This window comes from Cupriavidus sp. 05N40, from assembly GCF_056397305.1.
Genome location: NZ_JBFTND010000049.1, coordinates 1 through 56548, shown reverse-complemented (window position 1 = coordinate 56548; position 56548 = coordinate 1). Strand labels below are relative to the sequence as shown.

The 56548-nt window shown below is 67.9% G+C and carries 52 protein-coding genes and 1 pseudogene (1 of these 53 cut by a window edge); 20 read left to right on the top strand and 33 right to left on the bottom strand.

The window, feature by feature from the left end; genetic code table 11:
* A protein-coding gene (locus AC1DO7_RS14100) for a CaiB/BaiF CoA transferase family protein (protein ID WP_441621131.1) crosses the window boundary here: on the bottom strand, positions 1 to 1197 show its 5' portion. The gene continues 36 nt to the left of window position 1, outside the view; the window shows 1197 of its 1233 coding nt (coding positions 1-1197); the start codon lies at positions 1195 to 1197; the stop codon falls past the left edge of the window.
* A gap of 163 nt (positions 1198 to 1360) precedes the next feature.
* Between AC1DO7_RS14100 and AC1DO7_RS14095 the strand changes: the two genes are divergently transcribed.
* Entirely contained in the window at positions 1361 to 2296 is a 936-nt protein-coding gene (locus AC1DO7_RS14095; protein ID WP_441621129.1) for a LysR substrate-binding domain-containing protein, read from the top strand.
* Positions 2297 to 2465: 169 nt separating this feature from the next.
* On the opposite strand, the gene AC1DO7_RS14090 is transcribed toward AC1DO7_RS14095, so the two are convergent.
* Positions 2466 to 3221, bottom strand: coding sequence for an SDR family oxidoreductase (locus AC1DO7_RS14090; protein ID WP_441621127.1), 756 nt, complete (start codon positions 3219 to 3221; stop codon positions 2466 to 2468).
* A 214-nt stretch (positions 3222 to 3435) separates the two neighbouring features.
* Between AC1DO7_RS14090 and AC1DO7_RS14085 the strand changes: the two genes are divergently transcribed.
* Both AC1DO7_RS14085 and AC1DO7_RS14080 read left to right on the top strand, forming a co-directional pair.
* Positions 3436 to 4026: a TetR/AcrR family transcriptional regulator gene (locus tag AC1DO7_RS14085; RefSeq protein ID WP_441621125.1), complete on the top strand. Its 591-nt coding sequence runs from the start codon at positions 3436 to 3438 to the stop codon at positions 4024 to 4026.
* 83 nt (positions 4027 to 4109) lie between these two features.
* Complete coding sequence (locus tag AC1DO7_RS14080; RefSeq protein ID WP_477116248.1) at positions 4110 to 4835, top strand: cysteine hydrolase family protein; 726 nt, start codon at positions 4110 to 4112, stop codon at positions 4833 to 4835.
* A gap of 354 nt (positions 4836 to 5189) precedes the next feature.
* On the opposite strand, the gene AC1DO7_RS14075 is transcribed toward AC1DO7_RS14080, so the two are convergent.
* Positions 5190 to 6266 (bottom strand): porin, encoded by a 1077-nt coding sequence (locus AC1DO7_RS14075; RefSeq protein ID WP_477116247.1) that lies wholly within the window; start codon positions 6264 to 6266, stop codon positions 5190 to 5192.
* Between the two features lie 809 nt (positions 6267 to 7075).
* Between AC1DO7_RS14075 and AC1DO7_RS14070 the strand changes: the two genes are divergently transcribed.
* The 5 genes from AC1DO7_RS14070 to AC1DO7_RS14050 all read left to right on the top strand — a co-directional run bounded on the left by AC1DO7_RS14070 (position 7076) and on the right by AC1DO7_RS14050 (position 14119).
* Entirely contained in the window at positions 7076 to 7594 is a 519-nt protein-coding gene (locus AC1DO7_RS14070) for a hypothetical protein (protein ID WP_441621119.1), read from the top strand.
* A gap of 317 nt (positions 7595 to 7911) precedes the next feature.
* Positions 7912 to 8352 carry a cobalt-zinc-cadmium resistance protein gene (locus AC1DO7_RS14065; RefSeq protein WP_441621117.1) on the top strand — a complete coding sequence of 147 codons (441 nt, stop codon included), beginning with the start codon at positions 7912 to 7914 and terminating at the stop codon, positions 8350 to 8352.
* A 191-nt stretch (positions 8353 to 8543) separates the two neighbouring features.
* A complete protein-coding gene (locus AC1DO7_RS14060; RefSeq protein ID WP_477116254.1) occupies positions 8544 to 9833 on the top strand; it encodes a TolC family protein in 1290 nt (429 codons plus the stop codon).
* Positions 9834 to 9835: 2 nt separating this feature from the next.
* A complete protein-coding gene (locus tag AC1DO7_RS14055; protein ID WP_441621115.1) occupies positions 9836 to 10996 on the top strand; it encodes an efflux RND transporter periplasmic adaptor subunit in 1161 nt (386 codons plus the stop codon).
* Positions 10997 to 11002: 6 nt separating this feature from the next.
* A complete protein-coding gene (locus tag AC1DO7_RS14050; protein WP_477116246.1) occupies positions 11003 to 14119 on the top strand; it encodes an efflux RND transporter permease subunit in 3117 nt (1038 codons plus the stop codon).
* A 282-nt stretch (positions 14120 to 14401) separates the two neighbouring features.
* Here the strand turns inward: AC1DO7_RS14050 and AC1DO7_RS14045 are convergent, their stop codons facing one another.
* Positions 14402 to 14794: a hypothetical protein gene (locus tag AC1DO7_RS14045; RefSeq protein ID WP_441621112.1), complete on the bottom strand. Its 393-nt coding sequence runs from the start codon at positions 14792 to 14794 to the stop codon at positions 14402 to 14404.
* Positions 14795 to 15188: 394 nt separating this feature from the next.
* Positions 15189 to 16232 (bottom strand): AraC family transcriptional regulator, encoded by a 1044-nt coding sequence (locus AC1DO7_RS14040; RefSeq protein ID WP_441621110.1) that lies wholly within the window; start codon positions 16230 to 16232, stop codon positions 15189 to 15191.
* Positions 16233 to 16649: 417 nt separating this feature from the next.
* On the opposite strand from AC1DO7_RS14040, the gene AC1DO7_RS14035 reads away from it, so the two are divergent.
* Entirely contained in the window at positions 16650 to 17519 is an 870-nt protein-coding gene (locus tag AC1DO7_RS14035; protein ID WP_441621108.1) for a class I SAM-dependent methyltransferase, read from the top strand.
* A 25-nt stretch (positions 17520 to 17544) separates the two neighbouring features.
* Here AC1DO7_RS14035 and AC1DO7_RS14030 read toward each other — a convergent pair whose 3' ends face one another.
* Entirely contained in the window at positions 17545 to 18492 is a 948-nt protein-coding gene (locus tag AC1DO7_RS14030; RefSeq protein WP_477116245.1) for a DMT family transporter, read from the bottom strand.
* An 84-nt stretch (positions 18493 to 18576) separates the two neighbouring features.
* Here AC1DO7_RS14030 and AC1DO7_RS14025 point away from each other — a divergent pair, with 84 nt between their 5' ends.
* Positions 18577 to 18918 carry a helix-turn-helix domain-containing protein gene (locus AC1DO7_RS14025; RefSeq protein ID WP_441621104.1) on the top strand — a complete coding sequence of 114 codons (342 nt, stop codon included), beginning with the start codon at positions 18577 to 18579 and terminating at the stop codon, positions 18916 to 18918.
* A gap of 13 nt (positions 18919 to 18931) precedes the next feature.
* Here AC1DO7_RS14025 and AC1DO7_RS14020 read toward each other — a convergent pair whose 3' ends face one another.
* The 3 genes from AC1DO7_RS14020 to AC1DO7_RS14010 form a co-directional block, all read right to left on the bottom strand.
* Positions 18932 to 19354, bottom strand: a complete 423-nt coding sequence (locus AC1DO7_RS14020; RefSeq protein ID WP_441621102.1) for a hypothetical protein — start codon at positions 19352 to 19354, stop codon at positions 18932 to 18934.
* A gap of 59 nt (positions 19355 to 19413) precedes the next feature.
* A complete protein-coding gene (locus AC1DO7_RS14015; protein ID WP_441621100.1) occupies positions 19414 to 21135 on the bottom strand; it encodes a dipeptidase in 1722 nt (573 codons plus the stop codon).
* 103 nt (positions 21136 to 21238) lie between these two features.
* A complete protein-coding gene (locus AC1DO7_RS14010) occupies positions 21239 to 21529 on the bottom strand; it encodes a cupin domain-containing protein (protein WP_441621098.1) in 291 nt (96 codons plus the stop codon).
* A gap of 371 nt (positions 21530 to 21900) precedes the next feature.
* On the opposite strand from AC1DO7_RS14010, the gene AC1DO7_RS14005 reads away from it, so the two are divergent.
* Positions 21901 to 22989, top strand: coding sequence for an MBL fold metallo-hydrolase (locus AC1DO7_RS14005; RefSeq protein ID WP_441621096.1), 1089 nt, complete (start codon positions 21901 to 21903; stop codon positions 22987 to 22989).
* Here AC1DO7_RS14005 and AC1DO7_RS14000 read toward each other — a convergent pair.
* The 3 genes from AC1DO7_RS14000 to AC1DO7_RS13990 all read right to left on the bottom strand — a co-directional run bounded on the left by AC1DO7_RS14000 (position 22917) and on the right by AC1DO7_RS13990 (position 26194).
* Positions 22917 to 23438, bottom strand: coding sequence for a trimeric intracellular cation channel family protein (locus tag AC1DO7_RS14000; protein WP_477116244.1), 522 nt, complete (start codon positions 23436 to 23438; stop codon positions 22917 to 22919). The genes AC1DO7_RS14005 and AC1DO7_RS14000 overlap by 73 nt on opposite strands.
* Before the next feature lie 258 nt (positions 23439 to 23696).
* The gene (locus AC1DO7_RS13995) at positions 23697 to 24698 is read right to left on the bottom strand and encodes a Bug family tripartite tricarboxylate transporter substrate binding protein (protein ID WP_441622454.1); all 1002 of its coding nucleotides are present in this window, start codon (positions 24696 to 24698) and stop codon (positions 23697 to 23699) included.
* 71 nt (positions 24699 to 24769) lie between these two features.
* On the bottom strand, positions 24770 to 26194 hold the full coding sequence (locus AC1DO7_RS13990; protein ID WP_477116243.1) for an amidase: 1425 nt from the start codon (positions 26192 to 26194) through the stop codon (positions 24770 to 24772).
* Between the two features lie 274 nt (positions 26195 to 26468).
* Between AC1DO7_RS13990 and AC1DO7_RS13985 the strand changes: the two genes are divergently transcribed.
* The gene (locus AC1DO7_RS13985; protein WP_477116242.1) at positions 26469 to 27161 is read left to right on the top strand and encodes a GntR family transcriptional regulator; all 693 of its coding nucleotides are present in this window, start codon (positions 26469 to 26471) and stop codon (positions 27159 to 27161) included.
* 36 nt (positions 27162 to 27197) lie between these two features.
* Here the strand turns inward: AC1DO7_RS13985 and AC1DO7_RS13980 are convergent, their stop codons facing one another.
* The 7 genes from AC1DO7_RS13980 to araD form a co-directional block, all read right to left on the bottom strand.
* Positions 27198 to 27332 (bottom strand): hypothetical protein, encoded by a 135-nt coding sequence (locus AC1DO7_RS13980; RefSeq protein WP_441622448.1) that lies wholly within the window; start codon positions 27330 to 27332, stop codon positions 27198 to 27200.
* Positions 27333 to 27570: 238 nt separating this feature from the next.
* Entirely contained in the window at positions 27571 to 28509 is a 939-nt protein-coding gene (locus tag AC1DO7_RS13975; RefSeq protein ID WP_477116241.1) for a 2-hydroxyacid dehydrogenase, read from the bottom strand.
* A gap of 63 nt (positions 28510 to 28572) precedes the next feature.
* Positions 28573 to 29568 (bottom strand): Bug family tripartite tricarboxylate transporter substrate binding protein, encoded by a 996-nt coding sequence (locus tag AC1DO7_RS13970; RefSeq protein WP_441622444.1) that lies wholly within the window; start codon positions 29566 to 29568, stop codon positions 28573 to 28575.
* Positions 29569 to 29655: 87 nt separating this feature from the next.
* Complete coding sequence (locus tag AC1DO7_RS13965; RefSeq protein WP_441622442.1) at positions 29656 to 30642, bottom strand: tripartite tricarboxylate transporter substrate binding protein; 987 nt, start codon at positions 30640 to 30642, stop codon at positions 29656 to 29658.
* 181 nt (positions 30643 to 30823) lie between these two features.
* A complete protein-coding gene (locus AC1DO7_RS13960) occupies positions 30824 to 31831 on the bottom strand; it encodes a Bug family tripartite tricarboxylate transporter substrate binding protein (RefSeq protein WP_441622440.1) in 1008 nt (335 codons plus the stop codon).
* A 91-nt stretch (positions 31832 to 31922) separates the two neighbouring features.
* The gene (locus AC1DO7_RS13955) at positions 31923 to 32651 is read right to left on the bottom strand and encodes a ribonuclease activity regulator RraA (RefSeq protein ID WP_441622438.1); all 729 of its coding nucleotides are present in this window, start codon (positions 32649 to 32651) and stop codon (positions 31923 to 31925) included.
* Between the two features lie 9 nt (positions 32652 to 32660).
* Positions 32661 to 34400, bottom strand: a complete 1740-nt coding sequence (gene araD / locus AC1DO7_RS13950) for an L-arabinonate dehydratase (RefSeq protein ID WP_441622436.1) — start codon at positions 34398 to 34400, stop codon at positions 32661 to 32663.
* A 270-nt stretch (positions 34401 to 34670) separates the two neighbouring features.
* On the opposite strand from araD, the gene AC1DO7_RS13945 reads away from it, so the two are divergent.
* Positions 34671 to 35366, top strand: a complete 696-nt coding sequence (locus tag AC1DO7_RS13945) for a GntR family transcriptional regulator (protein WP_441622434.1) — start codon at positions 34671 to 34673, stop codon at positions 35364 to 35366.
* A 260-nt stretch (positions 35367 to 35626) separates the two neighbouring features.
* Here the strand turns inward: AC1DO7_RS13945 and AC1DO7_RS13940 are convergent, their stop codons facing one another.
* A complete protein-coding gene (locus AC1DO7_RS13940) occupies positions 35627 to 36700 on the bottom strand; it encodes an alpha/beta fold hydrolase (RefSeq protein ID WP_477116240.1) in 1074 nt (357 codons plus the stop codon).
* A gap of 241 nt (positions 36701 to 36941) precedes the next feature.
* Positions 36942 to 37367: a hypothetical protein gene (locus AC1DO7_RS13935; protein WP_441622430.1), complete on the bottom strand. Its 426-nt coding sequence runs from the start codon at positions 37365 to 37367 to the stop codon at positions 36942 to 36944.
* Between the two features lie 689 nt (positions 37368 to 38056).
* On the opposite strand from AC1DO7_RS13935, the gene AC1DO7_RS13930 reads away from it, so the two are divergent.
* The 4 genes from AC1DO7_RS13930 to AC1DO7_RS13915 are packed head-to-tail and all read left to right on the top strand — an operon-like array spanning position 38057 to position 42940.
* Positions 38057 to 39274 (top strand): CaiB/BaiF CoA transferase family protein, encoded by a 1218-nt coding sequence (locus tag AC1DO7_RS13930; protein ID WP_477116239.1) that lies wholly within the window; start codon positions 38057 to 38059, stop codon positions 39272 to 39274.
* 27 nt (positions 39275 to 39301) lie between these two features.
* Positions 39302 to 41107 carry an acyclic terpene utilization AtuA family protein gene (locus tag AC1DO7_RS13925; RefSeq protein ID WP_441643416.1) on the top strand — a complete coding sequence of 602 codons (1806 nt, stop codon included), beginning with the start codon at positions 39302 to 39304 and terminating at the stop codon, positions 41105 to 41107.
* Positions 41104 to 41904, top strand: a complete 801-nt coding sequence (locus tag AC1DO7_RS13920; RefSeq protein WP_441622424.1) for a GntR family transcriptional regulator — start codon at positions 41104 to 41106, stop codon at positions 41902 to 41904. The genes AC1DO7_RS13925 and AC1DO7_RS13920 overlap by 4 nt, the downstream gene beginning before the upstream one ends.
* 55 nt (positions 41905 to 41959) lie before the next feature.
* On the top strand, positions 41960 to 42940 hold the full coding sequence (locus AC1DO7_RS13915) for a Bug family tripartite tricarboxylate transporter substrate binding protein (protein WP_441622422.1): 981 nt from the start codon (positions 41960 to 41962) through the stop codon (positions 42938 to 42940).
* Between the two features lie 40 nt (positions 42941 to 42980).
* On the opposite strand, the gene AC1DO7_RS13910 is transcribed toward AC1DO7_RS13915, so the two are convergent.
* Positions 42981 to 43442: a GNAT family N-acetyltransferase gene (locus tag AC1DO7_RS13910; protein WP_441622420.1), complete on the bottom strand. Its 462-nt coding sequence runs from the start codon at positions 43440 to 43442 to the stop codon at positions 42981 to 42983.
* A gap of 92 nt (positions 43443 to 43534) precedes the next feature.
* On the bottom strand, positions 43535 to 45508 hold the full coding sequence (locus tag AC1DO7_RS13905; protein ID WP_441622418.1) for a sensor domain-containing diguanylate cyclase: 1974 nt from the start codon (positions 45506 to 45508) through the stop codon (positions 43535 to 43537).
* Positions 45509 to 45796: 288 nt separating this feature from the next.
* Here AC1DO7_RS13905 and AC1DO7_RS13900 point away from each other — a divergent pair, with 288 nt between their 5' ends.
* Complete coding sequence (locus AC1DO7_RS13900) at positions 45797 to 46255, top strand: CopD family protein (RefSeq protein WP_441622416.1); 459 nt, start codon at positions 45797 to 45799, stop codon at positions 46253 to 46255.
* A 105-nt stretch (positions 46256 to 46360) separates the two neighbouring features.
* Here the strand turns inward: AC1DO7_RS13900 and AC1DO7_RS13895 are convergent, their stop codons facing one another.
* Positions 46361 to 47521 carry a GGDEF domain-containing protein gene (locus AC1DO7_RS13895; RefSeq protein ID WP_441622414.1) on the bottom strand — a complete coding sequence of 387 codons (1161 nt, stop codon included), beginning with the start codon at positions 47519 to 47521 and terminating at the stop codon, positions 46361 to 46363.
* 266 nt (positions 47522 to 47787) lie between these two features.
* On the opposite strand from AC1DO7_RS13895, the gene AC1DO7_RS13890 reads away from it, so the two are divergent.
* Positions 47788 to 48666, top strand: coding sequence for a transcriptional regulator (locus AC1DO7_RS13890; RefSeq protein ID WP_441622412.1), 879 nt, complete (start codon positions 47788 to 47790; stop codon positions 48664 to 48666).
* Between the two features lie 54 nt (positions 48667 to 48720).
* Here the strand turns inward: AC1DO7_RS13890 and AC1DO7_RS13885 are convergent, their stop codons facing one another.
* A complete protein-coding gene (locus AC1DO7_RS13885) occupies positions 48721 to 49851 on the bottom strand; it encodes a sensor histidine kinase (protein WP_441622410.1) in 1131 nt (376 codons plus the stop codon).
* Between the two features lie 196 nt (positions 49852 to 50047).
* A complete protein-coding gene (locus AC1DO7_RS13880; protein WP_441622408.1) occupies positions 50048 to 50623 on the bottom strand; it encodes a hypothetical protein in 576 nt (191 codons plus the stop codon).
* A 96-nt stretch (positions 50624 to 50719) separates the two neighbouring features.
* Here AC1DO7_RS13880 and AC1DO7_RS13875 point away from each other — a divergent pair.
* A pseudogene (locus AC1DO7_RS13875) lies at positions 50720 to 50962 on the top strand (winged helix-turn-helix domain-containing protein); the annotation flags it as partial.
* A gap of 4 nt (positions 50963 to 50966) precedes the next feature.
* Here the strand turns inward: AC1DO7_RS13875 and AC1DO7_RS13870 are convergent.
* From AC1DO7_RS13870 to AC1DO7_RS13840, 7 genes are all read right to left on the bottom strand, one after another.
* Entirely contained in the window at positions 50967 to 51452 is a 486-nt protein-coding gene (locus AC1DO7_RS13870) for a hypothetical protein (RefSeq protein WP_441622405.1), read from the bottom strand.
* 392 nt (positions 51453 to 51844) lie between these two features.
* On the bottom strand, positions 51845 to 52186 hold the full coding sequence (locus tag AC1DO7_RS13865) for a hypothetical protein (protein ID WP_441622403.1): 342 nt from the start codon (positions 52184 to 52186) through the stop codon (positions 51845 to 51847).
* A 557-nt stretch (positions 52187 to 52743) separates the two neighbouring features.
* On the bottom strand, positions 52744 to 53529 hold the full coding sequence (locus AC1DO7_RS13860; RefSeq protein ID WP_441643420.1) for an SDR family oxidoreductase: 786 nt from the start codon (positions 53527 to 53529) through the stop codon (positions 52744 to 52746).
* An 8-nt stretch (positions 53530 to 53537) separates the two neighbouring features.
* A complete protein-coding gene (locus AC1DO7_RS13855) occupies positions 53538 to 54365 on the bottom strand; it encodes an SDR family NAD(P)-dependent oxidoreductase (RefSeq protein ID WP_441622401.1) in 828 nt (275 codons plus the stop codon).
* Positions 54366 to 54441: 76 nt separating this feature from the next.
* Positions 54442 to 54867: a MaoC family dehydratase gene (locus AC1DO7_RS13850; RefSeq protein WP_441622399.1), complete on the bottom strand. Its 426-nt coding sequence runs from the start codon at positions 54865 to 54867 to the stop codon at positions 54442 to 54444.
* A 1-nt stretch (position 54868) separates the two neighbouring features.
* The gene (locus AC1DO7_RS13845; RefSeq protein WP_441622397.1) at positions 54869 to 55321 is read right to left on the bottom strand and encodes a MaoC family dehydratase N-terminal domain-containing protein; all 453 of its coding nucleotides are present in this window, start codon (positions 55319 to 55321) and stop codon (positions 54869 to 54871) included.
* 11 nt (positions 55322 to 55332) lie between these two features.
* Positions 55333 to 56517 (bottom strand): lipid-transfer protein, encoded by a 1185-nt coding sequence (locus tag AC1DO7_RS13840; RefSeq protein ID WP_477116253.1) that lies wholly within the window; start codon positions 56515 to 56517, stop codon positions 55333 to 55335.
* Between the last annotated feature and the right edge of the window lie 31 nt (positions 56518 to 56548).

Genomic DNA, 56548 nt, shown 5'->3' with positions numbered 1-56548 from the left:
TGCGCCGCTGGCACGCAGGGCGCGGGCATCCCCGGCGGTGATGCCGAGCGTGCGCAGGATGGCGTCGGTGTGCTGGCCGAGCGCGGGCGCGCGGCATGCGCGGTTGGCGGCCTGGCCAGAGAACTTCACCGGCTGGGTAGGCACGCGGGCCGCGCCGCCTTGCGCGTCCCGCACCTCGCTGAGCAGGCCGCGATGTCCGGCATGCTCGCTTTCGAGCGCCTGCTTGACGTTGCGGATCGGCGCGACGGGGATGCCCGCGGCGCCAAGGGTGTCATTGACCTGCGCCACCGTGCGGGTGGCGGACCAGTGCTCGATGCACGCGCGCAGATCGGCTTCATGGCTGCAGCGCGTGTGGTCGTCGGCGAAGCGCGGGTCGCTCGCCAGCGCGGGCTGGCCGATGGCGCCGGCCAGCGCGTGGAACAGCTTGTTGTTCAGCACCGCCACCACGTAGAAGCCGTCCGCGGCACGGTAGGCGCCGAACGGCGCGGACGACGGATGGCGGTTGCCCACGCGGCGCGGCGCCAGGCCGGTGGCGGCATAGCGGGCGACCAGCGTGGCGCTCAGGCTGAGCGTGGCGTCGAACATCGAGACATCCACGTGCGTGCCCTGGCCGGTCTTGTGGCGCGCCAGCAGGGCGGCCAGGATGCCCCAGGAGGCGAACAGCCCGCTCACCACGTCGGAGACCGCCTCGCCCAGCACGGTGGGCGGGCCGTCCGGCGACCCGGTGGCGTCCATCAGGCCGCACAGGGCCTGCAGGATGATGTCGTAGGCGGGGCGGTGCGATTCGGGGCCGGTCTGGCCGAAGCCCGAGACGCTGGCATACACCAGCGCCGGATTGAGCGCCTGCAGCGCCGCGTAGCCGATGCCCAGCTTGTCCGCCACGCCCGGGCGGAAATTCTCCACCACCACGTCGGCCTGCGCGCACAGCGAGCGTGCCAGCGCGAGTCCGGCCTCGGCCTTGAGGTCGATGACGATGCTCTGCTTGTTGCGGTTCATGGCGGAGAACAGGCCGCTCTCGCCGCCAGCGAAGGGGCCGACGGCGCGATAGTCGTCGCCGCCGGGTGGTTCGATCTTGATCACTTCGGCGCCGAGATCGGCGAGCAGCGCCGTGCAGTAAGGCCCGGCCAGCACACGGGAGAAGTCGATCACGCGGATGCCGGCCAGCATGCCGGCGGGATTCGGGTCGGGATGGGTCATTGCTTGCGCCTCCAGGTCTTGTCTCGAACGCTGTCTCGAACGCTTGTCGCGACGCTTGTGCGCCGGCGTCGCCGCGCGGACCGCGTTCCTGTGACCTGGATTCTGTGCATCGATGGCTATCAAGTAAAATATGGAAATCAACTAGTACCTATACGATTTCCTGATGCGTATCTCCCTGCGCCTGTTGCGCTACTTCGCCGCGGCCGCCGATACCGGCAGCACGACGGCCGCGGCGCGGCAGCTCAATGTGTCGCAGCCTTCGATCTCGGTCGCCATCCGGGAGCTGGAAACGCTGTTCGAGGCAGCGCTGTTCGCGCGCGATGCGGGATCGAAGATGACGCTGACCCGCTTCGGGGTGCAGAAGCTGGCCGAAGCCAGGGAGATCCTGCGCGCGGCTTCCGCGTTCGAGGCCGGCAAGAGCGGCGACGGCGCCGCGGGCGAGGTGCAGATCGGCGTGTTCAGCACGCTGGCGCCGGTGTACCTGCCCTTGCTGCTGCGCATCGCACGGGAGCGTTATCCGAACCTGACGGTGCGCTTTGTCGAGGGCGACCTGGCGCAGCTCGAAGACTGGCTGCACAGCGGCCATATCGAGTTCGCGCTGACCTACGATGTGGGGCTGCCCATCGAGATCGAGCGTGAATGCCTGGCCGAACTGCGGCCGTACGGGCTGGTGCCGGCCGGATCCAGGCTCGCCCGGGGGCGCGGCGGCGTATCGCTGCACGCGCTGGCGCAGGAGGCGCTGATCCTGATCGACCTGCCGCACAGCCGCGAATTCCTGATGGCGCCGTTCTGGCAATTCGGGCTGCAGCCCGAGGTCCGCTACCGCGCGACGTCGCTGGAGCTGGCGCGCAGCATGGTGGCCAACGGGCTGGGCGTGGCGTTGCTGATCACGCAGGCGCCGGCCGCGGCGCAGACCGTCGGCGTGGTGGAGCGGCCCATCCGCGAGGAAACCGTGCGCCAGCCGCTGGTGATCGCGCGCTCGGCGCGCGCATCGCGCAGCCCGGCTTCGGAGCTGCTGGCCGGCTGCGCGCGCGAGGCGGTGGGCGAGGCGATGGCGGCGCAGGCCGCGCGCCGGGGGCGCACGCGTGCAACGGCATGACGCAGATCGCCACGCGGAGAGCCGCGGGCGGTCTGGTGCGGCTTTCGCGGTCAGGCGCGAAAGGTCTTGAACCTCAGTTCCCGAACGGGATCGTCAGTTCCGTCCCGTTCGTGTCCACCATGAAGATACGCTTCATGGCGCCCCTGCCATTCGCTTGGTGGATGCGGGATCAGGCTCCTGCCTGCGAGCGGCGCAGCCATTCGTCGAGACCGATATGGCCGAGGCGCGCCTCGCCTAGCGGCACGAGCGAAAACTCCTCGACCAGGCCGCCGAAATATCGGGCCTCGGGGTCACGCGCCACCTCACGCGGGTCGCCGACGGCCTTCAGGTAACGAGCGACGATTTCGTTGAACGGCGCGCGTTCCGGACCCGCGATCTCGACGGTGCCGCCCTTCGGCGCCGCGAGCGCCACATCGGCAACGATGGCGGCAACGTCGTCCGCCGCGATGGGCTGGAACAGGCCGGGCGAAATCCTGACGACGTTTCCATCCGCGCCCGAAGCGGCGATGCCGCCGAGGAATTCCAGGAACTGGGTCGAGCGGATGACGGTGTAGGGGATGCCGGAGGCTTCCACCAGTTTCTCCTGGGCGACCTTGGCGCGGAAATAGCCATTGTCGGGCGTCCGTTCGATCCCGACGATGGATAGCGCGACATGGTGCCCGACGCCCGCCGCGGCCTCCGCCGCGGCAAGGTTGCGGCCGGAGGTCTCGAAGAATTCCAGCACCGCCTTGTCTTCAAAAGAGGGCGAATTGGCGAGGTCGATCACGACCTGCATTCCGGCGAGGGCCTCCTTGAGCCCCTCGCCGGTGATGGTGTTGACACCGCTTTTGGGAGATGCGGCGACGACCTCGTGGCCGCCCTGGCGCAGGATGGCGACGGTCTTCGAGCCGATCAGGCCGGTACCGCCGATGACGATGATCTTCATGGTTCACTCTCCCATAACTGGGTTCGAATGGAGGCGAGGAAAAAATCGGATGCTCAAGTGGGTTAGCACGCGCCAACAAGAAAGTCAACGACAGGGACGTCAGGGTGACGGCGACCAGCCACGGCCTGGGTAACCCGGCGCGCGTACGGGGCGTTTGACAATAGTCAACCAGTCGTCTATCTTTCGCCCATCCACCTTTATCACCGAATTCGACATGCCCAGGCCCGCCAACCCCGAGATCCGCAACCGCCTGCTGACCGACGGCGGCCGTGTTGTCCACGAGCTGGGCTTCAACGGGGCCGGGGTGCAGGACATCGTGGCTGCCGCGGATGTCCCCAAGGGGTCCTTCTACAGCTACTTCGACAGCAAGGAAACCTTTGCCGCCGAAGTGCTCGAGGCCTATTGGGAGTCAATCGAACAACGCCATGGCAAAGTGATGTACGACGCTCGCATCAAGCCGCTGGAGCGCATCGAGACGCTGTTCGCATTGCTGGTGGACGATCATGCCGCGCAAGAATTCAGGCTTGGGTGCATGGTAGGTAATCTTTCCCTTGAGCTTTCCAATTCCAGTGTCGAAGTCCGGGGTGCCCTGGAGCGGATCCTGGCGCGCTGGGAAGGTATGGTTGTTGCCTGCCTCGATGAGGCGAAGACGCGCCGGGAGCTTGCTGCGGATCATGATTCCGCGCAGCTCGCGGCCATCATCGTCGAGGCCTGGGAGGGCGCGGTGCTGCGCAGCAAGGTCGAGCGCAATGGCGAGGCCTGCCGACGTTTTCAGCAGGTCACCCTCAAGCGGCTGCTGGGCTGATTTTTTTACCTTTTTAAATAGACGACTGGTCGTGTATTAATTTTGCCGGATTCGAACCGGCTTACCATGAGAGGTACTTTCCCATGTGCAATCACCACACCCGGTATGCGGATCCCGTTGACCCGGCTCTGCCGAAGGCCGGCCTCACCCTCGATCTATCGCGCACTGCGCTCGTGGTCATCGACCCGCAGATCGACTTCATGAGTCCGGAAGGCCGTAGCTGGGGCGTTGTCGGAGAAAGCGTGACGGAGCAAAACCTGGTCYCCAACCTTATCCGTCTGTTCCAGGGCGCGAAGCAGGCCGGCATCACCGTTGCCATTTCTCCCCACTATTACTATCCGCACGATCACACGTGGAAAGTGCAGGGTCCCGCGGAGCGGTTCCAGCATGCCGTCGGCATGTTTGACCGCCCTGGCGCGCTGACGGTGGACGGATTCCGCGACTCGGGTGCGGATTTCATGCCGGAGCTCAAGCCCTACATCGAGGACGGCAAGACGATTATCTGCTCAACGCACAAGCTCTACGGCCCGCAGACAAACGACCTCGTTCTGCAGTTGCGCAAGCAGCGGGTCGACCAGGTGATCCTCGCTGGCATGGCCGCCAATCTCTGCGTCGAATCCCATTTGCGGGATCTGCTGGAGCAGGGCTTCGAAGTTGCGGTGGTGCGCGATGCGGTGGCCGGTCCGAAGGTGCCGGAGGGCGACGGCTATCACGCGGCCCTGGTCAATTTCCGCTATCTCGCGAACGCGCTCTGGGATACCGAAGAAACCGTGCGACGGCTGGCGGGAAGCGTGGACATCGCGGCGTAGTCCCGGCGATGCCCGCGCAAGTCTGCATCCCGAAAGCGCCGGCAACGAGCGACGCAGATCCGCTATTGCGGTGAGTCGCTCCCTCCGTGATGCGCGCCGTTGGCGCAGGGTTCGGCGCCTTCGCATCGGTATCCGCATCATTGCTTTGTGTTGATGCGGATAAAGATGGGGGTGTGGGAATTAAAGATCCGTTTTAGCGGGGGTCGTGTTTTGATTTTTGCCAACAAATCGATATTTGTTGGCAATGTGTGAGCGGAAGATTCAAAGCGGCAAAGCACGAAAAAAAGCCACCGCAAGGCACTGCGATGGCTGAAAGCTCCCGTTTCAGGTGGAGCGTCGATATGCGCGTGCGGCTCAGAAGCGGTGGCGGATGCCGGCGACGACGCCGGTCTGGTTCTTGCCGGGGATCACGCTGGTGGGCGCGCCGGTCGCCGGGTTGAGGCCGTTCAGGCCGAGTCCCGAGCCATTCCTGTTGCGTGCGTAGCCCGCGTTGATGTACACGTCGGTGCGCCTGGAGAAGGCATAGTCGGCGGAGGCGGCAAACATCATGGGGTCTGCGTTGCTGTTCCTGAAGTCCGTGTAATAGGCCGCGCCCGAGAGCGAGAGCGCGGGCGTTGCCTTGTAGCGCAAGCCGACCCAGTAGAGGTTGGAGCGGACGTCGCCACTGACGTCCCCGTTCAGCCAGCGATAGCCGATGTAAGGCGTCACCGGGCCGAATGCATAGCTGGCGCCGGCCGCCACGCGGCGGTCCTTGCGGTTGCGGGCGGCGACGGAGGTGCCCTGGTATTCGTCGTAGACCAGGCCGCCGGCAAATGCTTCGTTTTCGTAGTAAAGACTGGCGCCGAAGCTGCGGTCCACCTTGCTGTCGCCGGGGATCTCGCCGGTGCCGGTCCGGCCGAAGCTATACAGCGCGGCTACCGTGAGGCCGGCGAAGCTGTGGCGGTACTTGATGGCGTTGTCCGCCCGTCCCGCCAGCACGGCGTCGCTGCGGAACAGTGAATAGCGCGGCGCGAAGCCCATCGGGTCGAGCCGGATGGTGGTGTCGTACAAGGGCGTGGTTTGCCGCCCGAGGGTGATTTGCCCGAAGTCGCCGGCAAGGCCGACGAATGCGCCGCGATCGAACAGCCGGTTGYCGCTCTGGGCGCCCTCGTCGAGGTTGAAGCCGCTTTCCAGGTCGAAGACCGCCTTCAGGCCGCGGCCCAGGTCTTCCGTCCCGCGCATGCCCCAGCGCGAAGTGGACATATTGCCGGACGACAGCCGGTACACGTTGCCGCTGCCGCTCGCGGCGGGCGCGTTGGAGAGGTACTCGACGCCCACGTCCGCCACGCCGTAGAGCGTGACGCTCGATTGCGCCGAGGCCGTAGCTGCGGTACCTGCCGTCACGGCAAGAAGGGCGGCCAGTTTGGTTGCGGAATATCTCGTCTTCCTCATTGTTATTCTCCAGCTGGTAATTATTAGAAATAGAAAGAACAAGAGCTGGAGTCTATTCAGGAAGTCATTACGATTGGATTGCGCTGTGATGACAACTATTTCTGTTTTTTAGTCAAATTCCTAAATGGCTTGGATTGGTGGCTGGAGCCCCGTGTTATGAGACTCCGGGCGGAATTGACGCCATTCCCTTTGTTTTACGGATCGCATGGATTGGCGGCGGAATTGTTGGTGGAGAAAATGGTGGAAAATATTGATGAGAATAATCCGAGAAAATCCGAGTAATTCGATATGAATATTTGGCGTTGCAGATGCATCCGGGGAGGGCTTGCGCTTCGACGCCGGCTATTTCGTGCCGTGATCCATTACCCGCTGCTACGCATGGGCGATCACGGCTCCGCGACGGTGAGCCGGTAGCGAGCCGCTGGCCTCCAGATGGCTTTGCCGGTCAGGCACCCCCCACCTCGCCGCCATTGACTCTGGTGTGGACGATAATTAACATGTTGCCGGATTATTCTTAGCGGCGGATGCCGGGCTTTGCCTTGCGTGCGCCACCATCGGAGCGTGCATGGTTCGCAAGCTGTTGGTACCGGGCGCAGCGCCGGATATGGGGTTGCTGGTGAAGGCGCGTCCGCAGGCGGCAACCGCGATGTCAGGGACCCTTCGCCATCGATGGAATATTTTCCCCGTCCCGCCCGTTTACCGTAGGGGCAGGGTGCGTGCCGGGCGCGTGCCGGCCGCATTCGGGTGGACTATGCTGAATAGGTTTCTGCCCGTGGAAACAGGGTCCGCGCCGACGCTGGAGAATCGCCATGCAATACCGCCTGCCAAGATGGATGGCCGCGTCAGCGGTCGCGATCGCGCTAAGTGCCTGCGCGTTTCTGGACCCCGTCCAGACTGCGCAGAAAATGATCGGCAACCCGCAGACTTCCGTGCGCGAGACCTTTGGCGCGCCCACCGAGACTTATCAGCTCGCCGGCGGCACCAGCCGCTGGATCTATTCGAAACAGCCTCTCGGGCATGAGGTCTATGCGGCGGATTTCGATGCCGGCGGCAATCTCGCCAGTTTCCGCCAGATGCTGACCGAAAAAGAGATCTACGAGGCGCGGCCAGGCGTCTGGACCAAGCGTGACGTGGCCGAGCGCTTCGGCCTGCCACGTGAGCCCGTCCAGTACTACCCCCTCATGAAGCGCGAGGCATGGTCCTACCGGCTCTACGCCAGTGGCTACCTGCCGGCCCATTTCAGCGCTTATTTTGACGACAGCGGCGTGCTGGACCGCACCATGATCATCGTCGACCCGCTTGGCGGCGACCGCAGCCGCAGCAAGTGATCCAGGCCGGCTGACCGCGATTCCGGCATTCGGCACGGGGCGCGATGCCCCGGCTGCCTGGCGCGCCGCGCTGCACGTCCTCCGCGTGCCGACGCGTGCCGGCGTTGCGGGGACAAAGTGGAAACCTGGCCCGCTCGCTTTATTCGGGGAACGTCCCCGGCAACCCGGCCCCTGTCCGCATCCAGAGGGAACGCCGGGCGCCTTTCCCTGTCTATGTTGAGCATCCGCGTTACAATGTTGCCTTGCACCATTGGTGCGCGGCTCGCCCAAGGCGAGCTGCCGCGCCACCCGGACCGCTTTCGTACCGCCCCCAATCCATGCGATCCCTGCTGCTCCTGCTCACCGTCCTGTGCCTGTCTCTGTTGTCCTTCGGGGCAACGGCGAACGTGCGCGCGGTTGGCGCGCAGCCCGAGGCGGTACGGATGGAACTTCAGGATGCAGCGCTTTCCCGGACGCTCGACGAACTGGAAGACAGCGCCGACCTGGGCCGCGTGATCGCGCCGGGCGACGATGGCCTCACAGCCGAGTCGGAGCCTGATGCGGTGGCGCAGGAGGATCCTCCGGGCTACTGCGAGATCTGGTCCGCCGACCTGCTCGATCCGCTCGACCTGCTCGACGAGATCGAGGAATCCAGCGCGCTGTTCGCGCTGCCCAACGTACGCGTTTCGCTGCCACCCAGCGAGATCGCGCATCGGTTCCCCGCGCCCACGGCCCCGCTGCCGGCGGCGTTCTTCAAGCCTCCGATTTCCCTGATCTGACAGCCCTGGCAATCCTGGCGCGCTGCTGGCGCGCCCGGTATGCATTCCCATTGCCTGGGCGCCCGGGCCCGCTCGCGTTCGCGATCGCGGGCTGACCACCGGCGCGTGCTGCCTGCGCGCGGGTGGCGGGCGCGCAGCCGTTTTGCCTGCCCCCCTTTGTCATGCAGATCAAACRGATCACTATGTATTCCATGGTGGCGCTGCTGTCGCTCGGAGCCTTGCCGGCCCTGGCGGCGCAGACGTTCACCTTGCCGCAACTGCTGTCCTTGTCGCAGTCCACCAACAAGGGCGTCGAGGCGGCCCAGGCCGGCGTCGATGCCGCCAGCGCCGCGGTGACCAGCGCGCGCGCCTACCCCAATCCACAGGTGGAAGTGCTGTACGGACGCCTGTCGCCGCGCACGTCCGGCGTCGCCGGCGGCGCCGCGCCGACGGTGTCCGTCACCCAGAAGCTGGACTACCCGCAGCAGCGCAAACTGCGCGCGGACATTGCCGGGCGCAGCCTCGAGGCCACCGAAGCAGGCCGCCAGGCGTTCAAGGCCGAGCTGGCGGCACGGGTCAAGACCGCCTATTTCGAGGTGCTGCGCCGGGAGACCGAGCAGGCCGCGGCACGGGACGACCTGACGCTGATGCGGCAGATCCATGACCGCGCACGCGTGCGCGTGGAGGTGGGCGAGGCCCCGCGCTACGAACTGATCAAGGCCGAGACCGAGCTGCTGAGCACGCAGAAGACGCTGCAGAGCGCCCAGCTGCGCGTCAACCAGGCCAAGGCAACGCTGCGCCAGCAGGTCGGCGGCGCCATGCCGGCGGACTATTCGCTCGCCGGCAGTCTGGGCCAGCAAGCGCCGCTGYCGGCCCTGCCGGTGTTGCGCGACACGCTCAACGGCACCAACGCCGAGCTCGGCCAGCGCCGTATCGAGGCGGACCGCGCCAACCTGGCGGTGGACTACCAGCGGTCGCTGCGCCTGCCCGAGCTGGCGCTGCGCGCCAGCGCCGAGCGGCAGCCCGACAACACCGTCACCCAGGTCGGCCTGACCCTGACCATCCCGCTGTGGGACCGCCGCAAGGGCCCCGTGGGCGAGGCCACGGCGCACGCCATCCAGGCGCGCACCGCGCTGGAGCTGCGCGAGTTCGAGCTGATGCAAGAGCTGGAAACCGCCTACCGCCAGTACGAGATCACGCAGTCGCAGGTCGGCGCGCTGGAAGGCGGCATCGTGCGCCAGGCGGAGTCCGCCCTGGCGGTGGCCGAGTCGGCCTACCGCTTCGGCGAGCGCGGCATCCTCGATTACCTCGATGCCCAGCGCGTGCTGCGCGGCGCGCGCAGCGACCTGATCGCGGCCCAGTACGAACTGCAGACCGCCACCATCCAGATCGAGAAGCTGCTGTCGAGCGTGCCCGGCGAGCCCGCGGCGCCGATGGCTCCCGCGGCTCCCGCGGCTCCTGCGGTTTCTCCTGCTCCCACGGCACCTACGGAAAACAACTAAGCATGCGTCCCCATTTCCTTCTTTCCCTGACGGCAACCGCAGCCCTGCTGTTTTCCCTGGCCGGCTGCTCCGACGATCCCGCACCCGCCGCCGAGGCGCCCAGGCAGCCGCCGGGCGTGGTCAAGCCCGAAGCCAGCCTGCAACAGACCCTGAAGGTGGCGCCGGTTGCCACCAGTGCCTTCAGCGAGGTGCTGCGCGTGGCTGGCCGCATCGATTTCGACGAACAGCGCGTGGCGCGCATCGGCGCCAGCGTGACCGGGCGCGTGACCGACCTCTACGGCATCCTTGGCCAGGAGGTCAAGGCGGGCCAGGTGCTGGCGCGCCTGCACAGCAGCGAGCTGGGTGCGGCGCAGATGGCCTTCCTCAAGGCCGAGGCGCAGACCGAACTGCAGGCCCGCAATGCCGAACGCGCGCGCCAGCTGTTCGCCGCCGACGTGATCGGGCGCGGCGAGCTGCAGCGGCGCGAGAGCGAGCTGGCGATTTCCTCGGCCGAGATGCGCGCCTACCGCGACCAGCTGCGCGTGCTCGGCATGTCGGCCGCGGCCGTGGCGCAACTGGCCAGGAGCGGCAGCATCGACTCCTATTCGCCGGTGTTCTCCAGCATCAGCGGCACGGTGGTGGAGCGCAACGTGGCSCAGGGCCAGGTGGTGCAGCCGGCCGATGCGCTCTATACCGTGGCAGACCTGTCGCGCGTGTGGGTGGTGGCGGAGGTGCCCGAGCAGCAGGCCGCGCTGGTGGCCGAAGGCCAGAGCGTGAACATCGAGGTGCCGTCGCTTGGCAACGGCGCCGGCCAGAAGCAGATCACCGGCAAGCTGATCTACGTGGGCCGCACGGTGAACCCGCAGACGCGCACGGTGCTGGTGCGCACCGAGCTGGAGAACCGCGAAGGGCGCCTCAAGCCCGCCATGCTGGCCAGCATGCTGATCAACAGCGCGCCCAGCGAGCAACTGGTAATCCCCGAATCGGCCATCGTGCGCGATGGCAACGACGAGCAGGTCTACGTGGAACAGGCCGCCGGCCTGTATCGCGTGGCCAAGGTCAAGCTGGGCGCGGAGAGCGACGGCATGCGTGTGGTGCTCAGCGGCGTGAAGGCGGGCGAGCGCATCGTGGTCGACGGCGCCTTCCATCTCGACAACGAGCGCAAGCGCCTGGAACAGGGGTAAGCAGCCATGATGAAATCCCTTGTGGAAGCCGCCATCAAGCAGCGGCTGGTGGTGTGCGTGCTGGCGGTGGTGCTGTTCTTCTTCGGCCTGCGCGCGGCGACCAAATTGTCGGTTGATGCCTTCCCCGACGTGACCAACGTGCAGGTGCAGATCGCCACCGAGGCCACCGGCCGTTCGCCGGAGGAAGTGGAGCGCTTCGTCACCGTGCCGATCGAAATGGCCATGACCGGCCTGCCCGGACTGGAGGAAATGCGCTCGCTCAACAAGGCGGGCCTGTCCCTGATCACGCTGGTCTTCACGGATGCGACGGATGTGTACTTCGCGCGCCAGCTGGTGATGGAACGCCTGATCGAAGTGGCCGGCCGTATGCCCGAAGGGGTGACGCCGGTGCTGGGGCCGGTCTCCACCGGCCTGGGCGAGGTCTACCAGTACACGCTGGACCGCGCCGACGACGGCGCCCGCGCGCTCACCACGGAGGAACTCTCCGAGCGCCGCATCGCCCAGGACTGGGTGGTGCGTCCGCTGCTGCGCTCCATCCCCGGCGTGGCCGAGATCAACTCGCAGGGCGGCTTCGTCAAGCAGTACCAGGTGCTGGTCAACCCGGACCGCATGCGGCATCAACAGATCACGCTGCAGCAGGTCTACCAGTCTCTCGCACGCAACAACGCCAACTCCGGCGGCGGCGTGCTGCCGCACTATGCCGAGCAATACCTGATCCGCGGCGTGGGSCTGGCCCRSGGCGTGGACGAYATCGGCAGCATCGTGCTCAAGGAGGTGGCGGGCACGCCGGTCTACGTGCGCGACGTGGCCGACGTGACCATCGGCCACGAAGTGCGGCAGGGCGCGCTGGTCAAGAACGGCGAGACCGAATCCGTGGGCGGCATCGTGATGATGATGCGCGGCGGCAACGCCAAGGAAGTGGTGAGCCGCGTCAAGGCGCGCGTGGCCGAGATCAACGAGCGCGGCATGCTGCCCGGCAAGCTGCAGATCGTGCCGTACTACGACCGCAGCGAACTGGTGGACTCCGCGCTGTGGACCGTGACCAAGGTGCTGCTCGAAGGCGTGGTGCTGGTGGTGATCGTGCTGTTCCTGTTCCTGGGGGATGTGCGCTCGTCGGTGATCGTGCTGGCCACGCTGGTGCTCACGCCGCTGCTGACCTTCATCGTGATGAACCAGGTGGGTCTGTCGGCCAACCTGATGTCGCTCGGGGGGCTGGCCATCGCCATCGGCCTGATGGTGGACGGCTCGGTGGTGGTGGTGGAGAACGCCTTCGAGCGGCTCGGCCACAAGGAGTCCGGCCTGACCAAGACCGAGATCCTGGTCAAGGCGGTGCAGGAAGTGGCCACGCCGGTGATCGTGGGCGTGGGCATCATCATCCTGGTGTTCCTGCCGCTGATGACGCTCACCGGCATGGAAGGCAAGATGTTCGCGCCGCTGGCGTTCACCATCTCGATTGCGCTGGCGATCTCGCTGTTCCTGTCGTTGACGCTGTCGCCGGTGCTGTCGTCCTACCTGCTCAAGGGCGGCGCCGAGCATGACACGCGCCTGATCGCGTTCATGAAGCGCCACTACCTGCGCATGCTGCACTGGACGCTGGCCAATAGCCGCAAGACGGTGATCGGCGCGGTGCTGGCATTCGTGGCGACCATCGGCATCGTGCCGCTGCTGGGCACCTCCTTCATCCCGGAGATGAAGGAAGGCTCGATCGTGCCGGCGCTGGACCGCGTGCCGAACATCTCGCTGGAAGAGTCGATCAAGCTGGAAATGGCGGCCAACAAGCTGGTGCTGTCGGTGCCGGGCGTGAAGTCGGTGGTGTCCGGCGTGGGCCGCGGCGAAAGCCCGGCCGACCCGCAGGGCCAGAACGAATCCACGCCCATCGCCAGCCTGAAGGATCGCGACGAGTGGCCCGACGGCTGGACCCAGGACGATATCGCCAACGGCATCCGCGAGAAGCTCAAGGCCATTCCCGGCGTGCAGATCGTGATGGCGCAGCCGATCTCCGACCGCGTCGACGAAATGGTCAGCGGCGTGCGCTCGGACGTGGCGGTGAAGGTGTTCGGCGATGACCTCGACAAGCTGCGCGACCTGGCAGGCGAGATCGCGCGCGTGGCCGGCGGCATCCCGGGCTCGCAGGACGTCCGCATCGAGCGCATTTCGGGGCAGCAGTACCTGTCGATCGAGATCGACCGCCAGGCCATTGCGCGCTATGGCCTGAACGTATCCGACATTCACGACATCATCGAGATCGCCATCGGCGGCAAGCGCGCCACGGATATCTTCGAAGGCGAGCGTCGCTTTGCCGCGGCGGTGCGCCTGCCCGAGGACTTCCGCGACAACGTGCAGGCCATCCGACAGTTGCTGGTGGCCACGCCCAACGGCGTGCAGGTGCCGCTGCAGAGCGTGGCGAAGATCGAAGTCACCGACGGCCCCGCGCAGATCAGCCGCGAGATGGCCAAGCGCCGCGTGGTGGTGATGATCAACGTGAAGGACCGTGACCTGGGCGGCTTTGTCGCCGAGTTGCAGCAGGCGGCGGACAGCAAGGTCAAGCTGCCGGAAGGCTACTATCTCGAGTGGGGCGGCCAGTTCCAGAACATGGAACGCGCCATGGGCCACCTGAAGATCATCGTGCCGGTCACCATCGCCGCGATCTTCTTCCTGCTGTTCCTGTTGTTCAACTCACTGCGCTTCGCCACGCTGATCATCACCGTGCTGCCGTTCGCCTCCATCGGCGGCATCATCGGCCTGTTCGTCACCGGCGAGTACCTGTCGGTGCCGGCCTCGGTGGGCTTTATCGCGCTATGGGGCATGGCGGTGCTCAACGGCGTGGTGCTGGTGTCGTACATCCGCACGCTGCGCGATTCTGGCCTGTCGCTGACCGAGGCGGTGGTGCAGGGCGCGACCCAGCGCTTCCGCCCGGTCATGATGACGGCCACCATCGCCATGCTCGGGCTGGTGCCGTTCCTGTTCTCCACGGGGCCGGGGTCGGAAGTGCAGCGCCCGCTGGCGGTGGTGGTGATCGGCGGGCTGATCACCTCGACCTTGCTGACGCTGGTGATGGTGCCTACGCTGTACCGGTGGTTCGACAACCGCAAGCCCGACCCTGGCAAGGACGTCCCGGTCTGAGGCTTGGCAGATCGAAGCAGTTGAGAAACGCCCCGTGCATCGCCTTGCACGGGGCGTTTTTTTTGGCATCTGCCTAATCTTGTCGGGGTCGTGTGACGCCTTTGGTCCTGCTTATCGAACCTGCCGTACCCTGGCAGAAGAGTTGCGCCTTCTGGCTGCACAATGCCGCCGACCATCGTATCCGGCAACGACCCCTTCCGACCTGATGACCGCCGACGCTTTCGCTCAGATGTTCGGGGCGATCGAAGGTATCCCCTCGTGCCAGGAACAACGGCTAACGATTCAGGCGGCCATCAGGGTGCCGTCCGCGGCATGCTCGCCCTCGGTATAGCCATCGCGGTTGCTGATGCGGGCACCGTCGGTGTACGGGTCACGAGCGCGGGAGACCGAGATGCTGGCCACCACCTGCGGCGCGTCATCGCTGCGCGCGCCGTCGTAGAAGGCGTTGCGTTCCCCGTTGCGCGCGCCGTCGGTGAAGGGGTCGCGCGCGTCGTTGCGGGCGCCGTCGATAAACGGGTCGCGCTCTGCGGTGCGTGCGGCGGATACCCGCACGCCATAGCCGTGGTCCGTGGAAAGACCGGCGGCGGACGCCGCCTGCACACCGCCGGCGGCGGCGGCAAGGGCGACGATAGAGACGAGGCGCTTTGCGAAGGTGGCGAAGTTGATGGCGTTCATGATGAATCTCCAGGGCTGTTGGCAGGGCTGCTGTTCCGAGGTCGGGCGCGGCCGGCGATGCAACGGTGGCAGGTTCATCTGGTCTGCTGCTGGTGCTGCTGCCGCCGCCGCGCTACAGGAAGCATTTAAGGCGACCGATGTATCCGGCCCGTAGCGACTTGGGGGCGCGACGGTGAGCGTGCGTATCGCGCTGGACTGGAGATACACAGGCATACAAAGCCGGCGATCGCGGGCGCGTGGAGTGGGCTGTGGGATACACGGCGAGCAAGGTCACGCCGCCGCATGGGAAGCAAGCGCAACGTGCGTGCCCGCCCCGTACCTCTGCGGGCGACGGGGCATGGGCAACTGGCTGGCGACGGGCCTGGGCGAAAGCCTGGGTGCTTCCTGCGGCTGCCTATGGCCGGTTCCCGGCGCCGGCGGGCAGCGCCGCCGCCTGGCGCTTGATGACGGCGCCATCCGGCAGGCCACCGCCCCGGCTGCGCTTCCAGCTGGCCGGCGGCATGCCGAACTCCCGCTTGAACGCGCGGTTGAACGCCGCTTCCGAATCGTAGCCAACCTGCTCGGCCACCGCGGCCAGCGGCCTGCCGCCGCCGAGCAGTTCCTTGGCGGCGATCTGCAGGCGCCAGTGCGCGAGGTATTGCATGGGCGGCTGGTCGAGCAGGTCGGTGAAGCGCTGCGCCAGCGCCGAGCGCGACAGGCCAACCTTACGCGCGAGTTCGTCCACGGTCCAGGGATAGCCGGGCTGCGCATGCAACAGCGCGAGCGCGCGGCCGACGAAGCGGTCGCGCACGCCGGACAGCCAGCCTTTGCGGTCGGCGGGCAGGGTGTCGATGCAGCGGCGCACCGCTTCCACGAACAGCAGCTCGGACAGGCGCGCCAGCACGATGCTGCTGCCCGCGCGCCACTGCGCGGCTTCGGCGACGGCGAACTGCACCGAGGACTCGAGCCACGCGCTGCGCGGGTCGTTGCGCATGTCGATCTTGAAGATGCGCGGCAACGCCGCCAGCACGGGATTGCTCAGCGCGTCGTCGCAGGCAAGGAAGCCGCACACCACGCGGGTGCGGGCGCCGCCGCCGCCGTGGCTGAGCTTCAGGACTTCGCCGGGCACGGTTTCGAGCTGGCCGGACAGCAATGACGCGGACGCCACGGGCGGCAGGTCCAGCGCGCTGCCCATGGTGTGGGCCTCGCCCTGCGGCACCACCAGCAACTCGCCGGCCTGCACGTGCATCGCGGAGCAGGGGTCGTCGACCAGCCGCGCCCAGCAGTTGCCTTCGGTGACCAGGTGGTACGACACCACGCGTTCGCACTGGGGCAGGAACTCTGCGCAGATGGAGGCATCGGTCTGGCCGATCACGCTCCACGGCGCGGTGAACTCTGCGTTGAGAAAGACGGCGCCTCCGAGGCGTACCACACGGAGGACGTCGGATACCGCATCCATAGGCTGCGTTCCCGTCAGTGGCCGGGAGCCGGCAAGTTCCGGCGTCCCGCGCAAGAAAGCTGGACGCTCGATCATTCATCCGGTCCGGCATCGTGAAGATACTACACCCCGCGCCCCGGCAAATGACACCATCGCGGCGGCGCGCGGCGCAAACCTTTCCAGGAGGTGCAGCATGCGTAACGGTAACGCGTACCAGGGCCGCTGTTTTTGCGCAGCGGGGCAGTTGAGCCGRCTGCCCACGGCGGACGGCCTGCCCAAGCTGCGCGAGCCGATCGAGTTGCGCGAGTAGCGCGAGTCGCTCGAATCAGCGCGAGCCGCGTATCCGAATTGCAAGATCAGCCCCGGCGCCGGGCAAACGGCGTCATCACCAGCCGCCGGGCTGACTTTGCCCGCGGAAAACTCTGCAGGAGACCAGGTATGTCAGCCGTTCTTCCCATCACGCCCTCGTCCTCATCGTCCTCACCCGCGGTCGTGTCCGCGCCGCCGGTCGACCTCGCCGCCGTCAAGGGCCGCCAGCAGCTTGCCTGGTCCGCCGGCAACTACGCCGTCGTCGGCACCACGCTGCAGATCGTCGGCGAGAACCTGTGCGAGGCGCTGGACCTGCGCGCCGGCGCATCCGTGCTCGACGTGGCCGCCGGCAACGGCAATGCCACGCTGGCGGCCGCGCGCCGCTGGTGCGAGGTGACTTCCACCGACTACGTGGTATCGCTGCTCGACGCGGCGCGTGCGCGCGCGCAGGCCGAAGGCCACCAGGTCCGCTTCCAGGAGGCCGATGCGGAGAACCTGCCCTTCGCCGCGGCGAGCTTCGACGCGGTGCTTTCCACCTTCGGCGTGATGTTCACGCCGGATCAGGAGCGCGCCGCCGCCGAGCTGGCGCGCGTGTGCAAGCCCGGCGGCAAGATCGGCCTGGCCAACTGGACGCCCGGCAGCTTTATCGGGCAGGTGTTCAAGACCATCGGCAAGTACATTGCGCCCGCGGCGGGTGTGAAGTCGCCGGCGCTGTGGGGGACCGAGGCGCGGCTGCAGGAACTGTTCGGCGCGAGCGCGCGCGCGATCCGCGTGACGCAGCGCGAGTTCGTCTTCCGCTATCGCTCGCCCGCGCACTGGATCGAGGTGTTCCGCACCTACTACGGTCCGATGCACAAGGCATTCGGCGCGCTGGATGCAGCACAGCAGGCGGCATTCGCCGAAGACCTGCGCGTGCTGATGCGCGATCGCAACCGCTCGGGCGATCACACGCTGGTACTGCCATCCGAGTACCTGGAAGTGGTGATCGAGCGGGCCTGAGCCTGGCGCCGGGCCGCGGGCGGCTTCAGGCCCGGCCGCGCTGCCGCGCGCGCGTGGCCAGCGCCTGCGCGAGCAGCTCGTAGCCGCTCACCAGCACGATTCCCGCCAGCACGAGCAGCGCGCCCGCCAGGAAGTCCGGCTCGAGCGTCTCGCCGAGCAGCCATGCGCCGAAGCCCACGCCGAACAGCGGCGTCATGAAGGAGAACACGCCCAGCCTGGAGGCGAGATACTTGCGCAGCAGCCAGAACCAGGTCAGGAAGCTGGCGAAGGACACCACCAGCGCCTGGAAGGCCAGGCTGCCCCAGGCCAGCGCAGTCGGATTGAAGCTGGCCTGGCCGAGGACGGCGGCTGCCGGCAGCAACAGCAGGAAGGCGCCGGCCAGCTGGTAGAGCAGGGTCTGCGTGGCCGGCGCGCGGGCCAGGCTGGAGCAGCGGATCATCACCGTGGTGGCGCCCCAGGCCAGTCCGGCCAGCAGGCCGAGCAGGTCGCCGAGCAGCATGTTCGCCGCATCGCCGCTCGCATCACCGCCCGCGTTGCCGCCCATGAAGGCGAGGGCGATGCCGGCAAAGGCCAGCGCGATGCCGGCCCACTGCGGCACGCGCAGGCGCTCGGCCGGCAGCTTCCAGTGCAGGCCGAGCGCGGCGAAGATGGGCGCCGTGTAGAGAAAGACCACCATGTGCGAGGCAGTGGTCAGGCGCAGCCCTTCGCCGACCAGCAGGTATTCCAGCGCGAACAGGCCGCCGACCACGGCGCCCGGGCCCCAGGTGCCGTCGCGCGGGAACAGGCGTTCGCCGCGCCGCGCCATCAGCAGCGCCACCAGCACCGCGGCAATGCCGGAGCGCAGGGCGATCTGGAGCAGGGGCGAGATATCACGCSCCACTGCCTTCAGTGCCACTTGCTGCAGGCCCCATACCAGGCACAGCACCAGCATCAGGCCAATGGCCTGTGCGTCGACCGGTTTTCGTGAGTCCAAGATGCGCGCGTCCGTGTTCTGGTGAGGTGAGGCTGGATTATGGGCCTGGCGGTTTTTCTTGATATAGTGAAAACCAGTCAATCCATGCCGCCATCCGGCCATGTTCGCTGCCTGCGCGCGCTGGAGGCCGACCCCGGCGACAACCGCGCGCTGCCCGAACTGGCGCACGCGGCCAATACCACGGAGCGCACGCTGGCGCGGCGCTGCCGGCGCGACCTGGGCATGTCGTTCGCCGAGTGGCGCCAGCGCATGCGCGTGCTCAAGGCAATGTCGTTGCTGGAGGCGGGCCGCACGGTCGAGGCCATCGCGCTGGACCTGGGCTACGGCAGCGCGTCGGCCTTTATCTCGATGTTCCGCCGGATGATGGGCGTGACGCCCGACGAATTCCGCCGCGGCGCAGCCGCCAGGGCGCGCGGGGCGCAGTGAGGCCGCACGGCCCTCAGGCGCCTTCGCAGATGATGGCGGTGATCAGCGGTGCGGCATGCTCGGCGCGCGCCTTGCTGCCCGCCGCGCTCAATGCCTTGGCGATGGCGTCCGTATTGCCCACCACCGCCACGCCGTAGAGCGGCTTGTCCAGCGGCGTGCCCTTGCCGGCCTTGAACAGCGAATCGCGCGGCTGGTAGCCGAATACCGCGAACACGCTGCGGCCAAGCACCGTCATGCCGGCGTCGCTGGTCGGCCAGAAGGCATTGACCGAATTGTCCTCCACGCGCATGGGGCTGGCGTCGATCAGGCGCTGCTGCTGCAGCGTGGCGACGAACTTGTGGGGGGTGTCGCCGCACGCCAGCATGGTGTCGAGCGGGGCGGCGCTGCCGAGTGCTGGCACGGCTGCCAGCAGCGCGGCGAGTAGCGGATATCTCATGATGGGCGCTACTTTAACCTGCCTCGCCGCGCGCCGCCGGGCCATGCTCACGACCCTGCTCACTGCATGGCCTTCAGGTCGCCGATGCGCACCAGCATCTCGGTGAACATCTGCATGTCCAGGTCGAGGTCGGTCACCTCCTTGTACTCCTTGGCGTTGTGGGCGGTGTATTTCTTGCCCGGCATGGCGGGGCCGAAGTTGATCGCGTTGGGCATCAGCTTGGCCGTGGTGCTGCCGGCCGTGGGCACGGGGCGCGCTTCCAGCCCGGTGGTGTCGCCGAAGATGTTGAGCAGCGTGGACAGCCACGCGCCCTTGGGGTCGCGCGCCATCCAGTTGCCCTGGTCATGGCTGATGCTCAGCGTGGTGTGGCTGGCGGCGGCCCAGGCGTTGATCTTCGCGGCCACGGCCGCGCTCAGCGCCTCGGGCGTGCTGCCGCGCGGCATGCGTACGTTGGCGGTGACTTCGAGCTGCCCGTCCTTTTCGCGCGCCAGGTTGGGCGAGATGGTCAGCGGGCCCATGAAATCGTCCTTGTAGGCCACGCCCATCTTCTCGCCGAGGTAGTCCAGGCCATACAGGTCTTCCAGGTACCAGGCGGCGCGGGCGTAGTGGTTGTCGGCCAGCGGCACGCCGGATTCGCGCAGGAACAGCGCCAGGCGCGGCAGCGGGTTGACGCCTTCCTCGGGGCGCGAGCCATGCGCGGAGCTGCCGGTGACCTTGACTTCGAGGCTGTCGCCGGACTGGCTGATGTCGATGCTGAACCTGCCTTGCGCCGCGTACTTTGCGATAAAGGGGGCGCGCGCCGCTTCGAGGCGGGTCCGCGCGGCGGTCAGGTCGCCGCCCTTGAGCTGCGCGCTGGCGGTCTGCGGCACGGCATTGGCGGCCGCCGCGCCGCTCATGGCGACGATGGCGGTGGTCTTGCCGTCGGCGGGCTGCACGGGAAAGAACACCTTCAGCGCGCCCGAACCCTTCTCCGCCACCACGGCGGGGTATTTGCTGTCGAGCACGATATTGTAGGCGGGCAGCGTGGTGCGCTGCTGGTAGTACTTCATGCCGTCGCCGCCGGTTTCCTCGGTGGTCTCGATCATCAGGCGGATGGTGCGGTCGAGCTTCAGGCCGCTGTCCTTCACGGTCTTCATGGCGTACAGCACGGTGGCGATCGAGCCCTTGTCGTCGATGGTGCCGCGGCCATAGAGGTAGTCGCCCACGCGCGTGACCTTGAACGGATCGAGCCTGGTGCCGTCGTCGAGCACCCATTCGCTTGCCACCGCCGGCACCACGTCGGCATGCGTCAGCAGCCCGAACGTCTCCTTGCCGCGGCCCGGCAGCGTCACCTCGAACACGCGGTTGTCCACGTTGCGGAACTGCAGGCCGAAGTCCTTCGCCATGTCTTCGACCAGCTTGCCGAAGGCGATGATGTCGGGGTTCTCGTGCTGGGGGATCTTGTCGTCGCGCACGGTACGCAGTGCCACCATGCGTTCGATGGCGCCGAGCACGGCATCGTGGTTGTGCAGGCGGTTRTACACGCCGAGCAGGCGGCCGATATTGGTCAGGTCGTCGCCGCGCAGCGGCTGGTGCTTGCGATAGGCCGCCACGCTGCGCGCCAGCATCGGGTCGGCCTTGACCGCCTGGTCGAGGAAGGCGTCGAGGCTGGCCTGCGCCTTGCCGGTCTGCGCCGCGACCAGGGCATCGAGCGCGGGCTTCTTCAGCGTGTCGGCGAAGGCGTGCGGGGCCGCCGCCAGCGATAGCAGGAGAAGGGGCGCGAGGACGGAGGAGCGTTTCATGGGCAGGGCCTGTCTGGGGCGTGGCGGAAAACGCGCGATATTCGCACGAGCCGGCGCGCCGGCGCAAATGCGGTTTTCCCTGCAGTGATGTTCCTCCGCGCCCTCAGCCCGCCTGGTGCCCGGGTGCAGGCTTCCTGCCGATCAGGAAACGCACGCCATCCGGGCCGTAGCGCTCGGCGTGCGCCTCGTTGGCCTGCAGTTGGAAGGTGTCTCCTGCCCGGTAGGCCCGTTCCTCGCCCCCGATGGCCAGGTAGAGCACGCCCTCCAGGATCAGTGCCCTGGCTTCGAACGGATGCGTGTGGACCGGCATGGAGCCGTTGGGCTCGCGCGTGACCGTCGTGACCTCCTGGAAGCCGTCGCGGGCGAGGGCGCTGGTGAATGCATCGTGTTCCATGATGTCTCCGGCCTGGCGGACCGGCGCTGCGATCGGGGCAAGGCAATGGGGAATGGGGCTGGTGCCCTTGAATATAGGCGCTATCGATCCCGGCGCAAACGCGCGCCTTTGCTGCATTTGCCCGGCGCCCGGGACCGGCGCGCCGGCCGGCATGGCGCGCTTGCTGTCATGGGCATGCCGCGCGGTGCGGCAGATGCATCACCTGCCGCCGCGGCGCCATGGTCCTCGATCCAGGCGGCTACCGCACACAACGCCAGCCTCGCGGGCCGCATCGGGGTAATGCGAACCGCCAGACCTCGGTAGAATCGGTCAACCCACCCGCGCGGCAGTGCGCCGCAGGCACGCCCGCGGCACTAAAGGAACGAGACAAGATGAGCAACGAGAATTCCTCCCCTTCCGCATCCGCCGCCGCCCCGGCGGACGGCAAGCCGGTCCTTGAATATCCCTGTGGCGACGCCCCGGCGCCCGGCAGCGTGAAGGAGATCGTGCCCGGCCTGCTGTGGATCCGCATGCCGATGCCGTTCGCGCTGAGCCATATCAACCTGTGGGCGGCGCGCGACGGCAGCGGCTGGGCGGCGTTCGACGCCGGGCTGCAGACCAGCGAGACCGCCGCCGGCTGGCGCGATCTGTTCGCGAAGGACGGCGCGCTGGCCGAAGGGCTGACCCGGCTGTTCGTCACCCATATGCACCCCGACCATATCGGCATGGCCGGCTGGCTCACCCGCAAGTTCGCCTGCCGGCTGTGGATGACGCGCCTGGAATACCTGAACTGCCGCGTGCTGGCGGCGGACACCGGGCGCGAGGCGCCGGAGGACGGCGTGCGCTTCTACCGCCGCGCCGGCTGGGACGACAACGCCATCGAGGGCTACCGTGCGCGCTTCGGCGGCTTCGGCAAGTTCGTCCATGCGCTGCCGGACAGCTACCGCCGCCTGCGCGATGGCGAGACGCTGCAGATCGGCGAGCACGCGTGGCGGGTGGTGGTGGGCAACGGCCATTCGCCCGAGCATGCCTGCTTCTACAGCGAGGCCTTGAAGGTCCTGATCAGCGGTGACCAGATCCTGCCGCGCATCTCGTCCAACGTCTCGGTCTTTCCCACCGAGCCGGATGCCGACCCGATGGGCGACTGGCTGGCCTCGCTCGCCAAGCTGCGGCGCGAGGTGCCGGACGATGTGCTGGTGCTGCCGGCCCACAACGAGCCGTTCCGCGGCCTGCACGCCCGCATCGACCATCTGGAGCGCAGCCAGCACGCGGCGCTGGACCGGCTGCGCCAGGCGCTGGGAGAGCCCAAGCGGGCGGTGGACGTATTCGGCCAGCTATTCTCGCGGCCGATCGGCGCGGAGCCGGGGCTGCTGGGCATGGCGACCGGGGAGAGCATCGCGCACCTGAACTACCTGCTGCACCGGGGCGAGGCGGTCATGCAGGCGGGCGAGGACGGCGTCGCGTGGTATCGCGCGGCGTGAGCCGCGACTGAGCGCCCCGGGCCGCCCCGGGCTGCGCTACCAGGCCGCCACCGTGGGCAGGTGCCAGTCGTTCCACACCGCCAGCAGGCGCAGCGTGAAGCAGGCCCCTTCTCGGCGCCCGCCACGGCAAACAGCGACAGGCCTGCCGCGTCGAGCAGGACAGGCAGCAGGCCGGCAAAATCCTGCGCGGCCGAGTGGAAGACGAAGGCCGCGGCGCCGGTCAGCATGGCGAGCGCGGGATAGCGCCAGTCCCGGATCGCGTTGGGCGGGGCCGCGCCGATCAGCAGGTCGCGGAGGATGCCGCCGCCCACTGCCGTCACCAGCGAGACCACCACCACGCCGAGCAGGTCCAGCCCGTGCCGCATGCCGCTGATGGCGCCTTCCAGCGCAAACACGGTGGTGCCGGCAAGATCGGCTGCCAGCACGACGACTTCGGCTTTTGTTCTCATTGTGTGCGGATGACGTGGGTAGCGTAGGCAGCATACTGGCCGCCGCGCCGGCGCGCCAGCGTATGAGCGCGGCGGCGCGGCGGTGTGGCTTCGCGCCGACGCCCCGGCGTGCGCGCCGGCCGCGCCGGCCGCGCCGGCCGCAATACGCGCAGCCCATCGCATCCTGCGCGGCGATCTCCCGCCGGTCCAGGTCGCGCTCGCGCACATCCAGCACGTGATCTGGAGCCTGCGCGGAAACAGCGCAGGCTCAGGCCGCGCTCAGTCCTCGGCCACGAACCCCGTGGCTTCCACGATGGGCTTCCACGCGGCGCGCTCGATCTGGATGCGGTGGCGCGCTTCCTGCCCGGACTTGGGCGCCACTTCCAGCCCCAGCGCTTCGAGCTTGGCGGCGGTGGCGGCATTGCCCGAGGCGGCGATGAACATCTTCTCCACCCTGGCCACCACGTCCGGCTGCGTGCCGGCCGGCAGGAAGGCGCCGTACCAGCTGGTGGCGTACTCGTACTGGCTGAAGCCCTGCTCCTTCATGGTGGGCACTTCCGGCAGCGCCTTGGCGCGGCGCGTGCCGCTCACGCCCAGGAACTGCAGCTTGCCGCCCTTGTACAGCGGCATCATGCTGGCCACCGCATCCCAGCCGATCGACACATTGCCGCTGATCACGTCCACCAGCATCGGCGACGCGCCGCGGTAAGCCGCCGGCGTGATGGCAATCCCGGTGGCCTTGCCCAGCGCCACGGTGCCGAGGTGGCCGGCGCTGCCGATGGTGGCCAGGCCAAGGCTGGCGCCGCCCGGGTTGCGGCGCGCCCATTCCACGTACTCCTTCATGTTCTTGTACGGCTGCTGCGCGCCGGCCGCCACCACGGTGGGCACGTCGGTCAGCACGGCGGCGGGGACGAGGTCCTTGTCGGCGTCGTAGCCGAGCTTCTTGTACGTGAGCGGGAAGATGGTGAACAGCGGCGACGGACCGATGAACACMGTCTTGCCGTCGGGCTTGGCGCGCTTGACGTAATCCAGCGCCAGCCGCGCGGAGGCGCCGGGACGGTTCTCCACGATCACGGTGCCGTGCCCGTCCTGGCGCAATTGCTCGGCATAGAGCCGGGCCAGGCTGTCGGCCGCGCCGCCGGGCGCATAGCCGACGATGATGCGCATCGGCTCGCCCGAATCCGCCGCGGACGCCGGGCGGGGCAGGGCCAGCACGGCAACGGCGCAGGCCGACAGCGCCAGGGTGTGGAGCACGAGTTTGCGGCGGGAGGCTTGGATCATGGCGCGGGCGGGTTGTGTCATTCGGGAGGGGGGAAGGGTACGGCTGGCGCCGGCGGCGGGCCGGCGCGCGGTCATGCCTGCGGCCACTGGCCGAGCAGGCCGTGCGCGGATTCGAACAGCGCGGCGGCGCGCAACAGCCCGGCATCGCCGCGGAACTGCCCGACCAGCTGGAAGCCGATCGGCAGGCCGTCGCTGCCAAAGCCGCAGTGCAGGCTGATGGCGGGGTGGCCGGTCATGTTGAACGGCATGGTCCACGGGAACCAGTGCGCGCGCACGTTCTCATAGGCCTGGCCGTCGATGTCGATGGTGCCGAACAGGTCCTGCCCGATGGGCAGCGCGGTGCGCGTGAGCGTGGGCATGGCGAGGAAATCGCCGCGCGCCAGCAGGGCCTGCACGCGCTGGAACAGCTGCGAGCGGTCGAACATGGCCTGCTGGTACTCCACGCCGCTGACCTGCGCGGCCGATGCCACTTGCCTGAGGAAGGTGGCGCTGAGCTGCTCGCCGTGCTCGGCGGCGATGGCGGCGAAGCGCGCGCGCCAGACCGTATGGTTGATGGCCCGCCAGATCGGTTCCACGTCGAAGCCTTCGCCGGAGAACGCCTCCAGTTCCGCGCCCAGGCCGGCCAGCTTCGCCAGGCTGGCCTCGAACGCGCGCGCCACTTCGGCCGCTACCGGCCGTCCCGGCGGCGCCAGGCAGTAGAGGATGCGCTTGCCGCGCAGGTCGCCCTGCGCCTGCGCCGCGCCCGCGTAGTCGGGCTTGGGCACGCCGATGGACCACGGATCGCAGGCATGCTCGCCGGCCATGGCCTGCATCATCAGGCCGGTGTCGGCCACCGTGCGCGTGGTCGGGGTGACATAGGTCTGGTTGCCAAACAGGTCCTGGGCCTGGCTGTGCGGAATCACGCCGTTGCTCTGCTTGATGCCGACCACGCCGTTGCACGCCGCGGGAATGCGCGTGGAGCCGCCGCCGTCGGTGGCCACCGCCAGCGGGGCGATGCCGCTGGCCACCGCCACCGCCGCGCCGCCGCTGGAGCCGCCGCTGGTGCGCGCGGCGCTCCAGGCGTTGCGGGTGCGGCCGAACAGCGGCGAGTCGGTCAGGCATTTCGAGCCGAACTCGGGCGTGGTGGTCTTGCCGATCAGGATGGCGCCTTGCTCGCGCAGGCGCGCCACCGCGACGGCGTCGGTGTCGGGGATGTTGTCGCGGTAGGGCGCCACGCCGAAGGTGGTGCGCACGCCTCGCGTGTTGACCAGGTCCTTGGCCGTGAAGGGGATGCCGTGCAGCAGGCCCAGCGGCTTGCCGGCCATGACCGCCTGCTCGGCCGCGCGGGCCGCGTCCATGGCCTGGTCGGCGCACAGCGTGATAAAGCAGTTCAGTTCGGGCTGCAGGCGCGCCGCCCGTTCCAGCACCGCTTGCACGAGTTCTACCGGGGAGATCTCCTTGCGCGCGATGYGGCCTTGGAGTTCGGTGGCGGACAAGAAGCAAAGCGCATCGCTCATCGGCGGGCGTCTCCAGATAATGTCTCGGAGCGGATCGAAGGCACCGCCATGGCGCGGCCGCGGTGTGACGGTCGCGCCATTAATCGCGGCATCAATCGGGCGTCAATCGGGCGTCAATCGGGCGTCAATCGGGCGTCAATCGGGCGTCAATCGCGCCATTGGTTTTTGGATCCAGAATCCATTCTTTGCAGCTATAGTAGACGTGTGTCATGCGCTTGTAAACCGCGCCGACAAACTCCGGAGTTTCACTGCGCCGCGGCGCTCAGAGAGGCAAATGGCAGAAACGTTCGAATGGCAGGGGCGCACGCGCCTGGTGGAAGAGGTGGCACAGGTGCTGCGCCAGCGGATCTACCGGGGCGTCTATCYGCCCGGCAAGGCGCTGCGCCAGGTGGAGATTTCCGAAGACCTCAAGATCAGCCGCACGCCGCTGCGCGAGGCCCTGCGCATGCTGGAGCGCGAAGGCCTGGTCAGCGCCGAGACCGCGCGCGGCGTCACCGTGGTCAGCGCGGACTTCCGGCAGCTGATGGATGCCTACGCCTTGCGGGAGGTCATCGACGGCCTGGCCGCGCGGCTGGCGGCCGCCCGCGCGGGCAAGCTGGCCGGCGCGCCCTTGCGCGCCATCATCGGCACGCAGCGGGGCAGCCTCGCGCCATGGCAGCCCGAGGTCTATACGGCTGCCAACGTGGAGTTCCACACCGCGATCATCGGCCTGGCATCGAACGAGTACCTGGCGCGGCAGGTGCCCATCGTGCATATGACATCGCAGGTGTTCGCGCCCAGGATCGTGTTCGCGCAGGACCGCGCGCTGGCCGCCATCGGGGAACACGAGCAGATCGTGGCCGCCATCGAGAGCGCGGACGGCGACCAGGCGGAGTATCTGGCCAGGCTGCACATCCGTAACTCGATGGCGCGGCTCAAGGTGCTGGCACGGTCCGCCACGGACGAAAGCGCGGCGACGGGGTCCTGACGGCTGCGTTGCCGGGCCCCTGGCGGGAGAGAGCGCTCAGGGCTGCTGGCCTTCCAGCGTCGGCGGGGTATCCTGGCGCAAGGCCGGGTGATGACGGCTGACGCTTCTCGCCCCGATCAGCACTGCCAGCAGGAACGCCAGGATATATGCAGCAAAGGTGATTGCTTCCATGGTTGACCCTCTCCACTCGCCGTTGTTCTGTTTCTTCTGGTGAGCGACAAGTATGCGTAGGGGCGCACATGCCTGGATACCACTCGGCAGTGGGGGATACGGGTCAGATCGTGCGATTTTCTGACCCGTTCGGGGGAAAAATGCGGCTAAAACCGTAAATCTTCGTGTCGGCGGTGTGAGCCGGCAGGGGCGGCGCTCCGCAAGGACCGGCCGCCGCCCCGAGGCCGGCAACCCGGCTTCAGATTGCGCTCTGCTGCACGGCGCCGGTGGCGAAGAAGCGCTGCAGGTTCTCGAACACCAGGTTGGCCATGGCAATGCGGGTTTCATTCGTGCCGCTCGCGATATGCGGCAGCAGCACGACGTTGTCCAGCGCGAACAGCGCCTGGGGGACCTGCGGCTCGTTCTCGWASACGTCCAGCCCSGCSCCGGCGATGCGCTTGTKSRYCAGCGCRTCSACCAGCGCSGCYTCGTCSACCACGGTGCCGCGCGCGATATTGATCAGGAAGCCCTGCGGGCCGAGCGCCTCGAGCACGCTGGCCGACACCAGGTGGCGGGTTTCCGGGCCACCGGCGGTGGCGATGACGAGGAAGTCCGCCCACTCGGCCAGCGCCGCCAGCGACGGCTCGTGGCGATAAGGCACGTCGCCCGCCGGGCGGCGGCTGTGGTAGCTCACCTCCATGTCGAAGCCCAGCCCGCGCCGCGCGATCACGCGGCCGATGCGCCCCATGCCGATGATGCCCATGCGCTTGCCGCTCACGCGGGTGGTCAGCGGGAACTGGGCCTTGGGCCATTCGCCGCGCCGCACGAAGCGGTCTGCCGCGCTGAAGCCGCGCGCCACGTCCATCAGCAGGCCGAAGGCGGTGTCGGCCACGCAGTCGTTGAGCACGTCCGGCGTATAGCCGACGGCGATGCCGCGCTTGCGGGCAGCGTCCAGGTCGATCTTGTCGAGCCCCACGCCAAAGCTGGAGATGACCTTGAGCGCCGGCATGGCGGCCATCATGGCGTCGTCGGCGCCGATCGCCGCGCGCGTGGTCATGGCGGTGAACTCGCCGCCGCGGGCGGCCAGGAATGCCGCGGGATCGGTCTCGGCCCAGAACGGGTGGACGTCGTAGTGCTCGGCCAGGCTGGCTTCGAGCGCGGCCGGCAGGCGGCCGTGCTGGAGGAGGCGTTGTTTCATGAAGAGAGATCCCTTGTCGTTGATCGGGTTTGATGGGTTGGCGCCACCGTGGTGTCGATATGTTCAGTCTGCGCTGAGCTTGTTGTCCAGGATGATCCTGGCGTAGCGCTTGCGGTCGGTGGCGATCAGCTCGGCGAACTGCGCCGGCGTGCTGCCCACGGGGATGGCGCCCTGGGCGATCAGTTGCTCGCGCACCGCGGGCATGGCCACCACCTGCTTCACGCCGGCGGCGATCTTGTCGACGACCTCGGCGGGCGTGCCGGCCGGTGCCAGCAGCCCGACCCAAGATCCCGATTCGGCCCCGCTGATGCCGGTCTCGGCCAGCGTGGGCACGTCCGGCATGGCGGGCGAGCGCACCTTGCTGGTCACCGCCAGCGCACGCAGCTTGCCAGATTTCACATGGCCGGCGGTCTCCAGGATGGAGGCGAACAGCATGTCGACATTGCCCGCCATCAGGTCGCTCATGGCCGCGCCGCCGCCCTTGTAAGGCACGTGCAGCATATCAGTGCCGGTGGCGATCTTGAAGATCTCGGCCGACAAATGCGGCGAGCCGCCGCTGCCCGAGCTGGCGTAGGTGAGCTTGCCGGGCTGCGCCTTGGCCAGTGCCACCAGTTCCTTGGGCGTCTTGGCGGGCAGCTTGGGCGTGACCACGATGGCAAACGGCAGCTCGGCCATCAGGCTGACCGGCACCAGCGCGCCGGGATCGTAGCTCAGTTTCTTGTAGAGCGTGGGGTTGATCGACTGCGTGCCGACATTGCCGGCCACCAGCGTGTAGCCATCCGGCCTGGCCCGCGACACCAGCTCCAGCCCGACGTTGCCGGCCGCGCCGGGGCGGTTGTCCACCAGCACCGGCTGGCCCCACAGTTGCGACAGCCGCAGCGCCACCAGGCGCGTGCCCACGTCGGTGCCGCCACCCGGGGCGAAGGGCAGGATGATGGTGACGGGCTTGGTCGGCCAGGCAGCGCCAGGCTGGGCCTGCGCGGCGGGCACGCAGGCGCTCGCGGCCAGGGCGATCAGCAGCGCGCGGCGGCGCAGCGAGGGGGGTGTGAAGGGGCGCATCTTGTCTCTCCGTCTATGCTTGCTGACAACCGGTCTGACAACCGGTCTGACAACCAGTCGCTGGTTGCGTGAAGGCCGGGCTGGTCCTTACTCGGGCTGGATGCCGGCATCCTTGGCCACCTTGGCCCACTTGCCCATTTCCACCTGCACGAAGCTGCCGAACTGCGCGGGCGTGCCGCCGGCCGGCTCGATGCCTGCGTGCTGCAGGCGCTCGCGCAGGTCGGGCGCGGCCAGGGCCTTGTTGATCTCGGCGTTGAGCTTGTCGATCACCGCCTTTGGCGTGCCGGCCGGGGCGAGCACGCCGCCCCAGGTGCTGGTCTCGTAGCCGGGCAGGCCGGCTTCGGCCATGGTCGGCACCTGCGGCGCGATCGACGAGCGCCTGGCGGTGGTCACCGCGAGCGGGCGCACCTTGCCGGCCTTCACCTGCGGGCCGATCGCGGCCACGGTATCGAACATCAGCGACACGCGCCCGCTGGTCAGGTCCGGATGCGCCAGCGTGCTGCCCTTGTAGGGGATGTGGATCATGTCGATGCCAGCCATGCTCTTGAACAGCTCGCCGGAGAAATGCGGCGCGCCGCCCGAGCCGCTCGACGCGAACGACAGCTTGCCCGGATTGGCCTTGCCATAGGCGATCAGTTCCCTGACCGTCTTCGGCGGCAGCGAGGGCGACACCACCAGCATCAGCGGCACCACGTGGGTCAGCGCCACCGGCTCGAAGCTCTTGAGCGTGTCGAACGGCAGCTTCTTCACCATGCTGGGATTGATGGCGTGGCTGCTGGCCACCAGCGCCAGCATGTAGCCATCGGGCGGGGCCTTGGCGACGAGGTCGGTGCCGATGATGCCGGTGGCGCCGGGCCGGTTGTCCACCACCACCGGCTGACCCCAGTCCTCGGTCATCTTCTGGCCCACCAGGCGCGCCACCAGGTCGATGGCGCCGCCGGGCGAGGCGGGCACGACGATGGTGATGGACTTGGTCGGGAAACTGGTCTCGGCGGCGTGCGCGGCGGCCGTCAGCGCCACTGCCGCGACGGCGCCCGCAAGTGTGCGGAGGATGGGGTGGGGGTGATGCTGCATAGTGTCTCCTGCCGTGTTTTTGTGGCTTGTATGGTGGTGTTGCGGTGACTGCGTTGTTTCCTTTGCGGTGGACAGAGGGCTTGGGCTCGTGCAAGCCCAAGCCCAAGCCCTCTCCCCGGCCCCCCTCCCAGGCGCGGGAGCGGGAAGCAAGCCAGCGGTGCCGCTGCGCCGTGCCGCCGTATCAGTCCGCCGTCGCGCCCGATTTCTTCACCAGCTCGGCCCAGCGCGGGATTTCCTTGCTCATGAACGTGGCCAGCTCGGCCGGGCTGCTGCCCACCACTTCCATGCCGAGCTGCTGCGTCATCCGTTGCTGCACGGCCGGCTGCTTCAGGGCACGCACGACTTCGGCATTCAGCCGCTGCACGATGTCCTTGGGGGTGCCGTGCGGAGCGTAGAGCGCCTGCCATGACACCATCTCGAAGCCAGGCACGCCGGCTTCGGCCATGGTCGGCACACCGGGCGCCAGCGCCGAGCGCTTCGGCGAAGTCACGGCCAGTGCGCGCAGGCGGCCGGCCTTGATCATGGCGTCGCCCGCGGTGAGCTGGTCGAACAGGAAGGGCACCAGGCCCGAGGCCACGTCCTGGATCGCCTGCGGGCTGCCCTTGTACGGCACATGGGTCATCGGCACCTTGATCAGCTCGGAGAACAGTTCCCCGGCCAGGTGCGTGGAGGTGCCCGCGCCGGACGAGGCAAAGCTGAGCTTGCCGGGTTGCTTCCTGGCGTAGGCGATCAGCTCCTGCACGTTCTTCACCGGCAGCTTGGCGTCGACCATCAGTACGTTGGGTACGTAGGCGATCAGGCTGATTGGCTCGAAATCCTTGACCGGATCGTAGGAGAGGTTCTTGTAGAGGCTGGGGTTGATGGCGTGCGTGCTGATGGTGCCGCCGAACAGCGTGTAGCCGTCGGGCTTGGCGCGCGCCACATAGCCCGCACCCACCGCGCCGGCCGCGCCGGGGCGGTTTTCCACCACCACCGGCTGGCCCAGCGCCTTGGAGATTTCCTGGCCGATGGTGCGCGCGACGATATCGGTCGAGCCGCCCGCGGCGAACGGCACGACCCAGGTGATCGGGCGCGAGGGCCATTTGTCCTGCGCTTGCGCGGCGCCGCCGAATGCGCCGAGCGTGCCCAGGGTGGCCAGCGCGCAGGCGGCGCCGGCGCGGCGCAATGCGCTTCGCTTGCTGTGATTCATCGTGTCTCCGTCGTTGGCCGCCTTGCCCCGGCGTGTGCGGGGCGGCGGTCTCTTGCGTTTGTCCGCGCTTGTGTGCGCGGCCGTGGAAGTCCTAGCGGCCGTTCGCCTCGCGCCAGGCGGCGAAGTCCAGCCGGCTTTGCTCCTGCGTCGGCGGATAGAGGCCGATGATGGAGCGGCCCTTGTCGACTTCCTCRGTGACGAAGTCTTCGAACGCGGTCATCTCCACGGCCTCGGCCGCGATCTCGTCGGCCAGGTGGCGCGGGATCACGATCACGCCCTCCGCATCGCCCACCATCACGTCGCCGGGGAACACGGCCACGTCGCCGCAGCCGATCGGGCCGTTGATCTCGATGGCCTGGTGCAGCGTGAGGTTGGTCGGCGCGGACGGGCGGTGGTGGTACGCGGGCATGGCCATGCGAGCGATTTCCGGCGAGTCGCGGAAGCCGCCGTCGGTCACCACGCCGGCCGCGCCGCGCCGCATCAGGCGCGTGATCAGGATCGAGCCGGCCGAGGCCGCACGCGCGTCCTTGCGGCTGTCGATCACCAGCACGGCGTCCGGCGGGCATTGCTCGACGGCCTGGCGCTGCGGATGGGCCGGATCCTGGAACACCGTGATCTGGTTGAGGTCTTCGCGCGCCGGGATGTAGCGCAGCGTGAAGGCCTCGCCGACCATGTTGGCGCCTTCCGGGTTGAGCGGATGCACGTCCTGGATGAACTGGTTGCGCAGGCCGCGCTTGAACAGGGCGGTGCACAGGGTCGCGGTGCTGACGGTCTTGAGCAGGTCGCGGGTTTGCTGGCTGAGCGGGTTGGCTTGGGTCATGGCGTCAGGTCAGTAGATGCTGGGCTCGCCGGTGGGCGCGCCGAAGTCGGTTTGCAGGAAGTCGAAGTCGCAGCCGTCGTTGGCCTGGCGGACATGCTTGGAGAACATCCAGCCATAGCCGCGCTCGAAACGCGGTGGCGGCGGCGTCCACTCGGCGCGGCGGCGCGCCAGTTCTTCGTCGGACACCTCCAGGTGAATGCTGCGGCGGTCGATGTCCACGGAGATCATGTCGCCGGTGCGCACCAGCGCGAACGGGCCGCCGACATACGATTCGGGCGAGACGTGCAGGATGCAGGCGCCGTAGCTGGTGCCGCTCATGCGCGCGTCGGACATGCGCAGCATGTCGCGCACGCCTTGCTTGACCAGCTTCTTGGGGATCGGCAGCATGCCCCATTCCGGCATGCCCGGGCCGCCCTGCGGGCCGGCGTTGCGCAGGATCAGGATGTGGTCGGCGGTGACGTCGAGATCGTCGCGCTCCACCGCTTCCTTCATCGACGGGTAGTCGTCGAACACCAGCGCCGGGCCGGTGTGCTTGAAGAAGCGTGGCTCGCAGGCGCTGGGCTTGATGACGCAGCCGTCCGGCGCGATATTGCCCTTGAGCACGGCCAGCGCGCCTTCCTGGTACAGCGCGTTCTCCGGCGTACGGATGACGTCGTCGTTGTAGACCTCGGCGCCGGCGATGTTCTCGCCCAGCGTGCGCCCGGTGACGGTCAGCGCGCTCAGGTCCAGCTTGTCGCTGATGCGGTTCATCAGCGCGGGCAGGCCGCCGGCGTAGAAGAAATCCTCCATCAGGTACTTGTCGCCGCTGGGCCGGATATTGGCGATCACCGGCACGCGCCGGCTGGCCGCGTCGAAGTCTTCCAGGCCGATCTCGCAACCGGCGCGGCGCGCCATGGCGATCACGTGGATGATGGCGTTGGTGGAGCAGCCCATCGCCATGGCCACCGCGATGGCGTTCTCGAACGAGGCGCGCGTCTGGATCTGCTGCGGGGTCAGGTCTTCCCACACCATGTCGACGATGCGGCGGCCGGCCTCGGAACACATGCGGATATGGTTGGCGTCGGCGGCGGGAATCGACGAGGCGCCCGGCAGCGTCATGCCGATGGTCTCGGCGATGGCGGTCATGGTGCTGGCCGTGCCCATCGTCATGCAGGTGCCGTGGCTACGGGCGATGCCGCCCTCGATGCCGATCCATTCGGTCTTGCTGATATTGCCGGCGCGGCGCTCGTCCCAGTATTTCCAGGCGTCCGAGCCGGAGCCCAGCACGTTGCCCTTGTAGTTGCCGCGCAGCATCGGGCCTGCGGGCACGTAGATGGCCGGCACGCCGGCGCTGGACGCGCCCATCAGCAGGCCCGGCGTGGTCTTGTCGCAGCCGCCCATCAGCACGGCGCCGTCGATGGGGTGGGAGCGGATCAGCTCCTCGGTCTCCATCGCCAGCATGTTGCGGTAGAGCATGGTGGTCGGCTTGACCGAGCTTTCGGACAAGGAAATGGCGGGCAGCTCGATGGGGAAGCCGCCGGCCTGCAGGATGCCGCGCTTGACGTCGTCAACGCGCTGCTTGAAGTGCGAGTGGCAGGGGTTGATGTCGGACCACGTGTTGATGATCGCGATGATCGGGCGGTCCAGCCACTCGTCGGGCGAGTAGCCCATCTGCATGATGCGGGAGCGGTGGCCGGAGGAACGCAGGTCGTCAGGAGCGAACCAGCGCGCGCTGCGCAAAGTCTCGGGCGTCTTCTTTCGTGACGTCATTGTCTCTTCCACGGATGTTGTTATGGGGCCTCCACCCGGAGTGGAGGTATGACATCTGATATCGATGGAGCCAATTAAAGCACTAATATATTAGTGTGTCAAACCAGGAAAGTTTCCACTAGAATGCGGGGCAGGGCGCCTCGCCGCCGGTGTACGTGGCCGCATGAACCATAAGTGCACCACAGTGCGCCGCGCTGCGGCCCCGCTTTTCGCCAAACCTGATATTCCGGAGACGCATACCGCCGCCGGAGAAAGATCGCCGCTACCCCGATGGAAGCCACCGCCCCGCAAATCCAGTTCCAGTTCGACCGCACGCGCCATGCCGCGCCGCAGGTGTTCGAGCACATGCGGGACCTGATCATCTCGATGACGCTGACGCCCGGCACCGTGCTGTCGCGCACCGATCTCGCCGCGCAGTACGGCATCAGCCAGACGCCGGTGCGCGACGCCCTCATGCGCCTGAGCGAAGAGGGCCTGGTCGATATCTTCCCGCAGCACGCCACCGTGGTCAGCCCCATCAGCATCGCGCTGGCCCAGCAGGCGCATTTCCTGCGCCGCTCGGTGGAGGTGGAGATCGTGCGCACGCTGGCCGAGGCGCCGGACCCGGCGCTGGTCGAGCGCCTGCGCCTGATGGTGGCGCGCCAGCAGGCGCTGCTGGCCGCCGAAGACTATGCCGAATTCTCCCAGTTCGACCAGGCTTTCCACCGCCTGATGTACGACGCCGCGCAGGTACCCGACCTGTGGCTGCTGGTGCGCCGGCAGAGCGGCCACCTGGACCGCCTGCGCCGCCTGCATCTGCCGATTCCCGGCAAGGCCAAGGCCGTGGTGGCGGACCATACCGCCATCGTCGATGCCATCGCGCGGGGCGATGCCGGCCAGGCGCAGGACTGCCTGCGCCGCCATCTCTCCGGCACGCTGGCCAATCTCGACGAGATCCGCGCGCGCTTCGAGGACTACCTGCAGTAGGTCCGCTTGCGGGCCGCTTCGCATCTCCGTACGCCCGCACCCCGCGCTTGCACGCGTGGATGGCGGCGCGCGTGGAGACGGGCGTCTATCCCTGCGTCCGCTGCCTGCTCGCATATGGCCCTGAGCGGCGCGTCTCAGGCGGGCGTGCGGAACGGCTCCGGGAGCCGCACCAGGCGGGTCTGCCGGCGGCCCAATGCACGGCGCGCCGGTCATCATCAACATTGATGAGAGCCGTGCCGGGAATCCGCGGCAGCGGGCTGCTAAGCGCTCAGGTTGCCGAAGCCCGCCGTGCGCGCCAGCACGATGGCCTGCCCGCGGTTTTCCACTTCGAGCTTGGAGAAGACGCTGGTGATGTGATTGCGCACGGTTTTCTCGCTCAGGCCCAGGCGGGCGGCGATCTGGGCGTTGTCACGGCCTTGCGCGATCAGCTCGACGATGTCGCGCTCGCGCCGCGTGAGCACCGGGAAGACGCCGTCGGCGCCGGCGTGCGTGGGGGGCAGGAAGGCATGGACTTCGTCCAGCCAGCRCAGCCACGCCGGCTCGGTCTCCAGCAGCAGGTGGTTGTCGCTCTCCAGCGGCACGAAGTGCGCGCCGGGAATCATGCTGGCGATCAGGCGGCCTTCGTCGAAGGGCACGCGCGCATCGCGCACGGCATGCAGCACCAGCGTCGGGCAGGTGACCTGCGGCAGCAGCGAGACCACATCGATGTCGTTGAAGATGCGCATGAAGCGCGCCGCGTTGGCGGGAGAGGTGGAGACGCGCTCCAGTTCGTTGAACCACCGGTGCTGCTCGGCAGTGCCGCCGGGAATGAACTGCGTGGTGAAGAACTGGCGGAAGGCCGGGTTCTCCTGGCCCCAGCCGATCTCGGCCAGGCGGTTCATCAGCTCGGCCTCTTCGCGCAGGCGCGGGTCGGGGCTGCGCTTGAGCCTGCCGCGCGCGTAGCCGCCGTGCAGGATCAGGTGGCTGACACGCTCGCTGTGCGCCACCGCGTAGGCCACGGCGATCGATGCGCCTTGCGAAATACCCAGCAGCGGAAAGCGGTCCACGCCGGTCGCGTCGACGATGGTCTCCAGGTCGCGCAGCCAGGCCTCGAAGGAGAGTTCGACATCGCGGTCCGACAGGCCGCAGCCGCGCTCGTCGTAGCGCACCAGGGTGTGCGAAAGCGACAGCTCATTGAGCAGGTGGCTCCACACCGGGCTCTCCACGTCGAACTCCAGGTGGCTCATCCAGTTTGCGGCCTTCACCAGCGGCGGGCCCTGGCCGCTGATGGCGTAAGCCAGCCGCACGCCATCCTGGCTCGTGCATAGGTGGATCTGTTGCTTGCGCGTGGGCATGGCATTCACGCGGGCATGGGTTGACGGCGCGGCCGGCCATGGCTGGGCCGTCGCGCGGGTGACGCCGCGTGCTGCATGTAGATTAGCAAAGGAACACCGCCGCGAAAGGCGCGCGGCGAGGGTCAGGTGACGGTGGCGTGCCACGCGCGCAAAAAGCGCGCGGCACGCCCGCCAGCGCGCAGGGACGGCTGGCATTTATGGCGAAGCGCGCTGGTGGCGCGCTCCGTCTTGTCGCGCGGTGCTATGCCGCGCGTTCATCGTGGCTTGCGCCGCCCCCGTGCTGCAGGGCCGAGACGCACTCGGCGCCACTCGAGTACGGATCGGCCTGGGAGCCGCGGGCGCCGTCCGTGAAGGCATCCCGCTGCCCCATGCGGCCACCGTCCGCATAGGGGTCGCGCGGTGTTGAGCGCAGGCCGTCCTGGTAGGAATCGAACTTGCGCGATATGCATGCCGACAGGCCCTGGCGACCCAGCGCGGCCAGAGGTATGGCCTCGGGGTGCCCCGTACGCGCGCCGTCGACGAAGGCGTCGCGTTGGCCGGTGTGGGCGGGCGCGGCAATGGCGGTGGGTGCGGGTACACGCGCCTCGGCGCGTGCAAGGGCCGTGCAGAGCACGGTAGATGCCAGCGCGGAAGCGGTGAGCAGGGTCTTGGAAAAAATCTGGTGCATCTCGTTCTCCAACTGGGGTTGCCGCCCGGCGATGCGGGTCAGGCAGAGCCTCTGCGGGCAATCTGGTCAAAGCCGGCGCCGCACGGGATGCCCTTGCCGTGCGGTGGCTACCAGCGCCAGCCTGACCAGCCGCCATCCCATCCCTGGCGGGGCTTGCAGCGCTTAGCTGAATGCCTTGTGGTTCTTGATGCCTTGATGTCTCGAGTCCTGGTGTCCGCGGCCTRCCCGGCGGTGCGGTGGCCTTGATGGCGAGGACGTATTGTCGGGCGCCGCCCGCGCCGCAGCCATGAGGCCAGTGTCCCGGTTGGCGGGCATCGGCCGTCCCGGGGCCGGGACATCAGTCCCGCCGCGGGGCGGGAGTCGTCCGCGGCCAGCCTGGAATGTCTCGGATATGCCATGAAACCTTCAACTTGCTGAAACATTAGGCAGTCCGAGCGCTTTGGCGGCGGCAAGCGGGTTTGCAGGTTCCGGAGGTGCTGTTATCCACAGTAATTGTGGATAACGCGGCCCAAAAAAATGGGCTGGAGGCACAGGCCAGGCAGGCTTGTCAAGGTATCGCGCCCGCGCCCGCGACGATGTCCGCCGCTGCCGGCGCGCGCCGGTGAGGGTGCATTCTTGCCCTTGTGTCGCGGCTGCGTATTGCCCTATAGTTCTATTTATAGAACTAAACAAATATACGGAGCGAGACAATGGAGATGACGGCTGGCGCGCTGTCCGGCGTCAAGGTGGTGGATATCACCGCCGTGTTCATGGGCCCTTCGGCCACCCAGATGCTGGGCGACCTGGGCGCCGACGYGATCAAGGTGGAGTCCCCGGAAGGCGATGTCACGCGCGGCATCGGTCCCTGCGGCGACGAGAAGATGGGACCGCTCTACCTGGGCCTGAACCGCAACAAGCGCAGCGTGGTGCTGGACCTCAAGCGCGCCGAGGGACGCGAGGCCTTGCTGCGCCTGGTCAAGGATGCCGACGTGCTGGCCTACAACGTCAGGCCGCAGGCCATGCAGCGGCTGGGGCTGGACTACGAGACGCTGGCCGCGCTGAACCCGCGTCTGGTCTATGTCGGCATGTTCGGCTTCTCGCAGCGCGGGCGCTACGCGCCGCAGGCCGCCTTCGACGACCTGATCCAGGCAGCCAGCGGGCTGCCGCAGGCCGTGGCGATGGGCAGCGGCGACATCCCGCGCTACCTGCCCATCACCATCGCCGACCGCTCGGTGGGGCTGTACGCCTTCGGCGTGATCTGCGCCGCGCTGTACGCGCAGGCGCGCACCGGCCGCGGCCAGCGCGTGGACGTGCCGATGTTCGAGACCATGGTGCCCTATGTACTGGGCGACCACCTCTACGGCGAGACCTTCGTGCCGGCGCGCGGCGGCTTCGGCTACCCGCGCCTGCTCTCGCCGGAGCGCCGGCCGTACAAGACGCGCGACGGCCACGTCTGCTGCCTGATCTATCACGACCATCACTGGCGCACCTTCCTCAAGGCCATCGGGCGCGCGGACCTGTTCGACACCGATCCGCGCTTTGCCAGCATCACCACGCGCACCGCCCATATCACCGAGCTGTACGCCATGGTCAGCGACGAGATGGCCAGGCGCACCACCGAGGAATGGCGCGTGCTGCTCAGGGAAGCCGATATCCCGGTCTTTCCCATGCATACCTTCGAGACGTTGCTCGACGATCCGCACCTCGGCGATATCGGCTTCTTCCGCGAGACCGAGCATCCCGGCGTCGGCCGCATCCGCGAGATGGCGGTGCCGAGCGAATGGTCTGGCACGCCGCCCACCAGCCGGCGCCATGCACCCGCGCTGGGCGAGCACAGCCGCGAAGTGCTGCGCGAGGCGGGCTACCACGACACCGACATCGATCGCATGATGGCAGCCGGCAGCACGGGCGAGCCCGCGAAGGCTTGAGCGAGCATAAAAAGGAGACAGGCAAAGATGAATGCAAAGACCACGGCTGAGCAAGCCGCCCGCACCGTTCGCATTGGCGGCGCTTCCGGCTTCTGGGGCGACAGCAGCGTGGGCGCCCCGCAACTGGTGCGCCACGGCGATATCGACTACCTGGTGTTCGACTACCTGGCGGAGCTGACCATGTCGGTGCTGGCGGCGGCGCGCCTGCGCAAGCCGGAACTGGGCTACGCCACCGACTTCGTCGCGGTGACGATGAAAAGCCTGCTCAGGGAGATCGCCGAGCGCAAGATCCGCGTGGTCAGCAATGCCGGCGGCATCAATCCGCAAGGCTGCGCGCAGGCGCTGGCCGCCATCGCCGCGGAGCAGGGCATCGACGTGCGCATTGCCGTGGTGGAAGGCGACGATGTCATGCCGCTGCTGCCCGCGCTGCGCGAGGCCGGCGTGACAGACATGCAAAAGGGCCTGCCGCTGCCGGACAAGCTGGTGAGCGCCAACGCCTATCTCGGCGCGCTGCCGATCCGCCAGGCGCTCGACGAGGGCGCGCAGATCGTCATCACCGGCCGCTGCGTGGACAGCGCGGTCACGCTCGGCGTGCTGATGCACGAATTCGGCTGGGGGGCCGGCGACTACGACCGGCTGGCGCAGGGCAGCCTGGCCGGGCACATCATCGAGTGCGGCTGCCAGGCCACCGGCGGGCTGCATACCGACTGGGAAAGCGTGCCGGACTGGCCCAATATCGGCCACCCGGTAGTGGCGTGCCGCGCCGACGGCAGCTTCCTGGTGGGCAAGCCGCCGGGCACCGGCGGGCTGGTCAGCACCGCCACCGTGGGCGAGCAGATCCTCTACGAAATCGGCGATCCCGCCGCCTACCTGCTGCCCGACGTGACCTGCGATTTCACCGCCGTGACACTGGCGCAGGCCGGCCCGGACCTGGTCGAGGTCAACGGCGCGCGCGGCCGCGCGCCCGGCGGCCAGTACAAGGTATCGGCAACCTATGTCGACGGCTTTCGCTGCAATGCGCAGCTCTCCATCGTCGGATTCGACGCGGTGGCCAAGGCAGAGCGCACCGCGCAGGCCATCCTCGCGCGCACGCGCACGCTGTTCGCCGGGCATGGCCTGGGCGACTACAGCCGCACGCATATCGAAGTGCTCGGCGCGGAATCGTGCTACGGCCCGCACGCGCAGACACGCCACACGCGCGAGGCCATCATGCGCCTGGCCGTGATGCATCCCGAGAAAGCCGCGCTGGAACTGTTCGCGCGCGAGATCTCCGCGGCCGGCACCAGCTGGTCGCCCGGCACCACCGGCTCGGGCGGCGGCCGGCCCAGCCCTTCGCCCTCGATCCGGCAGTACGCCTTCCTGCTCGACAAGACCCGGCTATCGCCCACCGTGCTGATCGATGGCGAGCGCAAGCCGGTGGCCATGCCAGCCGCGTCGTCCGCCGAAGGCGGGCGGCCCGCGCAGGTTGCCCTGCCCGATGCGCTGCCGCCCGGCGGTGATTTCGAGGAAGTGCCGCTGATCCGCCTGGCCTATGGCCGCAGCGGCGACAAAGGCGATATCTCCAATATCGGCCTGATGGCGCGCCGCCCGGAGTATCTGCCGTGGTTGCGCGCGGGCGCCACCACCGAGCGCGTCGCGCAATGGCTGGGGCACCTGGTGAAAGGACCGGTCACGCGCCACGACCTGCCCGGCATCCACGCCATCAACCTGGTCTGCGAAGAGGCCCTCGATGGCGGCGGCATGGCCTCGCTGCGCAACGATCCGCTCGGCAAGGGCATGGCGCAGATCCTGCTGGGCATGCCGGTGCGCGTGCCGCGAGGCTTGTTGTCGTGAACCGTGCCGCGCAAACGCCTTCAGCGCAGCTGCCCGAGGACGGCGGCGGCGTGGCACGCTATCGCCAGCTGGCCAGCGTGCTGCGCCATCGCATCGTGTCAGGCGAGTGGCCGCTGGGACATCGCCTGCCCACCGTGGAGCAGCTCGCACAGGCCTATGGCATTGCGCGCGTCACGGTGCGGCAGGCCTTCGCCGTGCTGGCGGAAGAAGGCCTGGTCAGCAGCCAGCGCGGGCGCGGCACGCACGTCACGGGCCTGCCGCCGGGCCCCAGCGCCGGCATGCGCTCGGTGATCAACGACGAGCTGGTCGGCGGCAGCGACCTCGAAATCCGCATCCTGGAAAAGCGCAAGGACGTGCGCCTGCCGGCCGGCCTGCCCACGCGCGGCACGCCGCTGGACCAGTATGTGCTGCTGCGCAAGCTGCATCTGCATGATGGCGAACCGTTCTGCCTGATCGAGTTGTACGTGGCTGCCGCGGTCTTCAACCAGTTTCCGCGCGGCGCCGAGAAGCACCGCAAGATCGCGCGCCTGCTGCGCGAGGCCGTGGGCGAGCGCCTGGGCATGATGCACCAGACCATGACGGTGGAACCGGCCGACTACGCGCTGGCCCGCGAGCTGGCCTACGGCTTTGCCGCGCCCATCGCCAAGATCGTGCGCACCACGCTCGACACCGACGGCAACGTGCTCACCGCCGGCTGCTTCTGGTATCGCGGCGACCGCTTCATCCTCGACGTGGAATTCCCGGCGCAGCTCACCGAACGCTATCCGGCGCTGGCCGTACCCGACAGCCGCAGCTGACGCGGGCGCGACCCGCAAATCCGACAGATGCCGAAAAGGCACGCAAGGAGACAAGATGAACAAGCCGTACCCTTCGCGCAGGCTTGCCGGCCTGCTGCTGCCGCTGTTCATGCTGGGCGCCGCGCCAGCGCAGGCGGCCACCGACTACCCCGCCAGGCCCGTGCGCGTGATCGTGCCGTTCCCGGCGGGCAGCGGCACCGACAGCAGCGCGCGCTACGTGGCCGAGGCCGTCACCGGCCAGACCGGCAAGACGGTGGTGGTGGACAACCGGCCCGGCGCCAACGGCTTCATCGCCGCGCAGGCCGTGGCCGGCGCGCCCGGCGACGGCTACACCATGCTGGTCACCACCAACACCACGCATGCGGCCAATGCGTCGCTGTTCAGGAAGCTGCCCTACGACCCTGTCAAGGACTTCGCGCCGGTCTCGCTGATCGCCCGCAGCGGGCTGGTCCTGGTGGTGCCGCCCGACAGCCCGGTGCATAGCGTGGCCGACCTGACGGCGCTGGCCAGGGAGAAGCCCGGCAAGCTCACCTTCGCCAGCGGCAGCTCGTCCACGCGCATCGCCAGCGAGTTGTACAAGATGATGGCCGGCGTGCAGGCGCTTCACGTGCCGTACAAGGGCGTGCCGGCGGCGCTGACCGACCTCATGGGGCATCAGGTGGATTTCATGATCTCGGACGTGTCGCCCGCCATGACGCTGATCCAGGGCGGCAAGCTGCGCGCCGTCGCGGTCACCACCGCGCAGCGGCATCCGGTGCTCAAGGACGTGCCCACCATGGCCGAGAGCGGCCTGCCCGGCTACGAGATGGTGGCCTGGTCGGCGGCATTCTTTCCCGCCGCCACGCCCAGGGCCGTGGTGGAGCGCATGAACCAGCTGGTGCGCAAGGGCCTGGCGGATCCCAGGGCGGCCGACTACTTCGGCCGCACGGGCGGCGAACCCGCGCCGTCGTCGCCGGACGAACTGGCTGCCTTCGTGCGCAGCGAAACCGCGAAATGGGCGAAGGTGATCAAGGCGGCGGGGATCGAGCCGGAGTGAGCACCGCTGCCCGGCCGGCGAGCGTCGCCTCGGCGCCGCCTCAGAACTGCTTGCGATACACCACGAAGCCCGATTTCTCCGCCACCTTGTCATAGAGCCGCATGGCCGTCTCGTTGGTCTCGTGCGTCTGCCAGTAGACCCGCTTCGCTCCCGCCGCCGCGGCGCGCTGGTAGACGGCCTCGATCAGCGCGCGGCCCACGCCGGTGCCGCGCGCGGCATCGGCGGTGAACAGGTCCTGCAGGTAGCAGCTCGGTCCGATCTGGATGGTGCTGCGGTGATACAGGAAGTGCACCAGGCCCAGCAGTTGCCCGCCGCGTTCGGCCACCAGCGCGTGCATCGGCTCGTAGGCATCGAAGAAGCGCGACCACGTCATGCGGGTGATGTCTTCCGGCAGCGCGGTCGGCCCCTTGCGGCCGTAGAAGGCGTTGTAGCCATCCCAGAGCACCTTCCAGGCCGGGTAGTCTTCCGGGCTGGCGGGGCGGATCAGGATCGGGTCGGTCACGGTGTCATCCTCATGGGTGGGGTGGTGGGCGGGCGGGTACGACAACACACACATCGGGCGGCCAGCGCCAGCCGCCGGCTCGGGCGGCCAGCTCAGGCAGCCGTGTTCGATACCGGCGGCGTGTAGCGGGCCTTGCCCGCGCGCTTGGCTTCGTACAGCGCCATGTCGGCGCGCATGAAGAGTTCGTTGGCGGTCTGGCCGTCGTCGGGGCGGTGCACGGCGATGCCGACGCTGGCCGTCGCCACGATGGTATGGCCTTCGATGAAATGCGGGCGCTGGGCGGCATGCACGATGGCCTGGGCAATGCGCTCCAGGCTCGCCGTGCTGGCGGCGTCGTCCAGCACGATGCCGAACTCGTCGCCGCCGATGCGCGCCACGCCGTCGCCCGCGCGCACGCAGGCTGACAGGCGCTCGCCGAAGGCCGCCAGCAACTGGTCGCCCACCGCGTGGCCGTAGCTGTCATTGATGGTCTTGAAGTCGTCCACGTCCACCAGCAGCAGGGCTGCGTTGAGGCCGCTGTTGCCGGCGCACGCCATGGTCTCGGCCAGGCGCCGGTCGAAGCCCTTGCGGTTGAGCAGGCGCGTCAGGTGGTCGGTCAGGGTCTGCGCTTCCAGGCTGCGGATCTTCTGGCGTTCGGTGGTCACGTTGCGGGCGAACATGTACAGGCCCTGCACGGTGTCGCGCGCGTCGTTCCACGCGGGCTGGTAGGTGACTTCCATGCACTCCGCGCCTTCCTGGCCTTCGAGGCTGAAGGTGATCGACGCCCCAAGGTAAGCCTGCGCCAGGTAGGGCTGCGATGCCAGGTACGCGGGCGTGCCCCACAGCTCCCGCACGGTCAGGCCGACGATCTGCCGCACGGGCAGGTCGAAGCGCTGCGCGTAGGCCTCGTTGACGAAGACATAGCGCTCTTGCGTGTCGATGAACGAGACAAAGTCCGGCACGTGGTTGGCGATGGCCTCGATGCGCTTCTCGCTCTCGGCGGCGCGGTCCTTGGCGGCGCTGAGCGCCGCCTCGCGCTCGGACAGCTGCTGCATCACCGTGCCGAAGGTGGTGGCCAGCTCGCCGATCTCATCGTTGCGCCCGGTGGGCAGCGCGGCCAGCGCGGCCGGATCCTTTGGCACTTCGCCCACCACGCGATGCAGCAGCTCCAGCGGCGCCAGCAGCCGGCGTATCACCAGCCACATCAGCAGCGCCGCCAGCACCAGCGAGAAGCCGGCGCTCACGATGGTCTTGTGGCGCGCCTCGATCAAGGGCGCATAGGCTTCGCTGGCCGGCAGCACGGACACGACCTCCCAGCCGTTGGCCTCGAGCAGGTAGCGCGCCACCACAGGCTGGGTGGGATGCAGGGGTTCCCAGTCGGTCTGCGGCACTTCGAGCCCGCAGCTCTCGCCCAGCGCCTTGGCCGGCGTCATGACCTTCCATGGCTCGGCATGCATGGCGTAGCGCGGGTTGCCGCCGGAGGAAACCAGGCAATAGCTGCCGGTGAGCCCGACCCGGCTATGGGCGATCTGGTCGAGGAAATTGCTTTCCGAGAAGTTCAGCGCGCCGCCCACCACGGCCAGCAGCTTGCCGTCGGGCGCGCGCAGCGGCACGGCCAGCACCACGCCGGGAGAGTCGCTCAGCCTGCCGCGCAGCAGGTCGGACATGGCAAATTCCGCACCGTGGGCGACGTCGCGGAAGTAGTCGCGGTCGGCCAGGTGGATGCGCTGCCCGTCGGGCACGGCGGTACTGAATGCCATGTCGCCGTCGGGCCAGGCGAGGAACACGGCATTGAACATCTGCGGCATGGCCACGGCGTCGGCGGCGAAGCGCTTCATGGTGGCGGGCGGCTCGCCGAGCATGGGCTGGAGCTGGTGTGCCAGGCGGCGCAGGGCCGTGGCGCGCATCTCGAACTTTTCGTCGAGCTGTTCGGCGACCAACTTGACCAGCGTCTCCTGCTGCGCCTGGCGCAGTGCCTTGAGACCCTGGAAGGCGTAGTACTGCGCAAAGAGCGCGCGCGCCAGGACGATAAGCGTCACCACGACCGCGGTCGCGATGGCCACCCGATATTTTAAAGAGTGCCGCATGGTTATCTTATTCTTCGTGTGCGGATTAGTCCTGCTGCCAGGCTTGGCTCAGCCCGGCTGCCCGTCCTCCGCCGCGGGCGACTGACCCGGTTCACAGGTTAGCAGAAGCAGGGCTACGGACCGGGCTTGCCGCAGCCTCGCGGCAGGGTATGCGTGACGCATCAGGCGCTCGCGGTGACGCGGCCGGCTCCCATGTGTGGAGTGCAGGGCTAGAATGCGGCATTCTTCCAACAGTTTTTTCTTGTCCATACATTCCTTGCGCCGCGCTTCGGCGGAGAGCCGTCATCCATGAACCTCGATCCCGTGCTACGTTTTCTGCACATTGCCGGCGCCACCCTGTGGGTGGGCGGCATGTTCTTCGCCTATGTCTGCCTGCGTCCGGCGGCGGGCAGCCTGGAGCCGCCGCAGCGGCTGCGCCTGTGGCGCGGCGTGTTCGCCCGCTTCCTGGCGTGGGTGTGGGTGGCCGTCATCGTCATTGCCTGCAGCGGCGCGGTCATGATCGCGCGGGTCGGGTTTGCCGCCGCGCCGGTCCACTGGCATCTCATGCTTGGCACGGGCCTGCTCATGATCCTGATCTTCGTCTACGTGTTCGCCGGCCCCTACGGCGCGCTGCGGCGGGCCGTGGACGCGCAGGACTGGCCATCCGCGGGCGCCGCGCTCGGGCGTATCCGGCAGGCGGTCGGGCTGAACCTCCTGCTCGGCGTGTTCACCATCGCCGTGGCGACCCTCGGCCAGATCCTGCGCTAGATCTTGCGTTAGATCCTGCATTAGATCCTGCGTTAGATCCTGCCCTGGATCTCGCGCCTGGCCCCGGGCGCGCCGGAACCGGAACGCCACGCCTGGCCTTGCGGCTCAGGCCGCCTCCATCACTGCCTCCACCCGGTTGCGGCCCGCGCTCTTGGCGCGGTAGAGCGCCAGGTCCGCGCGTCCGATGCCGGCATCGAGCCGGCTCTCGGTCTTGTCGACGCTGGCCACGCCGATGCTGATGGTGAGGTCGGCAACGCGCCTGCCGAAAAAGCGCGACGAGGTGACCCGCAGGCGTTCGGCCAGGGCCAGCGCGGCCGCCATGGTGGTGCGGGGCAGCAGCACCAGGAACTCTTCGCCGCCGAAACGGCCCGGATACGCGCCGGGCGGCAGCTCGCGCTTGAGCATGGCCGAGAAATCGCTCAGCACGCGGTCGCCTTCGGCGTGGCCCATGCTGTCGTTGATGTGCTTGAAATGGTCCAGGTCGATCAGCAGCAGCGCCATCTCGCCGCCATGTTCGGCCATGCGGGCCAGCTCTTCCTGGCCGGCATCGTAGAGCGCGCGGCGGTTGAGCAGTTGCGTAAGCGGGTCGGTCCTGGAGAGCACGTCGAGCTCCACATGCAGGCGCCGGGTGATGACCAGCATGAAGGCGACCGCCAGCGCCAGGTCCATCAACGTGTAGGCGCACAGGTAGATGGTCTGGATCACGTCGGCGGTGGCGAACAGTTTCTGCTCGGTCAGGCCCGTGAACAGGCTGGCCACGCAGCGTGCCACCATCACCACGGTCTGCACGAGCAGCAGGCAGCCAAAGAAGCGCGCGCTGAAATGGCGTCCGCCATGGCGCATCACCAGCACGCATTGCGTGCCGAAGAAGACCGACATGAGCAAGGTCACGATGGTGACGCGCGCATCATAGTCGGCGCGTCCATAGACAAACCACGCCAGCAGCAGGGTAGCCAGCACGACCACGATGGCCGCGGGCTTGCGCGCCTGCGGCCGGCCGTAGAAGGCCTGCGTGCCGAGCATCCACAGCGCCACCGCGCCGAGCAGCAGGGCGTTGCCCGCCACGATGGAGATCCAGTCCGGCGCGATATCGCGCAGCCAGAACAGGATCGGCGTGACCACCAGGACCAGCGAGCCGGCCACCCACTGGCCGATGCCCTTGATGCTCCGGGGAAAGCTGTTGTACGCGGACAGCAGCACCACGGACATCAGGGCCGACATGATCGATGCAAGGAAGACCGTCGTCTTGAGATCAAGCTGCGGCATCGCGGTGCGCACATCCCTGGCAGTGGCAAGCGGCCATGTTAACAAAGACCGGTGCCAGTTGGCATTACGTGGCAACCCTGCATGGACCCGTGCAGGCACGCTTCGCGCACCCCGGGCGCCGGCGGCATCCCGCCCGCGGATATTGGCCGATGACGGCCCGCCGATCTTATTGTTATAATTTTTATATCAAAAAAACAAACGGCGCATGACAGGCCGTCGATCGGCGCAGCGGGCTTGATGGTGCGGGCAATTGCAAGGGGAGCGGCATGAGTGACGGGAGTGAAGGACAACCCGCCTGGACCGGGGCCGGTGACCGGGCACGGTTTCCGGCGTGGCAGGACGCGATGACGACTGCGGGCCGGCGACCGCCAGCGCCGGCGCGCGGCTATCGGGAAGCCGATCCGCACAACCAGCAAGCGGCCATATCGAGCCAGTGCCTGGACGCCTACCTGGGCTCGTACTCGGGCATGGCAGGAAATCCTTCGGCTGATCTGTGGTTCTGCGATGTCAGGGCCCATGCCGAACCGGCGCCGCTCGCGAGCCTGCTGGCGCCGGTGGCCGCGCCGCTGGTCTGGGACACGGATTTCCGAATGCGGCACAGCGAGATGCTCGCGCGCTGGGCCACCCAGCAGAAGCTCGCACGCATCGCGGCAGCGGTGCGCAGTGCCGCGGATAGCGTGGAGCCGTGCGAAGCGAAACAATATTTCGAACAGCGCCTTTATGGCCCCTCGGGCCACGAGTTCAAGCTCTCGCTGTTTCCGCTGCCAACGCTCGAGGCCGGCGCAAGAGGCTGGACCCGGCTCTATGGCCACCAACCCGTGCTCAATCCGCAGGAGCGCTACCTCGGCCTGTGCCGCGAAGGCAGCCGCTTCAGGTTCATCGCCGCGCTGCGCCGGCAGTGGCAGCCCAAGGTGATCGTCTGCCTGGGCAGCCGCAACACGGACGATTTCCTGCAGGCATTCGGATTTGCCGATGCCCCGCAGACGGAGCATGTCCTGCAGCCGGCGGACCAGGGCAAGCCGATACAGGTATGCGTGGACGGGCCTACCACCTTGCTGATATGCCCGCCGCTGAGCGGCGCATCGGGGCTGAACTCGGACGTCCTGCAGACCGCACTGGGAAGATACATTGCCCGGTTGATGTAGAACCTGCTTGTAGAGCCTGCTTGTATAGCCTGCCTGTAGATCCTGATCCGGCGGCTATTTCACGCCGGCGGCATCCCTGGCGCTTCGCGGTACTTCAATACGAAAGGTCGTTCCATTCTCCGCCGTCGAAGTAACCGACACGTTTCCGCCATGCATCGTTGCAACGTCCCGGACGATGAAGAGCCCTAAGCCGATGCTGCCCTGGATCTTCATGTCAGCTTCGCCGGACGAGGCTTGCGTGAATGGATCAAAAACCCGAGCCAGCGAGCCAGGGGGAATCGGGTGGCCCTGGCTATGAATTTCCACTGACACCGTATCCTTGTCCCCGCGTGTGGTAATGCCTACCGGCGCGTCCACTGCCCCGTGGTCCATGGCGTTTCGCAAGAGGTTGTACACCGCTTGCCTGAGCCGGTGGGCGTCCCAGCGCCCTATCGTATTGCCGTCCAGCCGGGCGACAAGCTGGCGATCCGGGGAGAGCGTTTGCGCGTCGCTTATCGCCTCTTCGCAGATGCGCGACATCGATACGTCGGAGAGGGAAAGGGGCCGGTAGCGGTCAAAATGGATGCTCACGAATTCCAGCAGTTCCGCAGCCAGCTCATTCATTTGCCTCACCGATCTTCCGATGCGCAGGACCGCCGCCCTCGATTGCTCTCTGAGATCGGGGTCCATTTCGAGAAGGCGTATGTTCAGCAGGGCCGTGTTGATCGGCCCGCGAAGATCGTGACCCAGTACCCCGACAAAAATGTCACGAGAGCGATCGAGTCCGGCGACATAGGCGTTTGTGGATTCGCCCAAGGCCCGGTCCAGCGCGGCATGGAAATAAGCCATATCCGCGATTTCCTGCTGCAGCCACGAGTGCCGCACCTTCATCCACTCGCTGACCACGACGCTCCGAAGTACCCGGTATTCGGACTGAAGCTCCAGCAGGGAGTAGCCAGTCGCAAGCCGTTGGCCACCGTGATTGGAGGGGACGATTTCGGTACTTGCAGGCTGGACAGGCACGTCGGAACGGAAAGCGCCGGCCTTCTCCAGCCGTGTTGCGATTTCAAGGAGGATCTTGCGGGTGAGGTCCCGGCGCGCGGCCGCTCCAATCGGACTGCCGGATGAGCCGGCATCATTCAACTCCCGCTCCCAGGCCGTCAATATCGCTTCGATATTGGCTCGCATGAATTCATGTAGGCGCATGTTGCCCTCGGCCGCTCTGGAAGTTTGAGAACGCAGGGAGTGGATCGGTGAGCGAGCGCAGTGTGCCTGCCTACGCACTCCAGCCACTCAGGTCCAGGCTTTATTCTAAGCACTGCGCAAGCTGCGGTACACGGCCGGCACCAGATTTGGGCGGGCCGAAGCGAGTCGCGGCGGCATATTGAGCGCGCGCCGCCCGCTAGCTGCGCAGACTCCGCGCGCCAGCGCCGCGCGAGGGCAGCAGCCAGAGCACGGCCTTCATGGCGTAGATGACGATCAGCGTGCCGGTCAGGTCGCCAACGAACATGACCAGGAAACCGCGAATCAGCTCGGCGGGAACGATGTGGTCGGCGTGCAGGGCAAACCAGATGTGATGCAGCAGGGGGCTGGCGATTGCATATGCCACAACGCATGCCAGCAGCCGCGCCGGCGTCAGGTTTGTCAGCGATGCGTGCAGGCCAAAACTGTGCCGGGCAAGCCGGTAGACCAGGTACGGCGCAACGCTCGCCAGGATTCCCCCCATGAACGCGCGTGCAAAGTCATTGGGGAAAAAGTAGAAGAAGCTCACCGCCCAGGACACGATCAGCAACCCCAGCGCGCCGGCCTCGCCGAACAGCAGGGTGCTCAGCAGGCGTATCCCCGCCGGCAGGTAGACCCAGTTAATGCCCGGCACAAACTCCAGTTGCCGGAAAAGCCACTCGTTGAGGGCGAGCGTCAAGACAAACATGGCAATTGTGGCGAACACCATACTCAATTGCAGGCGGACATGGGGCATTGCCGTAAAATGCGTCGGGGCATATTCAAAATGGGGCCTGATGATAGTCGATCCCGCTTACAGCAAGCCGCAACCCATTTCCGGCAGGATATCGTCGTGACGCGGCCGGCCGATATCTACCTGCGCTTTCTCCAGTTGGCGGAGGCATTGCGAGGACTCCCCTCGCTGCCGGCGCTCGATCCCCTCGAAGAGCGGATTCTCGAGCTGATCGCGCGTGCCAGCCAGACGCAGGAACGGCTGTCGGTCAGGGACATGATGGCCAGGAACGAACTGGGCTCGCCTGCCACGCTGCACGCCCGCCTGAAATCCATGCGCGAGAAAGGCTGGATCACTGCCTCGCCTGCTAGCCCGCCTGCGATTCCTTGGCGGGGCCGCGCGCATTCCTGCGTCGCAGCGTCTCGCTGGCCACCGATTCGGACAAGAACAGCCACAGCGTGCGCACGCGGATCACCCCGTCGCCCGGGCCGTCATGCGTGAGCCGGCCCGCCACTTCCTCCAGCTTGTCGAACATCTCCGGGCGCAGCTGCCCGCGCAGCACCGCCAGCCGGGCCCCGGGCACGGCCACCTCGTCACGGTTGCCGAACACGCGGCGCTCGACAAAAAACAGCACCGCCGCCAGCGCCGCCGCGCCGATCCCGATGTTCGCCATGGCCTCGAGCTCGAAGCTGCTGGCAGCAAAGCACAGCACCGCCACCACCGCGAGCGTCACAAAGGCCGCGCGCAGCAGCACAAAGGCACGCGGATGCGAAACAGCGCGAGCCAGGTCACGCACGGCGTCGATCTCGTCTTGCTCCAGCACGTTGAGGACATTGGTGGTCGAAACTTTCATTGTCTTGTTCTAGGTTTGGTTTCGTGAGGTGCGCTGCCAAAGTCACATGCGCGGGGAGAGCCGGCAGTGTATACGCATGGCGGCAAGGACGCTGCGCGCGTGGAATCTGCGCCGCATTGCGGAAATCGGCCGGCCTCGGGTGCCAGGATCGCCTACGGACAGTTGCGGGCGCTTAACGGAGATATTAGCCCGCAGGCCGTCGCGGTCAACTCTCCCTTTGCCCTAGCTCTGTCATCCATTCGGCTGGGCGCGGCGCATGTGGCGAGAGAGGACAACGCAAAGAGGCGGGCGTGGACAGCAGGACGCGCGAGAAGCCGGGCGGCAGGGCAATCCTGCCGCCGGCCTCAAGGCGTCAAGGCGTCAAGGCCTCAAGCCCTCAAGGCGTCAAGGCCTCAAGGCGCAAGGCCGGGCACGCGCGGCACCCGCTGCGACCTCACATTGAAGTGCGGCTCGCCAAACACCTCCAGCAGTCGCGCAATCTCGCGCGCCGAATTCGCGCGCGTGGTGCGGATCTCGCTAAGCCGGCGCGGCGCCGCGGCCGCGCCCACCAGGAAATGCCGCCGCACCGTMAGCAGCGACTCACCCGGCGGTGGAATCAGCACGGGACGCGCGTCCTCATCCTTATAGCTGCCGTAAATCCAGCCCGATGGTGTCAGGTGTGCCTCGATCCAGGCCTCGCCCGACGCAAACGTATCCGGCGCAACCGCGCCGCGCTTTACCATGGCTTCCTGCATTTTGCTGCCTCTCATACGTACGTCACGCATCAGTGGCCCCAAGCGGCCACCGGTCCGCCATGTGCCATGCGGACCGTGTCGTGTCTGAGAAGAATTCTGCGGCTGCGCTCCCCATGCGGGTACCCCGCCTTGGTAGGTGGCGCGCACGCAAAGGGTATCAATGTCTGCGCGACGCGGCATCCGCTGCGCAAGTCAATGGCAGGCCGACCCGGCCATCGTCGTTCTATCCCCACCTAAGCGTGGGTCCCACCAAAGCAGGGTAAGAGCGGTCGGCACGCCCATCAATAATCCACCCCGGCAAGCTTGACCCCTTGCTAATTCCCGATAGGGTGTAGGCACTCCCCGCGCCTACACCCTCTTTTTTTGGGGCGATCAACGAGGAATTCCGGGGAATGCGCCCTCGTCGCGGTAGCCGTAGGCCACCTGCCGAGCGCCTTGAGCCGCAAAAGCAGGAAGGGAAACCCGCGGGGTTTCCCTTCCCGGTTGGTTCGCTGCACACGATCAATGCACGTTCAGCGCACGTTCAGCGCAAGATCAGCGCAGGGAACCCGCCCCCCTTAAGCCGCCACCGCGGCCGACAGATCCCGCGCCCCGCCCAGCGAACTCCCCCCGTCCACCGGAATCACCGCCCCCGTCACAAACTGCGCGCGCGCGGAACTGAGAAAGCGCGCCATGTCGGCAATGTCCTCCACCGCGCCAAAGCGGCCCAGCGGGATCGATGCCTGCATGCGCGCCAGCGCCTCGGGCGTGGGCGCCAGGCGGCGCACGCCTTCGGTGTCGCCGATCGGGCCCGGCACGATGGAGTTCACGCGGATGCCGTCACCACCCCATTCCATCGCCAGCACGCGGGTCAGCATGTCCACGCCGGCCTTGGCCGCGCAGACATGCGCCTGGTAGGGCGTGGGGTTGTAGGCCTGCGGCGCGGAGATACTGAGCACCGACGCGCCCGGCTTGCGCAGGTACGCATGGGCCGCGCGCAGCACGTTGAAGGTGCCGTTGAGGTCGATGTCCACCACCGTGCGAAAGCCCTTGGCGGACATGCCCAGCGCCGGCGCCACGAAGTTGCCCGCGGCGCCGGACACCAGCACGTCGATATCGCCAAAGGCTTCATGCGCCTGCGCCAGCGCGGCGGCAATGGCCTCGGCGTCGCGCACGTCGGCGGCCAGGCCCAGCGCGTCGGCGCCCAGCGCGCGCAGCGCCTCGGCGGCGGCCTGCACCCGCTCCGGCGTGCGGCTGGCCACGGCCACGCGCGCGCCGGAGCGGGCGAAGGATTTGGCAATGGCGAGGTTGATGCCGCTGCTGCCGCCCGCCACGAAGACCGTCTTGCCCTGGAAGTCGTCCATCGCCGCGCTCAYGGACGGCCGCCGCCGCAGACCAGCACCTGRCCGCTGACGTAGTTGGACTCGGGGATGCAGAACATATAGACCGCGCCCGCCGCTTCTTCCGGCGTGCCGCCGCGGCCCAGCGGGATCAGGGCCTCGGCGTTCTTGAGCACCTGCGGGTTCACGCCCACCTTGATCTGCTGGCCGGCAATGTCGATGCTGGCGTCGGCGTCCGCCGGCGTCTCGGTCAGGCGCGTCATGATCAGGCCGAAGGCCACGCTGTTGACGTTGACCTTGTAGCGGCCCCATTCCTTGGCCATGGCGCGGGTCAGCCCGTTGATGCCGGCCTTGGCGGCGGCGTAGTTGGCCTGGCCGGCATTGCCGTACACGCCGGAGGTGGACGAGATGTTCACCACCTTGCGGAACACCGGCGTGCCGGCCTCCGCTTCGCGCTTGGCCGCCTCGCGGATAAAGCCGGATGCCGCGCGCAGGATGCGGAAGGGCGCCGTCAGGTGCACCGCCAGCATGGCTTCCCATTGCTCGTCGCTCATCTTCTGCACCACGTTGTCCCACGTGTAGCCGGCATTGTTGACGATGATGTCCACGCCGCCAAAGCTGTCCAGCGCCTGCTTCACAAAGCGGTCGGCAAAGCCGGGTTCGGTCACGCTGCCCACGCAGGCCACCGCCTCGCCGCCGGCCGCGCGGATGTCCGCCACGGTCTGCGCGGCGGGGTCCGCATCCAGGTCGTTGATCACCACGCGCGCGCCTTCGCTGGCGAGCTTGAGCGCGATCTCGCGGCCAATGCCGCGCCCGGAGCCGGAAACCAGCGCCACCTTGCCTTCGAGTTTGCGAGTCATCGTTGCCTCCTGTTGTCTGTCTCTATGTGTCTGAACTGCACTGATCTGATCGGATTGAGTAGGGGGGCGCCGGCCTTCACGCCAGCGCAATCACCGCTTCGCCCGCCAGGCGGGTCTGCCCGTCCTGGTTCACGGTAGACACCACCACGCGCGCGCGGCGCTCGCCGTCCTGCTGCAGCAGCTCCGCCACGTGGCCCGAGCACGTGATGCGCTCGCCCACCTGCGTGATGGCGGCAAAGCGCACGCTGAACGCGCGGATGGCCGGCTGCGGCGCCCAGTTGGTCAGCACGCGGCCCAGCCACGCCATGGACAGCATGCCGTGGGCAAACACGTCCGGCATGCCGGCCCCGCGCGCAAAGTCCGTATCCACGTGGATCGGGTTGTGGTCGCCCGATGCCCCGCAATACAGCGCCAGCGCCAGGCGGGAGATGGGCGGGGTCTCGAACGCGGGCAGCGCATCGCCCACCTTCAGGCTGGCCAGGTCGATTTCAGCATGGCGCATATCAGGCTCCCACGGCGTTGCGCACCACGGTCACGCAGCGCAGTTCCGCCACGCGCTCGCCGCGCTGGTTGGTGACATCGGTGGTGCGCACCACAAACTCCAGCGCGCCGCCTTTCTTGTCGTAGATATCGTCGATGCGCTGGCGGAACGTCAGCGTGTCCCCCGCATACGCCATCGCGTGGTAGGTAAAGCCCTGCTCGCCGTGCAGCAGGCTGCGGTAGTCCATGCGCAGCAGCTCGCGGATCGCCGCCGGGTCGGGCGACTCCATCTCCAGGCAGAACAGGAAGGTCGGCGGCACCGGCAGCGCGGGCATGCCGGCGGCGCGCGCCGCGGCTTCGTCGCTGTAGACGGGGTCGGTCTGCCCGGTCGCCTTGGCAAAGAACCGCAGGCGGCCAGCCTCCACGTGCGCGCTGAACGGCGGGAACACATGCCCGATGTATTGCTTGTCGATCATGGCGTCTTTCCTCACGCGGCCTGGTACAGGGTCACCACGCAGGCGCCGCCCAGGCCCAGGTTGTGCTGCAGCGCCGTGCGCGCGCCCTCTACCTGGCGCTGGTCGGCCGTGCCGCGCAGCTGCCACACCAGCTCCGCGCACTGCGCCAGGCCCGTGGCGCCCAGCGGATGCCCCTTGGACAGCAGCCCGCCCGACGGATTGGTCACCACGCGCCCGCCGTAGGTGTTGTCGCCGTCCACGATGAACTTCTCCGCCGTGCCCTCGGGCGTGAGGCCCAGCGCCTCATAGGTGATCAGCTCGTTGGCGCTGAAGCAGTCGTGCAGCTCCACCACGTCCAGGTCTTCCGGGCCCACGCCGGCGGCCTCGTACACCTGGCGTGCGGCGGCGGCCGTCATGTCATAGCCCACCACCTTGCGCATGTCGCCACTCTCGAACGTGCTGGGCGTATCGGTGGTCATGGCCTGCGCGGCAATCACCACGCGGCGGTCCAGGCCGTGCTTGCGCGCAAACGCCTCCGAGCAGACGATGGCCGYGGCCGCGCCGCACGTGGGCGGGCAGCACTGGTAACGCGTGAGCGGCCCAAACACCGCGGGGGACGCCATCACCTCCTCCAGCGTCAGCGTCTGGCGGAACACCGCCAGCGGATTGCGCGCCGCGTGCTGGCGCGCCTTCACCGAAATACGGCCGAAGGTATCGGCACGGATGCCGTGCTCCTTCATGTAGTCCAGCCCGGCCCCGCCGAAGAACTGCGCGGCGCGCGGCGCATCCGGCTGGTAGCCCTGCTGCGCGGTCATGGTGTCGACAAAGCGGGCCATCGGGGACGGCCGGTCGTCATAGGCGCCCTTGAGCGCGCCCGCCACCATCTGCTCGAACCCCAGCGCAATCGCGCATTCCACCTGGCCGCTTTCCACCGCCTGGCGCGCCAGGTACAGGGCGCTTGAGCCGCTGGAGCAATTGTTGTTCAGGTTGAACACGGGAATRCCGGTCAGCCCCACGCCGTAGACCGCGGCCTGCCCGGCGGTGGAGTCGCCGTACACGTAGCCCACGTACGCCTGCTGCACGTGCTGGTACGCCACGCCCGCGTCATCCAGCGCCAGCCTGGCGGCGCGCGCGCCCATCACGTGATAGGGCTCGCTGGCGCCCGGCTTGCTGAAGGGAATCATGCCCACGCCCACCACGTGGACGGCGCGTTTCATCTGGGTCATTCTCTGGTCTCCTGGTCTGGCG

Bases quoted from the DNA above. Each gene is read 5' to 3' on its own strand.
- AC1DO7_RS14095 (WP_441621129.1), top strand. From the start codon at position 1,361: ATGCGTATCTCCCTGCGCCTGTTGCGCTACTTCGCCGCGGCCGCCGAT.
- AC1DO7_RS14090 (WP_441621127.1), bottom strand. From the start codon at position 3,221: ATGAAGATCATCGTCATCGGCGGTACCGGCCTGATCGGCTCGAAGACC.
- AC1DO7_RS14085 (WP_441621125.1), top strand. From the start codon at position 3,436: ATGCCCAGGCCCGCCAACCCCGAGATCCGCAACCGCCTGCTGACCGAC.
- AC1DO7_RS14070 (WP_441621119.1), top strand. From the start codon at position 7,076: ATGCAATACCGCCTGCCAAGATGGATGGCCGCGTCAGCGGTCGCGATC.
- AC1DO7_RS14065 (WP_441621117.1), top strand. From the start codon at position 7,912: ATGCGATCCCTGCTGCTCCTGCTCACCGTCCTGTGCCTGTCTCTGTTG.
- AC1DO7_RS14045 (WP_441621112.1), bottom strand. From the start codon at position 14,794: ATGAACGCCATCAACTTCGCCACCTTCGCAAAGCGCCTCGTCTCTATC.
- AC1DO7_RS14040 (WP_441621110.1), bottom strand. From the start codon at position 16,232: ATGGATGCGGTATCCGACGTCCTCCGTGTGGTACGCCTCGGAGGCGCC.
- AC1DO7_RS14035 (WP_441621108.1), top strand. From the start codon at position 16,650: ATGTCAGCCGTTCTTCCCATCACGCCCTCGTCCTCATCGTCCTCACCC.
- AC1DO7_RS14025 (WP_441621104.1), top strand. From the start codon at position 18,577: ATGCCGCCATCCGGCCATGTTCGCTGCCTGCGCGCGCTGGAGGCCGAC.
- AC1DO7_RS14020 (WP_441621102.1), bottom strand. From the start codon at position 19,354: ATGAGATATCCGCTACTCGCCGCGCTGCTGGCAGCCGTGCCAGCACTC.
- AC1DO7_RS14010 (WP_441621098.1), bottom strand. From the start codon at position 21,529: ATGGAACACGATGCATTCACCAGCGCCCTCGCCCGCGACGGCTTCCAG.
- AC1DO7_RS14005 (WP_441621096.1), top strand. From the start codon at position 21,901: ATGAGCAACGAGAATTCCTCCCCTTCCGCATCCGCCGCCGCCCCGGCG.
- AC1DO7_RS14000 (WP_477116244.1), bottom strand. From the start codon at position 23,438: ATGAGAACAAAAGCCGAAGTCGTCGTGCTGGCAGCCGATCTTGCCGGC.
- AC1DO7_RS13980 (WP_441622448.1), bottom strand. From the start codon at position 27,332: ATGGAAGCAATCACCTTTGCTGCATATATCCTGGCGTTCCTGCTGGCA.
- AC1DO7_RS13970 (WP_441622444.1), bottom strand. From the start codon at position 29,568: ATGCGCCCCTTCACACCCCCCTCGCTGCGCCGCCGCGCGCTGCTGATC.
- AC1DO7_RS13965 (WP_441622442.1), bottom strand. From the start codon at position 30,642: ATGCAGCATCACCCCCACCCCATCCTCCGCACACTTGCGGGCGCCGTC.
- AC1DO7_RS13960 (WP_441622440.1), bottom strand. From the start codon at position 31,831: ATGAATCACAGCAAGCGAAGCGCATTGCGCCGCGCCGGCGCCGCCTGC.
- araD (WP_441622436.1), bottom strand. From the start codon at position 34,400: ATGACGTCACGAAAGAAGACGCCCGAGACTTTGCGCAGCGCGCGCTGG.
- AC1DO7_RS13945 (WP_441622434.1), top strand. From the start codon at position 34,671: ATGGAAGCCACCGCCCCGCAAATCCAGTTCCAGTTCGACCGCACGCGC.
- AC1DO7_RS13935 (WP_441622430.1), bottom strand. From the start codon at position 37,367: ATGCACCAGATTTTTTCCAAGACCCTGCTCACCGCTTCCGCGCTGGCA.
- AC1DO7_RS13925 (WP_441643416.1), top strand. From the start codon at position 39,302: ATGAATGCAAAGACCACGGCTGAGCAAGCCGCCCGCACCGTTCGCATT.
- AC1DO7_RS13915 (WP_441622422.1), top strand. From the start codon at position 41,960: ATGAACAAGCCGTACCCTTCGCGCAGGCTTGCCGGCCTGCTGCTGCCG.
- AC1DO7_RS13905 (WP_441622418.1), bottom strand. From the start codon at position 45,508: ATGCGGCACTCTTTAAAATATCGGGTGGCCATCGCGACCGCGGTCGTG.
- AC1DO7_RS13900 (WP_441622416.1), top strand. From the start codon at position 45,797: ATGAACCTCGATCCCGTGCTACGTTTTCTGCACATTGCCGGCGCCACC.
- AC1DO7_RS13895 (WP_441622414.1), bottom strand. From the start codon at position 47,521: ATGCCGCAGCTTGATCTCAAGACGACGGTCTTCCTTGCATCGATCATG.
- AC1DO7_RS13890 (WP_441622412.1), top strand. From the start codon at position 47,788: ATGAGTGACGGGAGTGAAGGACAACCCGCCTGGACCGGGGCCGGTGAC.
- AC1DO7_RS13885 (WP_441622410.1), bottom strand. From the start codon at position 49,851: ATGCGCCTACATGAATTCATGCGAGCCAATATCGAAGCGATATTGACG.
- AC1DO7_RS13880 (WP_441622408.1), bottom strand. From the start codon at position 50,623: ATGCCCCATGTCCGCCTGCAATTGAGTATGGTGTTCGCCACAATTGCC.
- AC1DO7_RS13870 (WP_441622405.1), bottom strand. From the start codon at position 51,452: ATGAAAGTTTCGACCACCAATGTCCTCAACGTGCTGGAGCAAGACGAG.
- AC1DO7_RS13860 (WP_441643420.1), bottom strand. From the start codon at position 53,529: ATGGACGACTTCCAGGGCAAGACGGTCTTCGTGGCGGGCGGCAGCAGC.
- AC1DO7_RS13850 (WP_441622399.1), bottom strand. From the start codon at position 54,867: ATGCGCCATGCTGAAATCGACCTGGCCAGCCTGAAGGTGGGCGATGCG.
- AC1DO7_RS13845 (WP_441622397.1), bottom strand. From the start codon at position 55,321: ATGATCGACAAGCAATACATCGGGCATGTGTTCCCGCCGTTCAGCGCG.